Origin of the sequence: Cystobacter fuscus DSM 2262, assembly GCF_000335475.2 — a bacterium.
GTDB lineage: Bacteria > Myxococcota > Myxococcia > Myxococcales > Myxococcaceae > Cystobacter > Cystobacter fuscus.
On sequence record NZ_ANAH02000015.1, the window covers coordinates 169288 to 226504 of the forward strand.

Here is a 57217-nt window from a genome sequence, read left to right on the forward strand (position 1 = left end):
CGCCCGGAGGCAAGCAGCCCGTGCGTGTCGTCTCCCTGGGCTCCTACGCCTTCACCAACGCCTTCGCCCACGAGCACGACCCCTCGCTCCCGCGCCTGTTCCACCTGGACGCCTACGCCCCGGACAACACCCACGAGACGTATGGCCTCTTCCAGGGCGAGCCCTCCTACGACGACACCCGGGCGAAGGTGCTGGCCATCCTGCGCGGAGAAGTCGAGCCCACGTCCTCGACGAAGCCCGGCGCGGGGTGAGCCCTCACGAGGCCAGGGCCGGGCGAGGCTCGGCGAGGCGCGCGTGCTGGGGCAGCAGCAGGGAGAAGGTAGTGCCCCGGCCCAGCTCGCTGTGCACCCGCAGCTCGCCGCCCATCTTCTCCACGAGCGCGTGGCTCACCGACAGCCCCAGCCCCGTGCCCGAGCCCGCCGGCTTGGTGGTGAAGAACGGATCGAAGATGCGCGGCAGCACCTCCGGGGCAATCCCGTGTCCGGTGTCCGAGATATCGACGCGCACACACTCGCCCTCGCGCACGGTGCGCACGCACAGCGTGTGCTGCCGCGGGCCGCCGGGCTGCATCGCCTGGATCGCGTTGATGATCAGGTTGAGGAACACCTGGCTCAACCGCCCTCCGCTGGCGAGCACCGGAGGCAGCTCCTCGTCGAGGCTCTTCTCCAGCCGGGCCGTGCTCTTGAGCTCGGGCGAGGCCATGCGCAGCGCGAAGTCGAGGCTCGCGTTGACGTCCACGGGCGAGAACGCCTCGTCGGAGGAATGGGAGAAGAAGCGCATGTCGCGCACGATGTCCCGGATGCGCTGACAACCCTCGATGGACTCGGCCAGCACCTCTCCAGCCTCGCCGAGCACCGACTGCAACTGCTCCGGAACGCCGGGCAGCTCCGCCAGCCGCCGCTCCAGATCCTCGCGCCAGCTGTGCAGGAAGTTCAGGTTGGAGAGCACGAAGGCCAGGGGGTTGTTGATCTCATGGGCGATGCCCGCGGCCAGGGCCCCCATGGACGCGAGCCGATCATTCTGCAGGCTCTGCCGCTCCAGGCGCCGCCGCTCGGTGAGATCATGCCCCACGAGCAGCAGCCGCCGCGCCGAGCCCACCTCCTGGAGCGAGGCGGCCACGTCCATCACCACGCGCTCCCCGCGATGCAAACGCAGCCCCAGGTTGTCCACGCGCGCCGAGCCGTGCGTGCGCACCTCGCGCAACGCCCGGAGCACCGTCTCGCGCTCGTCCGGCGCGACGAGCGTCTCGAAGGGCACACCCAGGAACCGGCCCGCCTCGCCCCCCAGCAGCCGCGCCGCCACCGGGTTGAGCTCCAACACGGCTCCCCCCTCGTCGAGCAGCAGCACCGCATCCCCCGAGGACTCGAGGAGCTGCTGGTTGCGCGCCTCGGTCTGCTTCACCTTCAGGCGCAGGCGCAAGAGCAGCTCCACCTGGCGCTTGAGCGCGAGCAGATCCCGGCGCTGCGTCTCGGTCAGCTTCCGGGGTACGGAATCCAGGACACACAGCGTGCCCAGGAGGAACCCGTCCTCGGACTGGAGGGGAGCCCCGGCGTAGAAGCGCAGGGAAGGCGCCCCCGTCACGAGCGGGTTGGTGGCGAAGCGCGCGTCCTCGCGGGCGTCCTCCACGACGAAGAGTTCCTCACGCTCGATGGCGAAGGTGCAGAAGGAGATACAGCGCTCCGTCTCCGACACTCCGGGCAGTCCCACGTTCGCCTTGAACCACTGCCGATCCCGATCCACCAGGCTCACCAGCGCCATGGGCACACCACACAGGCTCGCCGCGAGCTGCACGACGTCGTCGTACTCGCGCTCGGGGGGCGTATCCAGGATGGCGTGGCGATCAAGCGCCTCGATGCGCTTCTCTTCGTACAGAAGACCGGGGGAAAGCATGATCCCGATATGAGGAGTCTTCGCCCGGAACGACACCGGGCCCTTGCCTCGACTGTGTGGCGCCAGACAGAGCTGGCGCACCAGAGACTTCCCTTTGAAAATCACGGTATTCCTACACCTTGGCGGGTGTGGATGAACCCGCCACTTCCGACTCCATCACCCGACAACTCTCCGGTGCCCCCACCCCTCGGACGCGGGATCAGGACTCCTGGGAGTCGAAGCGGTGGTGGCGCGCCGTGTCGCGCATGAGCAGGTAGACCAGGAGCGAGCAGAAGATGCCGCCGGTCACGTACCAGTAGAACCAGGACTCGTGGCCCTGGAGCTTGAACCAGGTGCCCACGTACTCGGCCGTTCCGCCGAACACGGACACCGTCAGGGCATAGGGCAGCCCCACGCCCAGGGCGCGGATGCTCGCGGGGAACAGCTCCGCCTTCACCACGGCGTTGATGGAGGTGTAGCCCGAGACGATGACGAGCGCCGTCATCACCAGGAGGAAGGCGGTGAAGGAATCACGCGTGCTCGTGAGCGCGGTGAACAGGGGCACGGTGCACAACGTGCCCAGCAGACCAAAGCCCATGAGCACCGGCCGACGGCCCACCTTGTCGGACAGCAGGCCGAAGGCGGGCTGCAGGAGCATGTAGAGGAAGAGCGAGCCGGCGGAGATGAGCGTGGCGTCGTCGCGCGACAGGCCCACGGAGCTCACCAGGAACTTGGGCATGTAGACGGTGTACGTATAGAAGGCGAGCGTGCCGCCCAGGGTGAGCCCGATGACGAGGGCGATCTCCCGGGGATGGCGGGCGAGCTCGAGCATGGGCCGGTACTCCGTGCGCCTGGCGGCCACCACCTGGAAGGCCTCCGTCTCCACCATGTTGCGGCGCATGTAGAAGCCGAAGATGGCGAGCGCCGCGCCACACAGGAAGGGGATGCGCCAGCCCCAGGCCTCCAGCTCGGGCCCGGTGAGCACCAGACGCTGGAGCACCAGCAGCGTCAGCGTCGCGAGCAACTGGCCCATGATGAGCGTGACGTATTGGAAGGAGCTGTAGAAGCCGCGGTGGCGCGAGGTGGCCACCTCGCTGAGATAGGTGGCGCTGGTGCCGTACTCGCCTCCGAGCGACAACCCCTGGAGCAGCCGGGCCAGGACGAGCACGATTGGCGCCAGGATGCCCACCTGCTCATAGGTGGGGCACAGGGCGATGACGAGCGAGCCCAGACACATCAGGGACACGGAGAGTGTCAGCGCGGCGCGCCGCCCGCGCGAGTCGGCGTAGAGCCCCATCAACCAGCCGCCGATGGGACGGATGAGGAAGCCGAGCGCGAAGATGCCCGCCGCGTTGAGCTGCCGCACGAGCGGGTTGTCGCCGGGGAAGAACGACGGGGCGAAGTACAGCGAGAAGGCCGAGTAGATGTAGAAGTCGTACCACTCGATGAGGTTGCCGACCGAGCCGCCGAAGATGGACAGCAGGCGTTGGCGGACTCGGGGTGCGTCGGAGGAAGGGGTCGGGCTCACCGCATCGCTTCTATCCCATCATGGCGCCAGGACGATGCCCGTCGGCGAGGGCCGCTCGGCGGCCTGCCCTGAATATTCCGCGCCGCGCGGACGTCGGTCCCTCAACGTTTTCCCTCTTGAAGGAATACACAACATGGCTCGCATGGCGTCCAAGCGGTTCACCTTCTTCCTGGCGATGGCGGTGACGATGACCTTGTCCGGGTGCGTCGTCGAGGGCGGCGGTGGACACGGCCACGTGGACCCCCCGCCTCCTCCTGTTCCCTCGTACCCCGGCTGCCCCGCGCTCCTGGGTGGAGGCAACTCGGGCGTCATCTCGCTGTCCGACTGGCGGGGCGACTACGCCTCCCTCGAGTCATACATCGCCCCGGACTTCTTCATCCGGCACTACAACGGCCAGGGCGAGGCGTCGCTCATCTACTCGGAGCGGGACATGGACGACGCCACGTTCCGCATCGTCCCGGGCCTGGCGGACGACCGGTGCATCTCGTTCGAGGCCAGCAACTACCCCAGGCACTTCCTGCGGCACCGCGGCTCGGACATCTTCCTGGATCCGGACAACAACACCCTGGGATTCAGCGAGGACGCGACGTTCTGCCCGCGTCCCGGACTGGCGGCTTCGAACGAGCTGAGCTTCGAGAGCTGCAACGCCCCGGACTCGTACCTCAACATCGACGACTACGACGGGCGCACCTATGGGCTCTACCTCGACAATGAGTACAGTGCCGCATTCGAGGAGGACGCGACCTTCCTGATCCTGCCTCCCTGGTAGCCGCTTCGGGTTCACCCCGCCTTGAGGCCCGCCAGGAGTTCGGCGAGCCGTGCCGGCTGCGACGCGAAGGGCGAGTGGCTCGACTCCAGGGTCTTCTGCTCGAACTTGTTGGCGGGAGTGAAGGCATCCGCCTCGCGGATCATCAAATCCTGGAGGGCGGGCGCCGTGGCGCGGTCCTTGGTGCAACGGAGGTAGCTGCGCGGGATGCGGCCCCAGCGCTCGCGCGTCGCGATGACCTCGGACGTCCACAGGGCGACCGGGAGGTCTGGTGTGAGCATGAGCGCGAAGGGCAGGAACTGCTGGGTCTCCACGTCGTTGTAGTAGGTCCCGCGCAGCGCCTCGAGGTACGCGGCATCCCCGCGCGGATTGATGCGGGCCGCCCCCAGGGCCGCCGGGTTCCCCACGAAGAGCTTGTCTCCGTAGCCGGTCTTCGCCTCGGGCAGTTCCCCATAGGCGCTCGGCTTCTTCAGCCGCACGGGGCAATAGGCACTCAGATAGACCAGCCGGCCCACCAGCTCGGGGGCGAGCTCACCCGCCCGGGTAATCACCGCTCCGCCCATGCTGTGGCCGACGAGGATCGGCCGGCTCGCCCCCCGCAGCGTCTTGAGGGCGTCGACCACCGCCGAGGCGCACTCCTCGAGGCGGAGATCTCGCTGCGGCGAGGGCTCCTCGGCGAACTTGGCCCAGTCCCCCGCGAGGTACGAGGAGGGGAAGCGGGCATTGAGGCCGTGGCCCGGCAGATCGATCGACACCACGCGGTGGCCGAGGCCGGAGAGGTGCTGCGCGACACGTCCCCAGTGCAGGGAGTTGTGCCAGGCGCCGTGCACCAGGAGGAAGGTCTTGCTCTCCGCCCGGGGGGCCGCGTGGGCCTGGGGGCCGGGTCCAGAGAGGGACAGGGTGGCGGTGGTGAGCACGGTGCTCTTCAGGAGGTCTCTGCGGTTCATGTCATCCTCGTTTGGCGGAGGCGACCCTTCGCCAGGGGAGGCTGGCGGGGGCCGCGTGTGAGAGCGTTTCGATGAGCCGGGCACGACGGGCCTCTAGTTCGGCGATCTGACGCTCGATGTCGGCGAGCTTCTCCTGGTGCGCGGCGAGTGCGTCCGGGCAGATGGCGGTCGACTCGCTCCTGAACATGCACGGGGAGAAGGTGGCGATCTCCTCGAGGGAAAAACCCAGACGGATCATACGGGCGATGTGCTGGACCCGGAGCACGGCGTCGGGGCCGAACTCCCGGTAGCCATTGCTCCGGCGGCTCGAGACGAGCAGCCCCGCCTTCTCGTAATGGCGGATCGAGCGCGCGCTCGCGCCCGACAGTCTGGAAAGCTGTCCGATGTTCATTGCTGCCTCGATGAGAAAGACCGTAGCACCTGACACTGATGTCAAGGTCAAGCGCCCTCCGCAACCCCCATGCGCGAGGAACGGGAGGCGAATCCCCAGGCGTCGTCGGGCGCACTGAATGAAGACCCTCACACCTCACTGAACTTCGTGCCGGTGATCCCTTCCTTCTCCATTGCATGCTTGAGGTCTTCGGAGACCACGAGCACGGGCCACCCCCAGGTTCGAAAGAGACGGGCCCCGCTCACTCGACTGGGATCGATTCGCATGCGCTCGACGACGCGGTATTCGCCCACGCGCTCAGGTGCTCCATCCGCCTGCGTCCAGTGCTCAACGCGAAGGCATCGCGATTCGTCGATGCACTCCACCAATCGGGTGGCATTGAGCGCGAACCAGGGAGCGTCGTGAGACACCACCCGGACCGGAAAGAACTGCACTGCCTCCACACTCAAGCGTTCGAGGAGTTCCTTCAGTCTCTGACTCACCATGGGGATGCCAAGTGCTGCCTCGCTGAAGTCCAACGGATGTCCAGGAACGAGCTGGAGGCAACTCATCTTCTCCGCGAGTTCCAGGGACCTGCCCGCCAGGAACTGTTCGGGGTCTATTTTCTTGCCTTGCTCATCCACGGGGCCGTCGAGCAACCAGCGGCCTCGCGTCCCCATGTCATCACTCAATTGGAAATAGCGTCTCAAGCGAGTCTGACCCTTCTCATCACTTCGTAAGCAGGTTGTTCAGCAAAGAGCCCGGCGTACAAACCTCTTCTGCAATACGCCTGAGTTCAGCGGCAAGCCGTCCTCGGCACGCATCCTCATTCGGGCATCGCAGCAATGCAAAGCGCAGACGCCTATAGACCTCTTCGTGATACTCTTGTGGATGCGGTCCGTAGTGCCCCTTGAGCTGGACGATGTTCGCGGGATCGTCCAGGCTCATGCCAGCTTGTGCAAAGAGTCGTGCAAACAAAGGAGTCCAAGGTCCTCCTCTAGCTGCTGAGGTATCATTCTTGTCGGTGGCCAGGTGGTGCCGCGAGTAACCAGCTACACTCTGATTCCCATCGTTGCAGCCTGAGCCCAGGACCGAAGCCGCGGTTCCCACCGCTGCGCCTGCGATCACAAGCGTACCATCAGCTACTACATGGGCAGTGGCTGTGCCCTCAACGACGAGGTTCCCTACTGCCGCGTAGCGAGGAGGCGTCAGCAGAGCTCCCAATCCTCCCTCGGGTATATTGGGAAGTGCCCGGCCAATGCCCGCTCCAGCCACGATGACCAGAACCCGCAGAGCGGTGCCTCCCATGGCCCTGCCGAAACGTTCTGCTACGGCCTCCAACTCCGCCATCGTGACTGCCTCATCCACTTCCCGGTACAATCGTACACACGCCCGTGCCAGATGAGAGAGTTCCAGCAATCCTACCGCCAGCGCCAGACGAATCGTCAGTGCGGCAGCGAAGGTTTTGGAGAAGAAGGGTTCGGGGAGAACCCAAGCGGAGAAGTATACGAAAACCGAGAGGGTGACGCTGGTGAGGAAGGCAGGAGAGTTGAACAGCTCCATGGCGGCATCGCGGAGGCCCGGACCCATGTAGCGAGTCGACAACTTGAGGGCCATGTAGAGGCGACTGTTCTCCACGGTATCCGGCAGTGGCAGAAAGGACTCCCCTAAACGGGAGAGAAACTCCTGCCGCAGTTGTTGCTCCCTCGCCGATGGGGTGCCAGTGGATGCGATCCAGGGACCGGATGAGACCATGATACGGCGAAGCCGTGGCTGAAGCGCTGGCCGAAAGGCCCGTTGGAACTCGGCGAGTTCCGCGCGTGCGTCCTCCACCCTCAGCGTTTCCCAGACCAGGTCGGCGGGTAGTGGCTCGAAATCAAGCCGTAGCCGCCCTTCGGGGAGCTGAGTGACTTGCACGGGCCTGGACTGTGGCTGCCATCCATCACCTCCTGAGCGATTCTCCGGGAGAGTGGTACACGAGGAGACCAGAGGAAGGCTCAGGACCAAGACCACGCGGAGTAGGACGACGGGAGTTGTCCTCATGCTGGCAGAATCCCCGACACTCCGATGAAGGACTACCAGTTCCTCCTACGCTCACGGCCTCCTGCTCTTGGCTCGTCCCAACCGTGTTCCCTGGCTGACACGACCGAGCATCTTGCGATGGCCCGCGCAGCTGACCACGGGCTCCGCGCCTCAAATCCAGAAGGCGATGTTCCGCTCCTCGTCCGTGGGGCCCGCGCCCTCCCCGCCCTCGAGCAACCAGCGGCGATACGCCTCGATGTCCGCGTGGAGCAGATCCGCCTCGGTGCCGGAGAAGACGCCCCCTCCAGGCCCGTTGAGCAATCCCTCTCGCTGCACCTTCATCACCTCCACGTCCTGGCGAATCACCTGCGTGGTGTACCAGCGCACCAGCGGCTTGAGCGCCTGCCCCACGAGCGCACGCGGCAGGTCATACGGCAGCCGGTAGCTGATGGCCGTATATACGAGGCTATCGGTGGGACCAATGGGAGTGATTTGCGAGTTGATGGCGAACCCGCTGCGCTCCCCCCACATGTAATCCACCCGCGTGACGTTGGGCGCGAAGAAGTGGTCGGTGTGCACCATGGGCAGTCCCCCCGGATTGAACAGACGCCCGAGCCCCGTGACCGTGTCCTGCTCCTGCTTGTAGGTCACGAGCACGCTGCCCTCCGAGCGCTTCACCGTGGCGGGCACGCGCTTGCGCGCCTTGCGGCGGAACCACCCCTCGTGGACGAAGACCGTGTGCGGCACGTCCATGAAGTTCTCCACGAGGTTGGTCACCCCGTTGGGGAAGCGCGTCACCATGAAATAGACATTCCATTCGGGCTGGCCCCAGAACGGCACCCGGAAGGCGGGACGGCGCGCGCGCCGTGAATCGCCTCCCATGAAGACGAACACGAGCCCGTCCTGCTCCAGCGTGTCGAAGCGCCGCACCCGGCCCAGATCGCACGGGCGCACCTGGAGGCCCGCGCGCGCATGCCCCTGCGCGTCCAGCGACTCGCCACACTGCGACGGTCCGAGCGACGGAACCTCCACCACCGCCCCCGAGCCGTCATACACCCACCCGTGATACGGACAGCCCAGACGTCCCCCGAAGACAGCCCCCGCGGACAGACGCGCGTTGCGGTGCAGACACCGGTCGAGCAGCGCCACGGGCTGGCCCCGCTCGTCACGGAAGAGCACCACCCGCGTGCCGAAGAAGGTGCGCGCCAGCGGCTCGCGCGAGGTCAGCTCCGAGGACAGACACGCCACGTACCAGTAGTCCTTGAGCGCCCCACAGCGGGACAAGTCCGCCTCGGCCTCGAGGTCCACGGCGGGCGTGGTGACGAGCGCGAGCGGTGAAGCATCGGTGGGATTCCTCATGAAGACGTTCCTCGTTGCGAGAACCACGCGGTCCAGCCGGACCGGCGATGAAAGTCGGTGGGTTTGATGTCCCCGGCGCGCTGGCCCAGCGCGATGCAGCGGGCCTCATAGTGGCGCGCCCCCTCGGTGACGCGCAGGACGCGCACCGGCCCGAGCTGTCCCAGCTCGCGGGCATAGCGGTAGTGATAGCCCTCGCACAGGGCGTCCTCGATCGCCCGGGCACTCGCCTCCAGACGCGCCTCGGGCACGTCGGTGTCGACGAAGAGCCGGTACGCCGGAGGCGCCGGGGTCTCCCACTCGGGCGCCATCATGGCGAAGGACGGAGACTGACCGAGCACCCGGGACAGCATGGAGGACAGCACGGTGGAGACGCGGTGGGCGGAGAGCTTCTCTCCCACCAGATCGCTCACGGCATCGGCGCGGCCGAGAAAACGCAGACACGGGGTGGCGTGATGGAAGCCCTCGACCCGGACCAGGTCTCCCAGGTGGTAGCGCAGCAGCCCTCCGGACGTGGAGAGCAACACGGAATAGGTGCGCCCCGCCTCCAGCTCGTGGGCGAGCCGCGGCCGGGCCTCGGGGTGCTCGGGCTCGAGGAACTCGAAGAAGTGGCTGCGCACGGCGAGCACGGGCGCGGGGGCAGCGAAGAGGGGCAGCGTGACGACGCCCTCGGTGGCGAGCAATCCCTTTCCCTGGATCTCCACGCCCGGAAAACGCAGACGGACCGGCTCCACGGCATGCGCGGCCTGGGCATCCGTCCACATGCTCAACAATGACAGTCGCGGCCAGAGCGCGAGGCCTCTCAACCCCGAGCGCAAGGACTCCCGGAGCACCCGGGCCCGCCGGGGCTGGGGCGAGAAGCGCATCCGCGCGAGCACCGCCCCCACCTCTCCCCCACTCCCTCCCGGAGGCCTGCACATCCCGCGCTCCAGGTCATCCGCCAGCCGCTCTCCGTGCCGCTCCAGCGCGTCCATCAGCAGCGTGAGGAAGCTCGGGTTCCAGACGCTCACCAGGGCCAGGTCCTCCCGGGCCACGAGGAACCACAGCGTCACGTACCGGCAGGACTCCACATCGGGCAGATGGGCCACGGCGCCCGGCACGGCGAACACGCGCGTGAGCAACGGTTGCAGGAAGCGGGGGAAGTACGCGGAGTCCTCCACGCTGCCCACGGGAATGCCTCCCGGCGTGCGCCCCTGCTTGCGACCGATGGGCGAGATGGACCAGTAGCTCGGACCGGCGCGCAGCGCGGGGCGCGCGGTCAGCAGGTCGAACAACATGGGCGCGAGCGCATGGTGGAACTCGCCGAGCAACCCCTGGGTGACGGGGATGTACTTGGACGCTCCCGATGAGCCCCCGGAGGGCTCGAAACGCGACACCGGCGCACGCGTGAGGACCCGCGGCTCCCCGGCCTTGATCGCCTCGACGTCCGCGAGCACCGAATCCGGCGTGGACAGGGGCACGGCGTCCTGGAACTCGCGCGCGGTGCGCACGCGCGGGAAGCCCGGGAGCCGCGCGGCCTGCGTGGTGCCCTCGACGGCGCGCAGGACGCGGGACAGACACTCCGCCTGGGCCCGCTCGGGACGCGAGAGCGACTGGTGGAACCGGAGCGCCGACGGGGCCAGCGCCACCCGGAGGCCCGACAGCATCATGCCCTCGCCCTCACGCCCCGCTTCGAGCCCCGGCCCGTCCACAACCGCCACTGCTTGCGCAGGGCATCCACCAGCGCGCCCACCAGGTCCCTCGACCGCAGCTCGGCGAGGCAGACCAGCTCCTCGCCCTCGACGTGGCCCGGGTTGCGCCGCGCGAAGAAGGCGATGTCCGGATGGGCCGCCGCCTCCCGGTCGATGGGAGACACCCCCTCGCGGACCCGGTAGTGCGCGTCCGAGAAGCGCACCGTTCCCCGGGCCGGGTCGAACTGCTCACCGAACCAGCGCGTGGCCAGCGCGTTCAGGGACGCCAGCCGCTCGGCGGAAGGCTCCCAGTCGTGGCGCGGCAGGGTGCGCGGCAGGTGGTTCACCGCCAGCAGGTAGGTTTTGTAACCCGCGCTCAACAACAGCCACATCAAGGGCCGCCAGGGACGGCGCAGCTTGCGGTGGAGCAGCAGCCGCGTGAAGCGCATCTGCAACTCCTTCTGCCCCCAGTAGTCCGGGTGGATGACGGTGTCTCCGGAGAAGATGATCTCCGCCGTCCGGCCCTCCATCTCCTCCTCGGCGATGCGCACGGTGCTGAAGCCCACCAACTCCCCCGTGTGCCGCGCGTTCAGGAGGATGACGTATTGCTTGTCGTCCAGGTCGCGCGTGAAGCGCTCGGCGCTGACGCCCGCGTAACACGTCTGCATCAACGCGAGCATCTGCGCGCGCTGCGCTCCGGTGAGGGCTTCCCGGGCCACGGTGGCTCCCTTCAAGGCAGACAACATCTCTTCCCTCTCAATGACTGTCCCGCGCGTCCGCGGTGACGGCGGGCTGGTGGATGACGTGGTAGCGATCCACGTCGAGCTGCACGGATTGCGTCTGTCCGCCGTACCAGTGAAGGGTCGCCGTCACGGGGCCCGTGTGGCTTCCCACCCCGAAGTGCAGCCGGGGATCCGCCGAGGCGCCCAGGCCGCCCATCAACCCCACCTCTTGCACCTGCTCCACGTGCCGGCCGCCCTCGTCATAGGACACGACGACCCGCGTGCCCACGGCGCTCCGGGAGGTGTGTCGGCCCTCGCCCACCAGGGACAGCCCCACGAAGTGCGCCTTGTCCCGGCCCTCGCCCTCGCGCAGGGTGTTGCGGTAGGCGGACACGGGCCCGTGTTGATTGGTGATGAGCGCGTCCAGGTCGCCATCGTTGTCCAGGTCCGCGAGCAACACGCCGCGCGAGTTGTCCGGATCCTCCAGGCCCAGTTCCTTCGCCACGTCCACGAAGTGGCCGGGCTTGTCGTCCCCGAGGTTGAGGTACGCCCGCCGCGCCTCGTTCGGGTAGACGGTGCGCCCGCGGATGTCCCCCCACTTGTCCGCGTACGTGTGCACCTCGGGACCGGACTGCATCAGCTTGTGATTGATGTACCAGTAATCCTTGCGGCCCGAGTCGATGAGGTGATCCAACCGGTCATCGATGTGGCCATTGGCCTGCACGATGTCTGGCCAACCATCGTTGTCGAGATCCCCCGCCGCCGCGCCCCAGCCGAAGCGCCGCTCGTTGAGCGCGCCCCGGAAGGTGGCCTCGTCCTTGAACGTGGGAACGAACGGCTCCTGCCCCGGGGACACCATCCACAGCAGACTGCCCTCGGCCTGAAGGGAGTGGTGCACGTTGGACACATAGACATCCAACCAGCCATTGCGGTCGAAGTCCGCCACGGAGGCGTTCATGCCCTTGTAGGTGTCCTTGCCGATGTCTCCGAACAGCGAACCCCGGATGCGGCGGAAGTGCTTGCCCTGCTCGTTGAGGTAGATCTCGTCCGGACCGAAGTCATTGGCGATGTAGAGATCCGTCCAGCCATCCTGGTTCAGGTCCACGGTGCTGACGGCGAGCGACCAGCGCGTCTCCTTGAAGCCAATCGCGGCGGAATCCACCTTCTCGAAGGTGCCGTCGCCCCGGCCGCGATAGAGCGCGTTGAGCCCGCCGTTGTCGGCGTCATGCCAGCCATTGTGCATGAAGCGGAGCATGCGCCGGTCTCCGGGGTACTCGGGCGCGGGCAGGTGGAAGAAGTTGAAGGGCGTGGGCGTGGCGTAGTCCGGCAGGTGCGTGGTGAGCGCGTTGGCCACGAAGAAGTCCAGGTGTCCATCCCGGTCGAAGTCGAGCATCGTCACGGCGAGGCTCACCGAGTGGTCGCCCACGCCCGCGTGCGTGGTGACGTCCTCGAAGGTGGCGCTGCCCGTCTCGCGCAGCAGGTTGCGCAAGAGCCGAGAGGGCCCGAAGGCCACGGCGATGGCCAGGTCCTGGTCCCCATCCCCGTCGTAGTCCACGAAGGTGCCCCCGGCGGCCGCGCCATCGGTGGTGTAGTTCGCGGCGATGCGCTCCAGGGCGGGCACCTTCACGCGCTCGAAGCGCAGGTCGCCCACGTTGCGGAAGAGCGCCGCGCGATCCCCGTCCGACTTGAGCGCGTTGGACAGGAACACATCCAACCGCCCATCCCCGTCGAAGTCGCCCGTGGCCACCGCGTCGCCCACGCTCAGCACCCACTTGGACACGTGCAGCACGCGTGGATCCGCGTGCGTCAACACATCCCCCATGGTGGAGCCCAGCCCGGTGTGCGCGGCCTCCAGGCGCTCCATGTGGAAGGGCAGCGGCCGCACGCTCGCGGAGGGCGCGATGACGAGGAAGTACCCCGCCGCCAGCGCGAGCCCCAGTCCGCCCACCGCGCCGAAGCGCTGGAGGGGCTCGCGGGAGAACAGGCCCGAGGCGTAGGCGCGAGGCCCCTGGCGCCACAGCTCGCGGCCATGCAGGAAGAGGAAGCGCGCGGTGGCGCAGGTGAGCGCCGCGTAGAAGAAGGTGAAGACGCTCTCCTTGAGGTGGAGCAGCAGGTCCACGAAGGTGAGGGCGAAGGCGAGGATGATCTGATCCCGGGGCCGCTTCGGGGACGTGCCGGGATCGGTGATCATGTAGAAGGTGAAGATGAAGAAGGGGGGCGCGCCGAGCGTGCCCAGGAAGAGCACCTCGGGGGGCAGGTGGTGGCGAAGGATATAGGCGCGCAGGGCCGTCTGCAGCGCGTAGAAGAAGAGGAAGCTCACCACGAGCCACCCGCGGCCCACGCGGAAGAAGAAGAGCACCAGCGCCGCCATGATGATGAAGGCGCTCAGGGCGACTTCCCCGTTGGCCCACTGATAGGCGGGCGCGGCGGTGATGAGCTCGCGGGTGAAGAGCAGCGAGGTGGCCACGCCGAACATGGACGGGTTGAAGACGTGGCGCCCCTGGAAGGTGAGCACGTACTTCGAGCCGATGGTGAGCCACACCGGCAGGAGCAGCATCCAGCTCGAGTGCGAGTAGTTGAGCAGCAGCGCCAGCGAGCAGCAGGAGATGTAGCCGCTCAGGGGCACCACCTTGCGCCGGTACAGCAGCCAGGTGAGCCCCGCGTCCAGCGCACTGCCGCTCACGACGATGGCCGCCATCTGCGCCGGGCTGCGGTTGAAGCCGAAGAAGGAGAAGCCCAGCACCCCGTAGAGGGTGAGGATGGCCGCGAAGGGAATGCGCGGATCGCTCCAGGTGGGCCAGACCCACCCCCAGCGGACGGACTGGGGACGCGGGGGCATGGGCACGGCGGGTGCCATGGACGGCTGTGCTGTCATGGAAAGGGCGCCTCCGATGCGCGCGCGGAGCCTGCCGTGCCCTCGCGCTCCTGTCCAGGACACGCGCCCGGGCCTGCCTTTCGGGCTACCGTGCGAGAACGACATGCTCGCCCCCGTCACCCGTGTCCTCATTCTCCTGCTGTTGAGCCTATGCGGGGGACTCGGTGTCCTCTTCTGGCGCCGGCAGAACGTGCGCGCGGCCAAGGGCGGCCGCATCTCCCCGCCCAAGATGGCGTGGCTGCTCTACGCCATCTTCCTCTGGTTCTTCCTCTGTCCGCTCGCGGCGCTCGACCCGGGGGTGCCCCCGCGGCTGCGGCTCGTGCTCGGCGGCTTCGGCGCCTTCATGTGGCTGCGCGGGCTCGCGGAGCTGTACATGCTCTACGTCAGCCACAACTGGCGGCCCCCCTATGGCATCGCCCATGACGTGCTGAGCCTCGTCCTCGTGCTCGGCGGCCTCGGCGCCCACCTGCTGTCGCCTCCCCGGCCTCCCTCGCCCCTGGACACCTGGGCGGTGTGCCTCGTCGTGCTCGTCGCGGTGAGTCTCGTCATCGAGGTGCTCTACGCCGCGCTCTTCTTCCAGGCCGTGGAGGGGCGCACCATGGGCGAGGAGGGCATCTGGTTCGCCGACGAGGAGCAGGCCCGCTTCCGGCGCATCAACCGCATCACGCTCGCTTGCAACATCCCCCTGTACCTTCTCCTGGGGGGGCTGCTCGCCGTGGCGCTGGGCTTTGGACTATAGAGTCCGTGCCCACGTCACCCGCTTCACGGGGGGAAACACACTCATGAACATCAAGACACTCGCGTCCGCCGCCACCCTGTTGTGCACCCTGGCCCCGCTGACCCTCGCCTCGGCGCAGTCCGGCACTTCGACCTACGTATTCGAGACCGTGGACAGCATCGAAGCCGATGTCGGGGTGAGCACATTCAAGCTCACCGGCATCATCCGGGGTGAAGCCACTCCACGGACCATCTCGTTCGACACCTGGATGAGTTCGGGCAATGACCAACTGGCAGCGCTCCTCCGTTCCTGCGAACGCTTCGCGTTGATCTCCATGAACAAGCCGGGCCAGTACCATCTCGAGGTGCGGCACGATCCGTACAGCTCTTTCACCCTCCTGGGCTGCAAGCTCACCCGTCGCTAATCCCTCTCCACCCCGAAGACAGACAGAGGGCGGACAGATGACACGACGGATGGGATGGGCGCTCGCGCTGGCGCTGATGGGCGCGCAGCTCGGCTGTGGCTCGGACAGCGACGGCGATGGAATCCACGACGGCGCGGACTGTGCCCCGGACTCGGACTCCAGTTGGAAGCAACTGACGATGTATGACGACGCCGATGGGGACAAGTATGGGAGTGGCGAGCCCCGCATGATCTGCATCGGGAAGACCCTGCCCCCGGGGCTCTCCACCCAGGGCGGCGATTGCGCGCCCGAGGACGCGACTCGGTGGATGTCCCTGACGGGCAAGGGCTACTACGCCGACGCCGACGGCGACGGGAAGGCGGTCCACGCACCGTCGAGTGACTGCGTGGGCGCCAACACCACCGGCTACCTCCGGGTCCAGGGCACGGACTGCGACGACGCGGATCCCAAGGTCTGGACCTCGCGCTCCCTGTACGCGGACGAGGACGGAGATGGTGTCGCGGAGGGAGAGGCCTCGCTCCACTGTATCGGGAGCAGCGTGCCGCCGGGTATGTCCGAGACGGCCTCGGATTGCGCGCCCGGGGACTCCACCCGCTACCGCACCTGGAACCACGTGGGCCGGGACGAGGATGGAGATGGGTTCTTCGTGTCCGCCCCGGGCACCCTGTGCATCGGCGAGGCGCCTCCCGCGGGCTACACCTCCTCCACCCTGACCCGCCTGGATTGTGACGACACCCGCGCGGACGTGTGGACCCCCCTCGTCCAATACCTCGACTCCGACGGAGACCAGGTGGGGAGCGGCCCCGCGGAGACCTTGTGCTCCGGCGAAGGCGTCCGGCCCGGCTACTCCCTCGGGGCAGGCGACTGCGCACCTGACGACAACACCCGCTGGATGTTGCACTCCTACCTCTGGCGCGACGCGGATGGGGACGGCGCCACCGTGTCCCAGACGGGACAGGTCTGCGGTGGATTCCAGATACCGGCCGGCTTCTCCATGACGCCGGGGACCCACCTCGACTGTGATGACACCCGCGCCGAGGTAAGTGTCACCTGGAGTGTCTTTCCGGATGCGGACCAGGACGGAGTGGGCGCCGGTGCACAGCGGACGATCTGCGCGGGCACGACCCGTCCCGCCGGCTACGCGGACACGGGCACGGACTGCGCTCCCGATGACGCCCTGCGCTGGCGCACCTTCACCCCCAGGTTCCGCGACACGGATGGGGATGGTTTCACCGTGGCGCCCGGCGGCCCTGTCTGCCTGGGTGCGTCCACCCAGGGCTATCCGGACACCAGCCGGGGCACCGACTGCGATGACACCCGGGCGGAGGTGTACCAATCACTCCAGGTCCACGTGGACATGGACGGAGATGGCGTGGGCTCGGGCCCCGCGCTGACGCTGTGCACCAATGGCTCGCCCCCCGCGGGCCACTCGCTCCAGGGCACCGACTGCGCTCCCGATGACGCCTCGCGCTGGCGGCTGCACGCCTTCAAGTACGTGGACGCCGATGGGGACGGCCACACCCTGCCCTCCACCGGCCAGGTCTGCGCCGCCGCCACCCTCCCCCCGCCCTACACTCCCTCGGCCTCCGGCAACGACTGCGACGACGCCGACCCCGCCCGCTTCCTCTGGCGCGTCCTCTACCCGGACCGGGATGGCGATGGCGTGGGCACGCCGCCCCGCGTCGTGCTGTGCCTGGACGACGCTCCCCCCCCGCCCGGCTACTCCATCTACGGCTTCGACCCGGACGACTCCGACCCGGCCTCGCGCGACCCGGCCGATGAGTCCGAGTTGGATGAGTTTCTCTTCACGCAATGAGAAAAGGAACACATCGAGAATTTGGGAAATCTTGACTTGGCCGACATATTTCCCAGAGTGAAAATATCTGCTAATACCTCCCACCGAGAATACATGTGTTGTGGGAGGCCCCTTCAGGACAAGCATTGAAGAAACGGGCCGCCCACGTGACTCCGGGGGAAAGGTTCGGGCCCTCGGGCCCGCGTCCCAGCCTCCGAGGTCACGGTCATGTCTCCCCCCTCACACCGGAGTCAGGACGGATGACGAAGGCCTCTTTCCTCAAGTTCCACGTAACGCCCACGGTACTGCTCGGCCTCAGCCTGCTGGCAGCGCCCTGTGCGGAGGCCGCCAAGGTTCTGGAGCCGCGGCTGTCCACGGTGAAGCCCACCACTCCCGAGCTGGACGAGGAGACACCGGTCCAGCGCCTGGTCGTGAAGTTCCACGAGGGGACGCGGGTGCGCCTGCGCGGCGGGGTGATGCAGATCCTCAGCGAGGAGCGCGACGCGGACGAGCGCGGTCGCATGCAGCGCCACCACGTCACCGACGTGCGGCTGAACACGGACGTCTCCGAGCTACAGCGCATGGTGCAGAACAAGGCCCGCGGGCGCCGGCCCGAGCGGCTGTTCCGCGAGCCCGAGTCCACCCTGGCCGCGCGCAAGCACCTGGCCGAGGAGCTCAGTGGCAAGGAGATGGCGGACCTGGACCTCTATTACGAGCTGCCGCTGGAGCCCGGCATGCAGGCGGCCGACGTGAACGAGCTGGTCATGCAGCTCAACGCGCTGGACAGCGTGGAGATCGCCTACGCCGAGCCCGTGTCGTGGACGGCCAGTGTGTCGGCGTGGGACGCGCGCGGCAACGCCACCGCGAGCTATGAGCTGAAGCAGGGCTACCTGGACGCGGCGCCCGTGGGCATCGACGCGCGCTACGCCTGGTCGGTGCCCGGCGGCCGGGGCCAGGGCGTGCGGCTCATCGACGTGGAGGGCGCCTGGAACAGTCGGCACGAGGATCTGCCGGCCTTCTTCTACTGGGGCGGCGAGCAGTTGCAGGGCGTGGACTGGCGCGACCACGGCACCGCGGTGATGGGGGTGATGGTGGGCCAGGACAATGGGTATGGCATCACCGGCATCGCGAACGGGGCCATGGCGGGACGCCAGGGCATCGCCACCCAGAGCATGGCGAGCGCCATCCAGCACGCGGCGCGCGCCGCGGGCCGGGGCGGCGTGGTCCTGGTGGAGTTGCAGGCCCCGGGCCCCAAGACCCAGAAGGGCTGCGCCTGCAATCTCAGCCAGTGCAACTACGTGCCCCTGGAGTACTGGCGGGCCAACTTCGACGCCATCGCGCAGGCCACCGCCCACGGCGTACACGTGGTGGAGGCGGCCGGCAATGGCGGCGCGGACCTGGATGATGCCGCCTACCATGGCGCCTTCGACCGGGCGGTGCGCGACTCGGGCGCCATCCTCGTGGGCGCCAGCTCCGCCACCGGCCACGTCCCCATGTGCTGGACCAACCACGGCTCGCGCGTGGACGTGCACAGCTGGGGCGAGAAGGTCGTCACCCTGGGCTTTGGCGACCTGAGCGGCCTGGGCGAGAACCGGGGCTACACGGACTCCTTCAATGGCACCTCGAGCGCGGCCCCCATCGTGGCCGGAGCGGTGGCCGCCCTCCAGGGCGCCGCGTTCGCCGCGGGCAAGGGCCCCGTGCCTCCCCGCGAGATGCGCGCGCTGCTGCGCACCACCGGCACGCCCCAGGCGCCCTCCTCCAAGCACATCGGCCCCCAGCCCAACCTGCGCCGGGCCCTCCAGCAGGTGCTCGCGCGCTGAGCGCGGGCTAGCGGCGGCGCTTGCCTCCTCCCAGGGCGAGGAGCAACACGCCGCCCACCACTCCAGCTCCACCGATGGCCAGGTCGCGCTGGGTGCTCTCGGTGTAGCGCCCGGTGAGCTTCTGCGCGGCGCGCTCCACCATGGAGTCGGTGGCGCGCCAGGCACTCACCAGGAACACGGTGCCAGCGACAAGGAGCATGATTCCCAGGATGCGGACAATCCCCACGGCGTGAGTCCTCTCGGCTTTGGGTGCGACGGGCCGGGACCGCCCGGCACCGCGCGACATTAGCCCGCAACCCCCCCGGGAGTGTCCAGAACTCCACGAACCCGGGGGGGTTCGGGCACCTTCGGACAGTCGCGGTGGAAAGCACGTCTGAGTACATCTTGACCCATTAGTGTGGGACGGGCGAGAGGAGCGGGCAGCGTGAGTGACATCAAGCCAACCGAGGAGCCCGTGCGCCGCGTGGTGACCGGTTCGTCCGGACTGGACGCGCTGCTCAACGGCGGCTGGGTCCACGGGGGAACCTACATGGTCTCGGGAGCCCCGGGGACGGGGAAGACCGTGCTGGGCAACCAGCTGTGCTTCTCGCACGTGGCCGGCGGCGGGCGCGCCGTCTTCATCACCATGCTCTCCGAGTCGCACGAGCGGATGATGACGCACCTGCGCGGCATGCGCTTCTTCCGGCGCGAGGTGATTGGCCAGTTTCTGCACTACGTGAGCGCCTACGCCACGCTCAAGGCCGAGGGGCTCGAGGGGCTGTCGCGGCTGCTCTACCGCGCGGTGCGCGAGCACCAGGCGACGGTGCTGGTGGTGGATGGGCTCTTGGCGGCGCAGGAGAGCGCCGGCTCGGTGCTCGTCTTCCGCGAGTTCCTCCACGCCCTGGGGGTGCACAACGCGATGGCCGGCTGCACCACGCTGGTGCTCACCAACCGCCAGGAGAACGCGGCGGACCCTCAATTCGCCATGGTGGATGGGGTGCTCGTGCTGGAGATGCACCTGGAGGGCCTGCGCTCCGTGCGCACGCTGGAGGTGACGAAGCTGCGCGGCGAGCCGCAACTCACCGGCCGGCACGTCTTCGAGATCAACGCCGAGGGGCTCGTGGTGTACCCGCGCCTGGAGGCGTTCGTTCCGCCCCCGCGCGAGGAGCCAGCGGCCTCCGCGCGGCGGCTGGGCTTCGGGGTGCCGAGCCTGGACGAGATGCTCTCGGGCGGCGTGCCGGAGCGCTCCTCCTCGCTGCTGTCCGGAGCACCCGGCAGTGGCAAGACGCTCTTGGGGATGCACTTCCTGGCGGAGGGGGTGCGGCGAGGAGAGAAGGGCCTGTACTTCGGCTTCGGAGAGACGCGCGACCGGCTGCTCGCGAAGGCCCAGGGCGTGGGCCTGAAGCTGGCCCCGGCGCTGGCGTCGGGCGGGCTGGTGGTGGAGTCACGCAGCCCGGTGGAGTGCCTGCCCGATGCCCGGGCGCACGAGCTGCTCGCGCTCGTGGAGCGCCACCAGGCGCGCCGGCTCGTGCTGGATGGCCTGGAACTGCTCCCGCATATGATGGACCCGCGGCGCACGCTCGGCTTCGTCACCGCGCTGCTCAACGCGCTGCGCGCGCGCGGCGTCACCCCGCTGCTGCTCCAGCGCACGCCCCTGCTCTTCGGGCCGCGCGAGGAAGGGCCGTTGCAGGGATTGGAAGCACTCATCGACAACATCGTCTTCCTCCGCTATGTGGAGCTGCGCTCGCGGCTGTACCGGATGCTCTCCATCTTCAAGATGAGCGAGAGCCCCTACGAGTCCACGTCGCGTGAGTTCTCCCTCTCCTCGCGGGGTATCGACGTGGCGGACAGCTCCGAGAGCGCCGAGAACATCCTCCAGGGCCGGCACCGGCCGCGGGCCGCCAAGCGCCCCTCCACCCGGAGCAAGGCCGCGCCCCGGCGGCCCCTCAAGCGCGGAGGTCGCGCATGAGCAAGCTGCTCATCGTGGACGACGAGGTGGCCATCCTCGAGGCCCTCACCGACATCCTCTCCGTGGAGGGCTACGAGGTCTCCACCGCCGCCAACGGCGCCGAGGGGCTGCAGCAGGTGGGCCGCGACCGGCCGGACCTCATCCTCCTGGACTTGATGATGCCGGTGATGGACGGCCAGGAGATGCTGCGCCGGCTCAAGGACGACCCGTCCCTGCGCTCCATCCCCGTGGTGGTGATGAGCGCCGGGCGGGTGACGAAGGCGGAGCTGCAGGGCAGCCGCTTCCTCGCCAAGCCCTTCGAGCTGGATGACCTGCTGGACACCGTCACCGCGGAGCTGAACAAGAAGGCGTGACGCGGGCGGGGGCGCCGGGCGCGCCCCACCCCCGTCTCAGGTGTTGCCGCCCGGAGTCGTCGTGGGGGGCACGAACAGGTGGGTGCGGTAGTGCGTGAGCTCGGCGATGCTCGAGCGCAAGTCCGCCAGCGCCGTGTGCCCCGAGGGCGCCTTGCGCTGGGCCACCTTGTCCGGGTACCACGCGCTCGCCAGCACCTTGAGGCTCGACACGTCCACCTGGCGGTAGTGCAGGTAGCGGTCGAGCATCGGCATGTACTTCACCAGGAAGCGCCGGTCGGTGTGGATGGAATTGCCGCAGAGGATGCCCTCGCCCACGTCGCAGTGCTGCGACACCAGGGCGGTGATCTCCTTCTCCGCCACGCGCAGGGACGTCTGCGACTCGCGCACGCGCTTGGCCAGACCATTGCGCGTGTGCATCTCCCGGACGATGGGCTCCATGCGCGCGAGCACCTCCTCGGGCTGCCAGATGACGCGCTCCATCTCCGCCCGGGGCACCAGGTCCGGGCCGGTGATGATGACGCCAATCTCGATGATGGCGGAGTCGTCGGGGTCGAGTCCGGTCATCTCCAGATCGAGCCAGACGAAACACGGGGGCGGCGGGGCGGATGCGGGCATGGGCGGCGCAGTCTACCCCGAGCCCGGCCGATTGAGAGATGATGCCGCCCCATGGAACTGACCGTCTTCAGTGGCACCGCCAACCGCGCACTCGGTGAGAACCTCGCCCGCACGCTCGGACGGCCCCTGGGCCGCTGCCACCTGGAGCGCTTCCCGGATGGCGAGCTGTACGTGGAAATCCAGGAGGACGTGCGCGGCCGCAACGTGTGCCTCATCCAGCCCACGCTGCCCCCCGTGGGCGAGAACCTGATGGAGCTGCTCTTGATGGCGGACGCGTGCTGGCGCGCGGGCGCGGCGCGGCTCATGGCGGTGGTGCCCTACTTCGGCTACGCGCGGCAGGATCGACGCACCCACCCGGGCGAGGCGCTCGGCGGCAAGCTGGTGGTGGACCTCCTGGAGCGCGGCCGCTTCGAGCGCGTGGTGGCGGTGCACCTGCACACCCCGGCGCTGGAGGGCTGTTTCGGCATGCCGCTGGAGCACCTGGACGCCAGCCACCTGCTGGCCGAGGCCGCGCGGCCCCACGCGGGAGACGGCGCGGTGGTGGTGTCGCCGGACCTGGGCGCGGTGAAGCTCGCCGAGCGCTACGCGCGCCAGCTCGGACTGCCCCTGGCCATCGTGCACAAGCGCCGCATGAGTGGCTCCGAGGTGAGTGTCCGGGGACTCGTGGGCGAGGTGCGCGGCCTGCGGCCCATCATCGTGGACGACATGATCTCCACCGCGGGCACCATCGCCGCCACGGCGGAGACGGTGCTCAAGGAGGGCTGCGCCGAGGACATCACCGTGGTGGCCACCCACGCGCTGCTGGTGGGCCCCGCGGTGGAGCGGCTGAGCCAGGTGCCCATCCGCCGCCTCATCTCCACCGACAGTGTGCCGCTCGAGCGCACGCTCCCCTTCGAGCACGCGGTGGTGGGACTCGCCCCGCTGCTCGCCGACGCCATCTGCCGCGTCACCTCCGACCGGAGATGAGCCCGGCGCGCACGCGGGGTGTGAGTCCCGCCCTTCCCCAAGGCCGCCGGGCTAAGGTGCCCGGCCATGTCCGACACGCTGCTCAGCCACCTGGAAGCCGGAGTCCTCACCCTCACCTTCAACCGGCCGCAGAAGAAGAACGCCTTCACCGGCGAGATGTACTCGCTCGCGGCCCAGGCGCTGCGCGACGCGGACAAGGATGACGCCGTGCGCGTCGTGGTGCTCGCCGGCGCGGGCGGCACCTTCACCGCCGGTAACGATTTGAAGGACTTCCTGGAGAATCCGCCCACGGGCGAGGACTCCCCCGTGTTCCGCTTCCTGCACACGCTCGCCCACTTCACCCGGCCCATCGTGGCGCGCGTGGAGGGCGTGGCGGTGGGCATCGGCACCACACTGCTGCTGCACTGTGACTACGTGGCCGCCAGCGAGCGCGCCGTCTTCAGCATGCCCTTCGTCAACCTGGGCCTGAGCCCCGAGGGTGCCTCGAGTCTGCTGTTGCCCCGCCTGGCCGGCATGGCGCTCGCCTCCGAGCTGCTCATGTTCGGCGAGCCCTTCGACGCCGCCACCGCCCTGCGCGCGGGGCTCGTCAACCGGGTGGTGCCCGACGCGGAGCTCGAGGCGCTGGTGAAATCGCGCGCCGCCGCGCTCGCCTCCCGGCCCGTGGAGTCCGTGCGCCTCACCAAGAAGCTGCTGCGCGAGCCCCTGCGCGCCGCCGTGGACGAAACCCTCTCGCGCGAGGGCGCTCTCTTCATGCAACGGCTCGCATCCGCCGAGGCCCGCGAGGCCTTCAACGCCTTCCTGTCCAAGAAAAAATAAATTTCCAATACAACTCCCACTCGGGCTGGGAAATGGACTCCCCTTCACTGGGATTCTGTTGGATTGACGGCGTCGAGGGAGTACCTGCTGGGAGCCCTGTTTTTCCGGTGTTTTCCCTGCAACTATGATGAGCCCTTGAGCGCCGCCCATGCCCGGTGGTGGGCGTGTACGGGGGAAGATGACATGCAAAGCGTTGGATGGGCGGCTGCCATGCTGTTGCTGTTGTCCGCGTGCACGCGCGTGCCGGACAGTCCCTCGACTGTCCTGACCCGGGTGCGCCCATGAGCCCCCTGCGCAGGCCCCCAGCCTTCTGGCACCGCTTCCTGGCGGTGCGCTGGCTCATCCCGCTCATCATCCTCGTCGCCGCGCTGTGCTTCTTCCTCTACACCTTCGAGGCGGACGTGGCGCAGGGCCACCTGCAGACGGAGAAACAAGCCGTCGCGGAGATGACCCTGCGGATGACGCACCTCAACAGCATGATCGAGTACCTGCTGCGCAACGGGCAGCTCGACGCGGCGCGCAAGGAGCTCTCCACCCTGAGCGGCAACTCCACCCTGCAGCAGGGGCTGCTGCTGGACGAGCAGCAGCGGGTGCTGGCCTCCATCCGGCCCGTGCAAGTCGGACTGCCCCTGCGGGACGCCTGGCCCCAGCTCGACCCGGCCGAGCACGCCCGACGCCTCGCCACCATGTTCGAGCACATGGCCGGCAACGTGCACCTGAGCGAGGACCGACAGCAGGTGGTGGGCTACTACCCCATCACCCTCCAGAGCAGCCCCGAGGGCACCCGGCACGGCCTGCTCCTGCTGCGCCAGGACCTGACGGCCCAGAAGCACGCGCGCCAGGTGGAGGCCGAGCGGTGGGCGGCGCGCTCCTGTCTGGTGGTCGCGGTGCTGGTGTGCCTGGTCAGCCTCGTGGTGCACCTGGTGCTCGGACGGCGGATGCAGCGGCTGACCGCCACCGCGCACCGGCTCGCCCGGGGCGAGCTGCACGCGCGCGCCCACCTCCGGGGCGTGGACGAGGTGGGCCTGCTCGGCCGGGCCTTCGACTTCATGGCCGAGCAGATCGACCACGGCAACCGCCAGCTCCAGGAAAGCCAGGAGCGAACCCGCGCCCTGCTCGACTCCACCGCCGAGGCCATCTTCGGCCTGGACCTCGAGGGCCGCTGCACCTTCTGCAACCGCGCCGCCCTGCGCCTGTCGGGCCACGAGCACGCGGACGAGCTCCTGGGCCGCTCGCTGCACTCCATCATCCACCCCGGCCGCGAGCCGTCCGGCGATTGCCGCGTGTGCGAGTCCTTCCGCGAGGAGGGCGCCCTGCACGGCGACGACGAGGTGCTGCCGCACCCCCGCGACGGCGACGTGCCCGTGGAGTACTGGTCCCACCCGGTGACGCGCGGTGGCGAGCGCGTGGGCTCGGTGGTGACGTTCGTGGACATCCGCGAGCGCAAACGCGCGGAGTCCACCCGCCGGCGCATGGAGGAGGGCTTCCGCGCCCTCATCGAGTACTCGCCGGACGCCATCTTCCTGCACCGCGCCGGCACCCTGCTGTTCGCCAACCGCGCCGCCGCCACGCTCCTGGGGCATGCGAGCCCCGAGTCCCTGCGCGGCCTGCCGGTGTCGGAGCTGGTGCTGCCCGGCGAGGAGGCCGCCCTCACGGTGACGAGCCAGGCGGGGCTGCCCCGCGAGGTGCGCTTGCGCCGCCCCGATGGCCGCCAGGCGGTGGGCGAGGTGATGACCGTGTCGCTGCTCTTCGAGGGCCTGGCCACCGTGGCCTGCATCACCCGCGACATCACCGAGCGCCGCCAGGTGCAGGAGCGCATCCTCGCCACCGAGCGCATGGTGTCCCTGGGCACGCTCGCCGCGGGCGTGGCCCATGAAATCAACAACCCCCTGGCCTACCTGCTCAGCAACCTGCGCTTCGTGGACGCCGAGGTGCGCGACATGGCCGGGCACGTGGCCGAGCTGTCCGGCGAAGCGGGCCTGGAAATCCAGCAGGCGCTGCGCGAGGCCATCGACGGCGGCAACCGCGTGCGCGACATCGTGCGCGACTTGAGGACGTTCTCGCGCGGCGGGGATGACCTGCGCAGCCCCGTGGACATCCACACCGTGCTCGACTCGTGCGCGAACATGGCCCGGAGTGAGATCCGCCACCGCGCCCGGCTGGTGAAGAACTACGGGACGGTGCCACGCGTGTTCGCCAATGACTCGCGGCTCGGGCAGCTCTTCCTCAACCTGCTCGTCAACGCCGCGCAGGCCATTCCCCACGGCAACGCCCACCGCAACGAGATCCGCGTCACCACCACGTGCGAGGGGGGTCAGGTGCTGGTGGAGATCCAGGACACGGGCGTGGGCATCCCCCCGGAGCACCTCAGCCGTCTCTTCGACCCCTTCTTCACCACCAAACCCGTGGGCGTCGGCACCGGAATGGGACTGTCCGTCTGCCACGGCATCGTCACCGCTCAGGGCGGGCGCATCTCCGTGGAGAGCCACCCCAACCAAGGCAGCACCTTCCGCGTGGTGCTGCCCGCCATCGAGACTCCTCTGGAGCACTTCGGCCTCGACGAGCCCGAGCGCGCCGCCTCCTGAGCAGGCCTCAGCCCGTCTTGCCCACCAGCCGCACCCGCGGCTCGGGCTCCCGGACATGCTCGGGGTTGCCCCTCAGCCGCCGCATCGCCCGTCCCAGGTCCGCCTGGGACACCTGCGGCCAGACCCCCGGAGGTGTGCGTGCCACGTTGGGCCGAGGCGCTTCGTCCTGAGCGCCTCGCTTGAAAGGCGACTCGGACACGGACAGCTCCTTCAAGTCCTCATCCTTCATGTGCCCCATATCCACCTCCTGGAAGGGTTCCCCCGTTAGTGAGGCTAATGGGTCAATTGCCATTTGGTCAAGTTTTTCTGGAATTTAACCGGGAGGGTGTTCTCCAACGGAAATAGGCTGGGGGGTCCTGTCTTGCGGTGAACGGGCTCGTACCGGAGGGTGATGGAGCACGACGCGGCGCGGCGCGGCGCGACGCGGCGTGAAAAGGCCGTGGACGGAGCGTCCCTTCAACGTGAGACGCCAGCGCTCGCCCCCGAGGTCACCCGGTCAAGGCTTCTGGATGTTGAAGAAGCTCGAGTAGATTTCACTGCCCGTCATCAACTTGGGCCAGGTGGGAGGCGCCTCGGCCACGACGTCGCCGTGCTCGTCCAGGCGGAGCATGATCATCTCATGCCGCTCGAGCGCGGGCAGGAGCATGGGCGAGTGGGTCGTCACGATGAACTGCATGCGCGGAAACACGCGCTTGAGCACCGGCACGAGCCGCACCTGCCACCGGGGATGGAGGTGGAGATCGAGCTCGTCGATGAGCACCATGCCCTCCATGTCCTCCAGGGGAATGGCCTCACCGATGTCGAGGTACATCTGCCCGATGAGATCGGCGATCCACGCGATGGTCGACTGGTAGCCCTGCGAGAGCCAGGTGGCGGGGATCTTCGTCTTCTGACCGGAGAACGCGAACTCGAAGCTGTGGGATCGGACCAGATCGCCCGGCTGCGTCACTCCGCCCCGGCCGCGCAGTTCGACCGCCTCCACATGAGGCAGCAGATGATTGTCGACGAATACCTTCTCGAGCGCGTGGATGAAGGGCTCGAAACGCGGCGTATCGGCGAACTGGTTGGCGAAGCCCGTACCGACGAGCGGTGCCTTGCCAAAAAGCGGCTCGAGCCGGTTGAGCACACGATCCTTCAGCTCGGACGCGCTGAGCGGCACCGGTAGCTGACGCTGCGTGCCGTAGCCAGCGACAAACCAGCCCGGAAGGGATTTCGCACGGGCTTCCGCGAGGGGGTTCTGAAGAGCAAGTGCATAGCCGCCCAACCAAGACAAAAGGGCGGCATCGGAACGCACGTCCTCCCCCTCGAGCTTCCAACTGAAAGGTGTCCCTTCCTCCTCCTCCTTGATTTCCGACAACAACCTCTTGAGGCGAGCCACCATCACATTGGAATCAGAGGGAAGATGGTTGTCAGCAGAGGACGCGAGCGCATTGACGGAGGCAAACAGGGATGTTCCCCGGAACGTCGACTGTCGAGGCTCGATGTCCAGAGAACTTCGCAGGCCCGGGGAGCGCTGCTCCTTGAAGAAGACCTTGGAGGCCTCGGGAAAAACGCGCCATTTCTCCATTCTGGTACCGAATTCGAAATCAGCGCGAAGCTGCACGGAGTCCTCGGCCGGTCGCCTCAAGTCCGGCAGCGAGGGCACATCCGCCAGTTGGTTGGCACGATCCGAGCCACTCGCCACCAGGGCGATCGCCTGGAGCAACGTCGTCTTGCACGCCCCGTTTTCCGCGACGAGCACGGTCCACATCCGGGGCTTTCCCTCGTGCGTGAAGTCGAGGGAGAGGTCCCGCATGCGCTTCAGGTTCTTCACGTGCAGCCGGTTGATGTACATGCGTTCTCCTCCGCCCCTCTTCTTACGCCCCCACGCGGGAGCCGTCGTGTGGATTCCTAGCGCGCGCGCCGCGGCGCGGCGAGGAAGGACTCGATGCTCGGGCCCTGGGCCGCCTTGAAGGCGATGCACAGGTCGATGGACTCCAGCACCAGGGCGAGGGAGCGGGGGCCTCCGGCGGCACGCGTCATGCGCTCGGTGAAGAACGCGGCGGTTTCCTGGCGGTGCACGGGATCGCAGTAGGACGAGGCGACCGCCGCGAGGTACGCCACCTGCTCATCCGGCATGCGCGCGGCGAGCGCGTCGTAGTTCTTCGACACGAAGGCGGAGGCCACATCCCGCGAGCGCACGTCGCTGGCCGCGCCGAACAACAACCGCCACACCTCGCGCAGATCCACGGCCGGCTCCAGCAGCAACCCCAGGTTGCGTTGGACCAGGTCCGCCTGGTGGAAGTCGCGCAGCGCGCCGAGGATCTCCTCCCGCCGCTTGCGCTCCGTCGCCGCGCTCAACGCCGTCATCATCCTCGCGTGCAGGGCCGCGTCGCCCCAGGCGGCGGCGGTGGCCAGCGTGGACTCCACCAGCTCGGCGTCGATCGCCCGGGTGTCCCCCCCGAGCCACCGCTCCGTCAGGCGCCGGGCCTCCGCCGTGAGCCGCGGGTCCCCGCCCTGCTTGCCGGCGAGCTCGAGCAGCAGGGGCCGCAGCAGCCGCGTGTCCACGTCCTCGGTGGCGCGCGGCGTGAAACCGAGCGCCCGGGCCCGCGCGCCATAGGTGTCGCGCAGGAAGCGCTGGCGGTCGGCCTGGCGCGGCTCGGACAGCAGCGAGGGCTTCATCAGCTCCAACAGCTCCAGCGAGGACTGGAACACCCGCAGGTCCTTCTCCCCGGCCAGCCCCGGCAGCAGGCCGAGCGCGTCCGCGGCGGGCATCGCCCCAGCGCCCACCAGGGCCCGCATGTCCCCGAGAAGGGCCACGCGCTCGGCGCGCGAGAGGTGACGGCTGTCGGTGGAGAGCAGTCGGCTGAGCATCCGCGCGTCCACGGAGGTGCGGTAGTAGCCCGCCCCGTCCGCGTTGGGCTCGAGCCAGGCGGGGCAGCCCCGGGCCTCGGGCAGCGGCAGACGGGCCGTCTCGGTCTCCAGGAGCGTACAGGCGCGTGCCGCCCGGGCCCCCGTGCCATGGCGCACGCACACCGGCACCTTCCAGAGCTGCTGCGTGCCACCCGCGGAGCCCAGGGGCAGGAAGCGGCGCTGGGTGAGTTCCACCTCGGGCACCCGGGCCGAGCAATCCAGCCGGGCGGTGATGAGCGGCGCACCGCCCTGCTCCAGGAAGGAGTCCAACACCCCCGACACGTCCCGCTGCGCCTCCGCCGACAGGGCGGCGATGAAGTCGCTCGCGGTGGCACTGCCGTGCTCGTGCGCGCGCAGGTGGCGGCGCGCCCCGCGCTGGAAGACGTCCGGGCCCAGCCACTGCTCCGTCATGTACAACACCGCCGCGCCCTTGCCGTAGGTGATGCCGTCGAAGGCGTTGAAGATGTCGTCCTCGCCCTGGATGGGCTGGCGGATGCGGCGCGCCGACAGCAGGCTGTCCGCGGTCAACGTGCGCGAGCGGGCGCCCACCCGCGTCAGGGGCTCGTCCCACGAGGGCTGGGTGTCCGCGACGGCGCGGCTCGCGGCCCAGGAGGCGAAGGCCTCGTTGAGCCACAGGTCATCCCACCACTGCATGGTGACGAGGTTGCCGAACCACTGGTGCGCCAGCTCGTGCGCCTGCGTTTCGTAGAAGGAGCGCTGACGCTCCACGGAGTCCTCCTCCTCGCGGGCCAGCATCAGCTCCGAGTTGAACGTCACCAGGCCCGGATTCTCCATGGCCCCCTGGAACAGGGGCACGGCGAGCACGTCCAGCTTCTCGTAGGGATAGGGCACGCCGAAGTAGCGCTCCAGCCAGGCGAGCAGTCCGGGCGTCACCCGGGCGGCATGGGCGCCCTCGGCGGCACGGCCCCGGGTGGTGACGATGCGGGTGCGCACGGCCTTCTCCCCCGAGGCCGGGGCCTCCAGGAAGTCGAAGGGGCCCACCCCAAAGGCGACGAGATAGCTGGGCAGCGGCTGCGTCCGGGCGAAGCGCCAGGTGGTGCCTCCCTCGCCCCCCGGCTCCTGGCTCACCACGGGCGTGTTGGTGACCACCGTCAGGCCCGCGGGCACGTGGAAGGTGAGCTGCCAGGGCACCTTGAAGCCCGGCTCGTCGAAGCACGGGAAGACCCGCCGCGCCCCGAGCGGCTCGAACTGGGTGAAGGCATACCAGTCACCCGCCTCGAGCGCGCGGAAGGCCCCGCTCACCTCGCGCTCGGACAGCACGCCCTCGTAGACGAGGCGCAGGTGCGCGGGACCGGGCCCAAGCGCCGCCTCGGGCTGGAAGCCGAGGAAGTCCCCCGTGCCCTTCACCTGGGAGACCGCCACCGGCACGCCCCCCACCGTCAGGGACGCCTCCTTCACCGTGAGCTCATGGCCCAACAGCCACACCGTCCGCGTGGTCTCCTTGACGTCCAGGTCGATGTCGAGCACCCCCTGGAAGGTGGGCTGGGTGGGGTCCAGGGTCAGCTCGGCCGAGTACCCCGTGGGCCGCACGCCCGTGGGCAGGCGCAGGGTGGGCGACACCGGAGGGGAGCGCGGGGCCGCCGGGGCGGCGCCAGGCGCGGACGCGGAGGCGGGTGCAGCGGACACCTCGAGACGGGTGGCGCACGCCGTCAAGGCGGCCGACAGGACGAGCGCCGCGCGGCGAAAGGTTCTGAGCATGCGCGCGGATCTAGCCCAAGACGCCTGGAGGGTGTAGCGACACGACGGAAGCGCCCCTTGCCTCGGGCACCTGCTTCCAGGTGGAGTGCCAACGTGTCCAGCTCCCTCTCCCCCTCCTCGAGTCCCACCCACGTTCCACCCGCGCCCCGTCTCTCCCAGGTGATGGGTGAGCGCCCCTCGCCCGTGGTGGGCTGGCTCGCCAACCGGGTGATGGACGCGCTGTGCGCCCTGCCCGCCTCGGTGCGCGATGGCTTCGCGCGTTTCGTGGGCTGGCTGGCGTTCACCCTGGGCATCCGCCGCCGGGTGGCCCTGGAGAACCTCGCGCACGCGTTCCCGGAGAAGAGCGAGGCGGAGCGGCGGAGCATCGCGCTCGGGGCTTACATCACCATGGCGCGCGTGGTCATCGAGTCCATCGACACGAGGGATCTCGTGAACCTGTCCTGGGTCGCCCCCGAGGCGCCCGGCGGCGACTGGGAAGCGCTCAAGGCCCATGTGGCGACGGGCCGGGGCGCGCTGTTGGTGACGGCGCACTTCGGCAACTGGGAACGGGCGGGAAAGCTGCTGCCCCAGTGGGGCGTTCCCCTGGACGCGCTGGTGCGCCCGCTGAAGGGGGCGCTCAACATGCGCATCGTGGACAACCGGGTGGCCGCGGGCGTGGGCCTCATCTACCCCAAGGGCGCCATCGCCCAGGCGCAGGAGGCGGTGGAGCTGGGCGAGTCGGTGTTGATGCTGTTGGATCAAGCGCTGCCGGCGAAGGCGGCGGTGTTCGTCCCCTTCTTCGGGCGGCTGGCGTCCACCACGCCGGCGCTGGCGGTGGTGGCCCAGCGCACCGGAGCGCCGGTGTTCGTGGTGATGGGCGTGCGGGACGCGAGCGGGCGCATCCTGCGCATAGAGGTGGAGGGCCCCATCCCCGCGCCACCGGCCCAGGAGGGGCAGGATCCCATCGTGGCGCACACGGCGGCGGTGACGGCAGTGCTGGAGCGTCACATCCGGCGCCACCCGGGCCAGTGGCTGTGGCTGCACCGGCGCTGGAAGGTGCAACCCCCCGCGGCGCAACTGACGCCGGGTGGCGAGGGGCGCGGATGATCCGGACCCTGTTCATCGGAGACGTGCACGGGTGCGCGGAGGAACTCGACGCGCTGCTGGAGGAGTGCGGCCACCGTCCGGGAGACCGGGTGGTGCTGGTGGGAGACCTCGTGGCCAAGGGGCCGGACTCGGCGGGAGTGGTGCGCCGGGCGAGGGAGCGCGGGATGCTCGCGGTGCGCGGCAACCACGACGAGCACGTGTTGCGCTGGCACAAGGGCCAGATGCCCAAACACAAGAAGCTCAAGCCCGAGCACAAGCAGGTGCTGGACACTCTCACGGACGCGGACTGGGCCTACCTGGAGTCGCGGCCCCTGCACCTGCCCTTCCCCGAGTTCAACGTGCGCGTGGTGCACGGGGGCCTGGTGCCCGGCGTCCCCTTGGAGAAGCAGGAGCCGGAGCTGATGATCAACCTGCGCAGCATCACCTCGGAGGGCGAGCCCTCGAAGAAGCTGGAGGCCGGGGTGCCGTGGGCGAGCCTGTGGCGGGGACCCGAGTTCATCATCTTCGGCCACGACGCCCTGCGCGGGGTGCAGCGCCATCCCCATGCCATCGGCCTGGACTCGGGCTGCGTCTACGGCCGGCGCCTCACCGCGTACGTGCTGCCCGAGGCCCGCTTCTACTCGGTGGCGGCGAAGCGCACGTACCTGGACATCGACGGGTAGGGAGCCCGCCCCCTCTCCGCATGCCCGATGGGCGGGCGCCCGGCCCCGCCCGCTCGCCTCGGAGCATTATCTTCCGGAGAAGAGCCTGGGAGGTCCTCATGTTCCGCTGCTCCTCGTGTGGTGCCTTCAACCGCGTGCGTCAGCCCGCGCCTCCGGGCCAGCCCACGTGCGGCCGATGCCAGCGTCCCCTCGACCTGTCGGGCGCTCCCCAGGAGGTGAACGGCGAGGCGCTCGGGCGCGCGGTGCAGTCCTCTCCCGTGCCTGTCCTGCTCGACCTGTGGGCGCCCTGGTGCGGGCCCTGCCGTGCCGCCGCGCCCATCTTCGACGCGATGGGCCGGGCCCACGCGGGCCGGCTCGTCGTCCTCAAGCTCAACACGGAGGCGGAGCCCCACGCGGCCAGCCAGTTGGGCGTCCGCGGCATTCCCACCTTCGTCCTCTTCTCCGGTGGCCGGGAAGTGGCGCGCCGCAGCGGGTTGATGCCCCGTCCTGAGCTGGAGCGCTGGGTGCTCTCGGCCACCCAGGGCGCGGGACCCTCCGCTCCGGTGTGAGGCTCAGGGCTCCTTGAAGATGGCGACGGAGGGCTCCCCCTCCGGACCCATGTAGCCGCGGTACATGCCCGAGGTGTTGAACGGCATGGCCACGTTGCCCTGCGCGTCCATGGCGATGACCCCTCCCTCGCCTCCGGCCTGGAGCAGCACCTCCATGACCATGTGATTGGCGGACTCGCTCAGCGGCAGATCCAACAGCTCCACGTGGGCACAGATGTCGCGCGCCACGCTGTAGCGGATGAAGAACTCACCATGGCCGGTGCCGGACACCGCGCAACGCTCACTGGCGTACGTCCCCGCGCCGATGATGGGCGAGTCCCCCACCCGACCGAAGCGCTTGTTCGTCATGCCTCCCGTGGAGGTGCCCGCGGCGAGGTTGCCCGCCTGATCGAGCGCCACCGCGCCCACGGTGCCGAACTTGTGGTCCCCGTCGATCGGCCCCTGGTAGGTGGAGGGACCCTGGGGCTGGCCGGGCTCCGGGGGCGCCTGCTGCTGCTTCTTCTCGGCCTCGAGCGCACGCTGCAACGACTGCCAGCGCTCCTCGGTGTGGAAGTAGTCCTCGGACACGAGCTCGAGGCCCTGCTCGCGCGCGAACGCCTCGGCGCCCTCGCCGATGAGCATCACATGGGGGGACTTCTCCATGACGGTGCGCGCCAGGGAGATGGGGTTCTTCACGTGGCGCAGGCCCGCCACCGCGCCGGCCTCGCGCGTGCGCCCGTTCATGATGGACGCATCCAGCTCGTTCTTGCCCTCGTGGGTGAAGACGGCGCCCTTGCCCGCGTTGAAGTAGGGCGAGTCCTCCAGGACGCGGATGGCGGAGGTGACGGCCTCCACGCTGGTGCCGCCCCGGGCGAGCACGGCATGGCCGGCCTGGAGCGCCTCGGTGAGCGCGGCGCGCACGGCGGCCTCGCGCTCGGGGGAGAGGGATTCGCGGGGGATGATGCCCGCACCGCCGTGCAGGGCGATGCCCCAGCGCGGCGCGGGCCGGACGGTATCGTCGGGAGCGCGCAAACGAGCCTCGTCTTCCCTCACGGTGGTGAGGGGCGTGTAGCAACCCAGGGGAAACAACAGTGCCGCCACGAGGGCGGAGCCAAGGGCAAGGCGGAGCGGAGCAGGCACGAGGCGATTTCTACTCCACCTGCCCGCCGGCCGCAGGAGGCGCCCCGCTCGCGAGACGCCTCCTCGACACTTGGGCTTGGGGCCCGCGCGTCCTACTTCGCGCAGTAGGCTTCGGCCGTGGTGTAGCCGATCACCTGGGCGACGGCGGTCGCCTTGACGACGTACTCGCTGGCGCCCACGTGCGACGGGCTCCCGCTGCACCAGTCATAGGTGTAGCCCAGACCCGTGAACGGGTACTTCGTCCCCTGCCAGGGGCTGTAGCTCTGGCCGTAGTAGTTGTTGAGCCAGGTCTTGTGGGGGGACGTGGCATCGCTGGGGTACGTCAGGGCGCACGTGGTGTCGTCGACCTGCGCGTCCGGGCAGGGCCGGAACAGATCCGACGGCTTCACCCACAGCTCCACGATCTGCCGGGTGTTGTTCGCATCGGCGGGCAGACCCAGGTACTGGTTGATGCGATTGGCGCGCTCCTGGCCCGTCAGCGTCAACGACTTGCAGAGCTCCTGCACCTGGGGGGCCGCAGTGACGAACACGTCGCGGGTGAACGTGTAGTTCCCATTCGCGTCATTCGTGTAGCCCGTGAAGGTGGTCCACACAACCACGCGCACCGCGCTCTTCTCGGCGTCCTTCCAGATCAGACGGGTGTTGGACGGGGAGATGGCGAAGAGCTCGTTGCTGATCTCCGACTGGGTCGTCTGCGCGGCATCGAGGACGGCCCGATCATAGGCCGCCTGGTCGCACACGGGGGGCCGGGTCTGGGGACCACACTCCTCCGGGTGGGCCTGGGCGTAGTCGGCCTTCTCGCAGTTCTCGGCCTCGGTGGGACCGGGACAGCCGGTGAGCGCCAACAGGGCCAGGGTGGACGGCAGCAGACGCTTGAGGGTGACGTGCTTCATCGTGCTTCTTCACTCCTGTGAAGGGACAAGGGGCCCGCACAGTCGCGCAAAGAAGCCGTCGCCGTCGATAGGCGACGTACAAAAACCCGCCCACCTCCCGACCTTCAAGAAGGTCGGAGCCTAGGAGAACACCGGGTCCTGAACGAAAGGCCCCGGCCGGGCCTCCCGAGCGGCGGGCACACTGGGAGCGCGAGGCAGCCGGACACGGAAGGTGGAACCCCGGCCCGGGCTGCTCTCCACCTCGATGCGGCCGCCATGTGCCTCCACGATGCGCCGCGCCACGGACAGACCAATGCCCACGCCGGGGGCCTTCTCGCGCGCGCTCCCCGTGCGCTGGAAGGGGGTGAAGAGATGACGCATCTCCTCGGCGGAGATGCCAATGCCCTGATCCGTCACGGACAGCCACACCTCGTCGCCCTCGCGCCGGACCTCCACGTCCACCACACTGCCCTCGCGCGAGTACTTCAACGCATTGCTCACCAGGTTGTTGAGCACCTGCTCCATGCGCGTGGCGTCGCAGCGCAGCGGCAGTGGCCCTTCCGGCAACAGCAATCGCAGTTCGTGCGCGGCGCCACTGGAGCGATACAGTTCCACCACGGAGGTGGCCAGCTCGCCCGCGTCCCGCTCCTCCAGCGTCAGCTCCAATTGGCCCGCCTCGATGCGGGTGGCGTCGAGCAGGTCTCCCACCATCCGGTCCAACCGCGACACCTGCCGGCTCACCAGGGCCATCGTCTTGAGCAGACGATCCTCGGACACGGGGCCCCGCGAGTTGACGAGCGCGGCGGACATCTTCAACGCGGAGAGGGGATTGCGCAGATCATGCGCCACGCCGGCGAGGAAGGTGAGCCGCGCCTGGCGCTGGTTCTGGAGGGAGTCGGCCATCTCGTTGAAGGTGTGCGCCATGTCGCGCAGCTCCAGGGCCCCCTCGATGGGCGCCTGGGTCCGCTCGCCGTGGGTGCCGAAGCGGCGCATGGCCCGACTGATCCCCAGCAAGGGGTGGAAGACGGCGCGTCGCATCCACACCAGCAGGACGACCACCCCCAGCACCAGGAGCACGGCGACGCCGATGCCCGCCAGGTCCGCCATCCGGTCCCAGCGATCGACCCGGGATTGCTCCACGCGCGCCTCCTGGATGTTGAGGGCGATGAGCTGGTTGATGGCCAAGAGGGTGGCTTCCAGGCGGAAGTTGAGCTCCGCGCTCATCTGTCCGGCGGGCACCTCCAACGCGCGGCCCTGGGCATCGAGGTAGAGGGAAAAGGCCTTCTCCACCTGGGTGAGCAATTCCCGCTCCTCCTGCGAATGGGCCTGACGCCGGGTCCTCTCGAGTTGGACCGACAGGTGCCGCTCGGCCTCCTCGGTGGTGCTGCCGGTCACGGCTTCCCCCCGCTGGAGCGAGCCCTGGAGCCGGTGCAGGTTGAGCAGGGTCACCTCGAAGTCCTGGGCGATCCGAATGCCCTCCACGGACGCCTGCATGCTCAGGGTGGCCCGGTGGAGGTAGGTCGTCAGGACGACGAGCGAGGTAGCGGCCACCAGGCCGAGGCTCGCGAGCAGGGCGACCGCGAACGTGATGACACGCTTGAGACTCATGTGCAGACCATCCGTTCCGTGCGACCTCTCAGCAGGGAAAGATGGGGCCCGGGTGAAGCACGTGCCGCCCCGCGGGTGACGAGACCCTGGAAGGAGGGGGAGCGACACGCCGAGCGCTCGCCCCCTCCGGGCCTTCCCGAGACACTATGCCCCGAAGCCACCCAGCGCACCGGCATGGAAGGTGGCGGCGCCCTGACTCACCCGGACGGCGGACTGGCTGAACACCTGGAAGGCCTTGCGGATGTCCTGGGCGTTGTGCCCCGGGGTGAGGATCCACTTGTCCTCGATGCCCATGCTCCGGAAGACCTTGCGGAAGTTGGTGCTGCCGTCGTCGATGCCCATGCCCGCGACGATGTGGTTCTCGGCGCGGCGCAAGTCCTCCACGAGCGCGGCGACCTCGCGGGCCCGGGCACGCTGGGAGTGCGCATCCGCGCCGTCGGTGATGAGCAGGGTGACGGTGCGGGCGGCCACGCCGTTGCGGGTGAACTCCTGCGCCTTGGCGAGCACCGTGCCGAGCAGCACCACCGCTTGATCATAGAGGGGCGTGCCCTGGTCGGGGTCGTAGTTCTTGTCGTGCATGCGCACCACGTCCTCCAGGGGCCGGAAGGGGTTGAGCACGAAGCCGTTGAGGTAGCGGGTGTGGAAGAGGACGCCGTCCTTCTGCTGGCTGGCGAGGAGCGCGTCGAGCACGAGGTTGTGGCCCTCGCACACGGTGCGCGCATGGCCCGCCATGGAGCCGGAGTCATCCGGCATGACGGTGACGAGCACGACCTCGCTGGACTGCACGTCGTCCACGCTGACGCCCAGGCCGGCTTGGATCTGCGCGCCCAGGTCCACGGTGGTGAGGGCCTGGAGGGAAGTGGGGCTGAGGACGCCCTCGGCGTGCGCGTCCTCGAGGAGCTGGGAGATGGGAGAAGAGCTCATGGCTGTTTCCTTTTCCTTTCGAGTCGGAGGGACGGCGAGGGGAGTCAGGCGATGCGCAGATCCGGCCACGAGGCGAGGGGCTGGGTGGACTTGACCAGGTGCATGCCCGCGTCGGCGAAGCGCTGGAGCGCGGCGTCGGCCTGGGGGGTGAAGTCGGCGGCGAGGCCGCCCTTGCCATCGGGGACGGTGACGGCGGACATGCAGTCGGTGAGCAGGTACACCTTGCGCGCGAGCGCGGCGTCCTGGGCGAGGATCTCCCCGAGCAGGTCATCGATGGAGCTCTTCACGCAATGGCTGGCGGCCTGGCCGGCGATGACGACGGCGTCGGCGGTGAGGAGCGTCTTGAGGAACTGGGTGTTGCGCTGGGCGAGCGGCTGCCCGTCGTGGCGGGTGAGCACCTCGGGGCGCAGCACGGAGTAGTTCTCGGTGAAGGGGTTACCGCCCTTGACCTCGGCCCAGGACTGGGCGCCGCGCACGAACGAGTGGAACAGGCGGGCCTCCTGCACCACGCCGGCGAGCGCGTGGCCGTCACTGCCGAGCAGGCAGTGGGGAGGCCACAGATAGAGGGTGTACTTGCCCGCGCGCTCCAATTCCTCGCAGTAGTACTTCACCTGCTTGAGCAGCCAGGGGTAGTTGCCGCCGCAGAGCCACTTGGCCATGGCGGGGTTGGGGCGCACCTGGCCGCGCTCGATCTGCTCGCGGGTGATTTCGCGGTGGGCGGTGAGGGGCTGATCGTCCTGGTCCACCCAGAAGGAGGGGAAGAAGATCTGGTAGGCGAAGTGCGTGTCGAGCGTGGTGGTGACGTTGGTGAGGGCGCCGAGGTTCTTGTAGATGAACTCGGCGATGCGGCGGTTGTCATCGATGGCGCCGCGGCCGCTGCGGCCCGCGACGTAGAGCGAGCCCTCGGGGAAGCAGAAGTCCTTCTGCACGTCGATGAGCAGCAGGTGCAGGTTGAACGAGTCGGTGGCGGAGGCGGCGAGACCCTGGGAGTCGCGCCAGGCGCCCGCGTCGGCCTGGAGCCGCGAGGCGTTGGGGCCGTAGGCGAACATCCCCGCGTTGGCGGGCGCGTAGAACGACGGCAGCGGAAGCTCCTGGACCTTCGAAACGGCCTTCATGGTGCGTCCTCCCGACTTCGTGTAACCACGACACCAACATAGTGTCCAAGTTACACGTTGTCAAATCGAAGAGGGGGAGCGTGCCGCTGGCGCGTTCCACGTGCCCTGCTGGAAACACCGGATAGACTCCTTGCCCGAGTTCCCATAGGACGGGGGGCAGGGTCGGCAATGGATCCGGCTCTGGGCCGGACGGCAGCTAGAATGACCCCCGCAGGAGGTGACCCGTGAAGAGCAGCCACTCCCAGAGATTCGTGGCAACGGTCCTCAGCACCTTGCTCGTCGCCTGTAGCGCCACTCGCTACACGGTCCCCACTGGCGCCGAGGAACTCTCCCGTTTCGTGCTCGTCCTGGAGGAGGCGCCTGATGGACGGGTCAACCACTCCTGGCTGCCTGCCGAAGCCTTGGACCTCGAGCGCTACAGGTACAGGCCATATGCCGAGGCAGAAGCCGGACGTATAGTACTTGCCGCGAGCCAACAAATCGACTGTTACGCGCAATACCTCGAGTGCTACCAGCAGTGCCGTCAAACTCCGGTTCCCCCGGACTACAACCAGTATATTTATGACTTCGGCCCACGTGCCGGACACGACAGGTATTGCTCCGACAAGTGCATGCCGCAGTACACGGAGTGTCTGAAGGCACAGGGGAACCGTGCTCAAGTGTTCACAACGGTGGACCGTGCAGTCGATTGGTTGGAGCGCAACCACGAATCAGTGCTGGTCGGAAGCATGGTTGTCATTGCGGGAGTCGTATTCGTCACGGTCTCCGGAGGGGCGGGGATCGTCATCCTGGCCCCGTTGGTGGTGGTGACATCCTTCGGAATCCCAGTCACCTCGCACATCGCATTGGCATCACCATGAACATCCATGAACTCATCCTCGAAGTACAGGGCCTCCTCGGACGGACCCTGCGGAGTGCCCAGTCGCCCGAGGATAGGGAACTCCTCAGGGTTGCCACGGCGGCGCTCATGTTCATTTCGGAGACTGGCACGGTCCACTCTTTCGAGGACTACCTTCAGTTCCGCAGGGAGGCCCCTCCTTACGCGGTGGCATCCTTCAAGACCCGCGAGGATGCGGACGCATGGCTACGGCAGCACCCCGAACCTCCGCACGGCGCTTTCGTATTGATTGCAGACCAGTACCACATCGTCATGCATGTCCGTGAAATGAATCACCGTCAACTCTTCCCGCACCCCATACTCGAAGGCTACCTTGAGCAGATTCAGCAAGCGGTTCCTCCCGCCGCCATTCCTTCCTTTGAGACCCGCGAAGAAGCGGAGGCCTGGTTGGAGGAGAAGAGCGAGCCGCGCCAGGGAGTTCTCATGAGCATCGCGGGCCAGCCCCATATTGCACTGCATCACCGCCATCTCGCTCGTTATTCCGTACACCCGCTCCCCAACCGAGGCCCCACCGCCCAGGGTGAAGAGTTCCAATGATGCACCGTGCCCCCTTGAGGGCACCGCGCGTCACCCCACGCCCCTAATGCGTCCCGAGTTCGTGATCCCAGTCGTACAGCTTTTCGATCAAGGTCCCCGGATGAGCCCCCGACACTCGCGCGAAGGCAGCGGAGTCGAGCGTGGAGAGTCGCTGGCGCTGGAAGGAGGGGTCGGCCACCGCTTCCCGGTGCTTCAAGTCACGCACGAGGGTGAGCACCCGGGGCAGTTGGCGGAGGATGGCCTCCTTGCTGTCCTCACGGGTTGCTCGTGACATGCGTTCCGCTGCTGTTTCCAGGCGTTCTCGGACTGAATCGCCTCCTCCCGGACACCAGGCATCCATGGCCCAGGAGCAGGACTTCTCCACCAGTTCCCGCAGGGTCAGCGCGGCACTCGGAGAACTGAAGAGATAGCGCACGGATTCGAGCGGCTCCCAGAAATGAAGCAGGGCTTGGAAGCGCAGCGACATGCGCTCCGCGTCATGGGGAGAGGTCCGCCCAATCGCGAAGTGCAATGCACCCCATACCGTCTCGCGGCAGAAAGCCTCGTAGGCATCTCTCAAAGGGTAGGTGTCCTGCCAGTCCAACGCTTCCGATAAACCGCTCAGGACATGCGGCACCCGATGCAACCGCCATGCGGGGCGCTCGCGGTTGAAGTCGATCGCATCGTTGGCCACCACCACTTCGCCAGGAGGCACTTCCAGCAACTCTCGAGGGTGAGGGAAGCAACCTTCCTTCAAATATTGCCTGCCACACCGCAGGCCCTCTTCGTGCGCCTTCTGTTGAACTTCCGAGCAACTCCCTCGCAAGAAGGAGGGAAGCGAGAGAGGAGAATACAGTCCGGGCGCCATAACAATGGGTCCTGTTTAATCCAAGAATCAGCGAGGAATGGAATTCCCCGCCGCGGCGGGAGCATGGGCGCTCAACCCCACGAGAATCACGTCATCCGCAGCGCCGTCACCTCCTGGCGGCCCACGACGACGAGTCCCTGACGCGTGAGGAGCAGGCGGCTGTCGGCATCGACGAAGGGCTCGGTGTCGGGGAACTCGCGGACGACCTCCACCTTCCCTTGCCGCACTTCCACCCGGACCAGTCCCGCGTCGGTCGCCGCGAAGAGCGCCTCCCCCGCCGCGCACTTGCCCCGGAGCGTCCCCAACCACGAGCCGTCCCCCGCCTCCGCCGTCGCGCTCGCCCGCATCACCCCATCCGCCCCCAGCACCACGCAGTGGTGCACCGTGCGCCCTACCGTCTCCTCCGCGAGGAACAGCCAGCACACCGCCCCCTCGAATACCGCCTCCGCGTCCACCAGCCTCCCCGAGGGCCAGGGCAACGACAGTCCATCCTTGAGGCCTGGACGCTCGGCATCGAAGACGAAGGCGCCGCGCAGCGCTCCCGCCCGGTGGAAGCCCAACCCGAAGCGCGGCCCCACGAACAGCCGCGTCTGTCCCTCGAGCACCTCCCCCAAGCGCTCGGGACCGAACGCCCCGTCCCGCCACAGCGCCCCCCCTTGCGCCCAGTACCGGTGACGCGCGTTGGTCGCGAAAGCCGGACGTTGATCTGGTGTGTCCACCCCGAGCCGCTCGGGAGGCCGTCCCGGAGTGAGCACGGCGAACTCCGCCCCCTGCCCCACCAGCGTGGCCCCGCCCTGGAGCGCCCAGTGCAACGCCGGGTTCAACGGCCCCTGGAGCACCACGGAGCCATCCTCTCGCCGGTACGCCCCCCGCTCGTGGAACAGCCAGTGCGCGGTTCCATCCTCCACACAGGCGTGCAGGAGGACACCCTCCGTGGTGAACAAGCGCGTAGCTACCACCTGGCCGCGCACCGTGGTGACGGGCGTGGCCGTTCGCGTCGCGCTCGGACGGCACGTGGGGCAGGACGCCCGCGCGTGCTCCACGCCACACGAGGCGCACACGGTGAAGCGCAGCGCGTCCAGCAACGGCAGGGGAAAGGAGCCCCGCTCGTCCTCGACGAAGACGCGGTGCAACCGGTGCAGCAGTTCATCCGGAAGCACGCCGAGGGGCGTGGCCGGTTTGGGATACTGCACGTCCGGGTGGAAGACCGTGAGGCGCTGGAGCACCCGGGCCGTCGGCGTGGCCTTGGGTCCGGACGCGCGCGGGCGGTGGATGCCACCATACGGCCCCACGCATAGCAGGCTCTGCATCAACGCGACGCTGAAGGCATACCAATCACTGTCCGCGGAGGCCGGACGAGAGGGACTCAAGCCCCCCGCCTGTGCGCCCAGGCGCAGTGGATCCAGGAACCGCTCGGTGAAGACGGTGGACAGGTAGGGCCCGAACTGGAAGCTGTCCGCGTCGATGAGCCAAGCGTCCTCGCCGATGACGAGGATGTTCAAGTCATTGAAGTCCCCCACCACCACGCCCCCGCCATGCAGCGCGCCGAGCGTGCGGTGCAGGTCCCGGAAGATCGCCGCCACCCGCGAGGACGGCACGCCCGCGCGGCGGAAGGCCGGGTCACCAAAGCGGCGCAGGGGCTCGGCGCCCTCCAGCTTGCGCATGGCGTAGCCCCGCACCTCCTTGCCCCACCGGCTCGTCGCGAGCGTCTGGGGCGACACCACGCGCGGGGGCAGTGGCCGGGGGAACGCGGGCAGCTTGTGCTGGTGCTCGGCGAGCCGGGAGCGGGCGGCGGCCTGTTGCTCGGGCTGGGCGTCGTAGTCGGGGTGCTCGGGAGGCTTGAAGAGCTTGAGGACCCGTCCATCCCCCAGGTCGAACACATCCGCCTCGCCCCCCTTGCCGAGCGCCTTCGACGGATCCACCCGGAGCTTCTTCCCTTCCAGATAGACGTCCATGGCGTCAGTTCCTCTCCCGCTGGCGGCGCAGGATGACGAGGGTGGTGTCGTCGGCGAGCAGGCCCGGCACGCGCACGAGGCGCCGGGCGGTGAAGTCGGCGCGGACGGACTCGCGGTTGAGCAGCGACAGGCGGCGGCGCAGCGCGTCCGGATGGGTGAAGTACCGGTCCTCGGTCCACAACCGCGACAGCGGCCCCACGGGCTCGTCGCTGTCGGGGACGCACGCCCCGGCGAGCCCGCCCAGGTCCGCGGCCCCGTCCGTGCCGAGCACCAGCGAGTGCACCTCCGCCGTGGGCCTCAGCGCCAGGGAGCACAGCGAGCCCGTGCCCGGTTTGAACAGGCCATAGGCGAGGTATGGCGGCGCGTTCCCGGGAAAGGGGCCGATCGGATGGACCTCGCCATTGAGGGCCCAGAGTCCATCCCCCGCGCAGAAGACGAGCGCCTCGTCCGGGGTGAGCACGGCGCCCACGAGCGTGAAGAGCAGGGCCTCGCCCACGGCCGAGGGCCCCAGTTCCCGGGCGAGCCCTCCCAGGAAGCACAGCAGGTCCGCCTCCAGCCGCGCGAGGAAGCCGGGCGAGCCGGGTGACAGGCCCTCCTCCAGCAGCGCGAGCGCGCCCTCCACGGCGCGACGGGCACCGAGCTGCGCGCCCAGCTCGCTCTGGCGCCCACTGCCACACCCATCCGCGACGGCGGCGGCGAGGCCCCGGGGGCCTGTCCGGGTGAAGAAAGCATCCTGGTTGTTGCGCCCCGCCCGGGCATGTTCCCGGCCCTGGACGGTGGCGGCGGCGAGCTCGAAGGGCAACGGCGACATGGCGCTCCTCCCCTGACTCCGTGTTCGACGGACACCAACTTAGTGTCGCATCAACACGAAGTCAACGAGGAGAGGCGTCACAGCTCGAAGTTGAAGCCGGCCTTCTCCAACTGTTTGTATTTCTTGTGGTCGAAGCGGTAGAGGCGCGCGGCGCGGTGGGAGACGTCCTGCTCCACCTCGTCGAGTTCCTCGAGCAGGCCCATGGCGAGCAGCTTCTTGCGGAAGTTGCGCTTGTCGAGCTCGCGCTCGAGGATCTTCTCGTACAGGCGCTGGAGCTGGGTGAGGGTGAACTTGGGGGGAAGCAGCTCGAAGCCCAGGGGCTGGTAGCGCACCTTGCCCTTGAGGCGCTGGAGCGCCGTGGCGGCGATGTCGGCGTGGTCGAAGGCGAGCCTGGGCATGTCCCAGACGGGGAACCAGGCGGCCTCGCGCGCGTCGGTGGCGGCGTGGACGCGGTGGTCGGACAGCTTCACCAGGGCGAAGTAGGCCACGCTCACCACCCGGTCGCGCGGATCCCTCCCCGGGGCGCCGAAGGTATAGAGCTGCTCCAGGAGGACGGGGCGGATGCCGGCCTCTTCCTGGAGCTCGCGGCGCGCGGCGTCCTCGAGCGACTCGTCCATGCGCACGAAGCCGCCCGGCAGGGCCCACCGGCCCTGGAAGGGCTCCAGGTCCCGGCGGATGAGGAGCACCTTCAAGTCCTCCTCGTCCAGGCCGAACACCACGCAATCCACCGTCAACGCCGGGCGCGGGTACTCATAGGTATGGCTCACGGCGGCTGCCTCCGCTGGGATCGTGTCCCGCCGCCCTTAGAGGCTCGGGCGGGACGCGGTCAAGCGGAGCGTGTCACGCGCTCGCGACGAGCCGGCCCAACTGCCGCCAGTCCACGAGGTTCACGGACTCCTCGGCGAGGGAGAACTCCAGCGAGCGGCGGATGCCCATGATGTCGCCCCCCATCTGGAAGGGGATGTCGCGGTCGAAGTCCATGCGCAGGCGCTCGACGAAGAAGTCGTGCATGCCGGGCATGGGGTGCTGGCCGCGCCACAGCTTGAACACGTTGCGCGCGCCCTCCAGCGCTCCCACGCCATAGACGCGCACGGACAGGCGGTGGGGCACGGCCTGGGCGAAGGGGAAGGCCTTGAAGCCGAAGCCGAACTCGGGCGTGGTGGCCGCCCCGCACACTCCGATGGGCCCGTCGTAGAGCAGCGCGCCCGTCTCCCCGCCCGGCATGGGGATGACCCGGCCCTGCGCGTCCACGGTGAGCGCGGGCGCCCCCAGGTTGAAGACCTTCGCCCGCAGGTCCGCATTGCCCAGCAGGTGCCGGGGAATGGTGCGGGTGGCCAGGGCGCCCAGGTAGCCGCGCAGGCCCGCGTTCGCCTCGCGCAGGGGCCCGGCCGGGAACCTCGCCAGGTTGTCCTTGAAGTCCTGCAGGGCCTCCGCGTCCCACCCCGTCCCGGCGAAGGGCGCCACCCGGCCCTCCAGCCCCACGAGCGAGAAGGGACGCAGCGGCGGCAGGCGCTCGCCACACCGGGCGAGCTGACGCAGGGCGACTGAAGCACTCGGCGCCCCGGTGACGCGCGCCCACGCATTGCCCGTGCCCAGCGGCAGCACGCCAATGGCCGGCAGCGCCAGCCCCTGCGCGCGCATCTCGTTGATGAGCCCGGTGATGGTGCCGTCCCCTCCTCCGGCCAGCAGCAACGTGGGGGGATCCTGCCGCAGGGTGCCGCTGATCCACGACCGCGCGTCCTCGAGGGAGCGGGTGAGCGCCAGACGGGCACGGGGGAAGAGACGCCGCACCAGACCGCCGACCTTCTCGGAGCCGCGGCGTGCGCGCAGGTTGACCATCACGGCGAGATTCATGGCGGCCCTACTTTTCGCTGATCCATGTCATGGAGTTGTCACGGAGAGCGCGTCCATCCGACATCCGGGGGAAGATGGCCACGCCGTCCCACCGGGCAGGGTATGGCCCAAGGCCTCCCCGCCGGGCAAGCAGGATGGCGTCCGGGTCGTTCCACCGCCCCGGATGCGCCGTCCATGCTCGGGACGGCGGCTCGGGCAGACGTGCGCTGGGCCCCCCGTCCCCGAGCGGAGGACACCGTGATGGGTAGGCCGCGTGGGACCCGTCCAAGGTCGCGAAATGACAGCGGTTGGGGGCGGAACCGGGCGGGTTGTGGGCGGGGCCCGGCGGCTGCTATCTGGGCGCCTCGGTTCCCGGTCCGCTCCGGAACGGGCCCTGCAACCGCGCGCCCCACCATGACCTTTTCTTCCAGATTCAACCCGGTGGCGGTGGTGCTCGCCCTCGCGCTCGGTGGCATGACGCAGGCAGCGCCCCGCCGGGCGGTCCTCGCCAGCGGCGATTGCAAGGACGCCGCGCTCAGCAGCCAGACCAAGGCCCTCCACGACACCCTGTCGGCCCGCGCGGGCGAGAACGTGCTGACGCCCGCGGACTTCGCCGAGCGCCTGTTCCCCCCACCCTCCGGAAGCCTCGCGGACATCCAGCGCCAGTTCGAGGCCGCCCGGGGCCAGTTCTACGAGGCGCGCTATACCCGGGCCACGCAGGCCCTGGGCGAGGTGCTCGAGCAGGTGGTCCGGCTCCCGGTGGGGGAGACGCGCTGGAAGCTGTTCGTCGACACCTGGCTGTTGCAGGGCATGACGTTGCGCGCGCTCGGCCGGATGAAGGAGAGCGACGACGCCTTCCTCAACGTGTTGCGGCTGGATGCGCAGTACCAGCTCGATCCCGACGACTACACGCCCTCCACCCGGCAGCTCTTCGACAAGTTGCGCCGCGAGCTCGCCCGGACGCGCAAGGTGCGGCTCTCGGTGACGTCCACCCTGCTCTCCTCCGAGGTGTTCCTCGATGGCCGGAGCGTGGGGCAGACTCCGCTGACGCTGGAGGTGCCGCCCGGCACCTATGCGCTCACACTCAAGAAGGCAGACGCCGTGAGCTTTCCGCGTCAGCTCTCCGTCCAGGGAGAGGAGACGCTGGTGCAAGTGGATCTCGCCTACGAGGGCGCCGTGTCGGCCACGCCCTTTCCCTGCCTCGCCACTCCCGAGGAGGGCGAGCAGGGCCTGTCGCACGCGGTACGGCTGGGTGGAACGCTGGGCGTGGAGGAAGTCATCGTGGTGCGCCTGGAGGGAGCGAGCAGCGGGCCCAAGTGGCTCGCCGCCACCGTGCTCAACGTGGAAGGCGCGCAGAAGCTGCGCGAGGGGGGTTTCAAGACACGTGGGCTCGATGCCCCGGTCGAGTCGCTCTCCGCGCTGGTGGACTTCATCACCACCGGCAAGGAGCAGCCCAGCGTCGTGGTCGCCCAGCCCAATCTCCAGCCGCCCTGGGAGGCTCCGCTCCCCTCCGCCGTGAGTGCCACGAGGCCCGAGCCCTCCGGCCCGAGCGCCACGCGCGTGGTGTCGTACGTGACGCTGGGCGTGGGGGTGGCGGCCCTGGCGGCGGCGGGAGGAGTGCGCCTGTCCGCGGAGCAGGAGTGGGCGGAGCTGCAACGTGGCCATCTCAATGAGAACGGCCGTGTGGAGGCCGATGACGACACGGGCCGGCGGCTCGTGGGTCAGCTCTCGCGCAAGGGCCAGGTGCTGACGGGGCTGCTCATCGGCTCGGGGGCGGCGCTCGCCACGGGCGCGGTGCTCTTCCTCGTGTCGCCCTCGCCCCGCGCTCCTCCCGCGGTGTCGGTGGACGTCACGGCGGGCCCGGGCGGAGCGGGCGCCTCGCTGTCGGGGACGTTCTGACGGCGGGCTTCGAGTACGGTGCCGGGCCATGAACCTCCTGCTGGCCCTGCTCCTGGCCGCGAGCCCCGCCGCCGCTCCAGGCCCCCGTACCTTCCGCGTCGACTACTTCCATACCGGCAACGCCACCGAGGAGCGCTTCAGCCTCGATCGGCTCGTGGTGGAGCCCCTGCCCTGGCCCGGCAACCCCTCGCGCGCCATCGACGAGAGCAACCTCGGCAAGTACCTCTTCGAGGTGAGGGACCGGGACACCAACCGCCTGCTCTACTCGCGCGGCTTCGCCTCCATCTACGGCGAGTGGGAGACGACGCCCGAGGCGCGCGAGGTGAACCGCACCTTCCACGAGTCGCTGCGCTTCGCCGCGCCGGACAAGCCCGTGCAGGTGCTGCTCAAGAAGCGGGCGAAGGACAACTCCTTCCGCGAGGTGTGGAGCCTGACGGTGGACCCCGAGGATCCCTTCGTCGACCCCGCCCCGCCCGCCACGCCCGGCGCGCTGCTCAAGCTCGTGGAGGGAGGCGCGCCCGCGGACAAGGTGGACGTGCTCATCCTGGGGGATGGCTACACGGAGAAGGAGCGCCCCAAGTTCGAGAAGGACGCGCGGCGGCTCGTGGACATCCTCTTCACGTTCTCGCCCTTCAAGGAGCGCAAGCGCGACTTCAACGTCTGGGGGCTGATGCCGGCCGCGCGGCAGTCCGGCATCTCCCGGCCCTCCACGGGCATCCACCGGGACCCGCCCGTGGGCTCCACCTATGACGCCTTCGGCAGCGAGCGCTACGTGCTCACCTTCGAGAACCGGCGCTTCCGGGACATCGCCGCGTTCGCCCCGTACGAGTTCGTGGAGATCCTCGTCAACGGCAACACCTACGGCGGGGGAGGCATCTTCGGCCTCTACAGCACCGTGGCCGCCGACAGCCTCTGGTCCCCCTACGTCTTCGTGCACGAGTTCGGCCACCACTTCGCGGGGCTCGCGGACGAGTACTACACCTCCGAGAGCGCCTATGCGCCGAGCGAGGAGCGCGTGGAGCCGTGGGAGAAGAACGTCACGGCGTTGAAGGACCCGGCGCGCCTCAAGTGGAAGGCGTGGGTGACGCCCGGCACGCCGCTGCCCACGCCCTGGGCCAAGGACGAGTACGAGGCGCACGCGCGCGAGGTGCAGGAGCAGCGCCGCCGCATCCGCGCCGAGCGCCGTCCCGAGTCGGACATGGACGCGCTCTTCACCCGCCAGCGCGATTGGGAGGAGGCCTTCTTCCGCGCCCAGCCCGCCGCGAAGCAGACGGGCGCCTTCGAGGGGGCCATGTACGAGGCCCGGGGCTATTACCGGCCCCAGCTGGACTGCGTGATGTTCACCCGCGACCGGGTGCCCTTCTGCTCCGTGTGCCAGCACGCCCTGTCCGAGGTCATCGACCTGTACGCCGGCCCCCCGGGCAAGGTCCCCGCCTCACCGAAGTAGCCTGGCCGCCTGGTCCGGGAGCGGGGACTCGGGCCCGGGCCATCACTCCGCGCGGACCCGGGTGCCATTCCGACGCGACGTCTCCAACCTGACACGAAAGGAGGCGGACACCCATGATGCATACCCAGCAGACGGAGTCCTGGTCTGGTGAGGGCGTTGGAACGAGCGCGGAGTCCTTCCTCGCGCGAATCAACCGCGAGGTCCCCGAGTACCCTCCGACCGATGCGGCCGAGGCCGTCATCTGCGCGCTGTGCGAGCGGCTCCCCGGTGGGCTGGTGCAGGAGATGAAGGAGCAGCTCCCCGAGAGCCTGCGTGAGCTCTTCCAACATTGTTGGAAGGAGCGGAGCGCGAACGCGCGCAAGTTCGACAAGGATGACTTCTATCTGGATGTCGCCGAGCACCTGCAGGTCGACGCCGAGCAGGTCCGGCTCGTGCTGCACGTGGTCTTCGCGTCCATCCACTCGCAAATCACCGAGCGGCTGGCGCAGCGGATTGCCCGGGAGATGCCGCCCAACGTGAGCGGGACGTGGGACGCGGCGCGCCGCGCCGCCGATCTGCCCCGCTGAGGCACTGGGGAGGCAGGGGGCCCCGGGGACGCGTGTCTCCGGGGCCTCTTCGCGTTCGCGTGGGGAGCGCGGACTACTTCTCGATGGCGTAGATGAGCGTCACCGTCGCCTGCACCGTCTGCTCCTGCGGCTGGATGGGCGTCGCCACGTCCGCGCTCTCGGCGGTGGCCATCGCGAAGCGCGCCAGGGGCATGGGGCGGATGGGCTCGGTGATGGTGCTCGCGTCCAGCACGGGCCCCAGCTTCACGCCCAGCGCCGTCGCCAGCACCTGCGCCGACTGCCGCGCCCGCGCCACCGCGTCACGCAGCGCCCCATCCCGGCCCGTCTCCGGCTTGCTCAGACCGAAGCGCACCGAGTCCACCCGGTTGGCGCCCGCCTTGAGCGCCGTGTCCAGCAGCGGCCCCACCTTCGTCAGGTCGCGCACGTGCACCTGCACCGTGTTGTTCACCAGGTAGCCGCGCGGCTTGGGCGTCTCCGCCCCGTGCACCGGGGGCTCGTACTCCATGGCCACCGAGTAGTTGCGCGTCTCCAGGTCCTTGCGCGCCACGCCCGCCTGCACGAGCGCGGCGATCACCTTGTCCATCTTCTTCGCGTTCGCATCGGCCGCGGCCTGGGCCGAGGAGGCCCGGGTCTCCACCGCCAGGTCGATGAAGGCCTCGTCCGGGGACACCTTCACCTCGCCCTGGCCCTCCACGCGGATGGTGCGCTCCTGCGTCGCCGTCACCGGCACCACGGCGGGCGGCCGGGGTTGGGCCAGGGCACCTTGCAGCGGGAGACCCAGCAGCAGGGCGGACAACAGCACGGCACGGGGCGACAGCATGGCGGAGACTCCTCGTTCAACGGGTGGGTACGTCACGTCGGAGGCCAACCTACCCTCGAAATGAAGGCGGGCCTCGAAGAGAAGACGCAGCACCCCGGTCCGTCATTCATCGCCACCCGCGCCGAGCGGGCGCCGGGCACGCCTCACGCCGCCTGGCCGGGCTCCATCGTGCGCGCCTTGACCACCCACTCGCGCACCTGCTCGCGCAACTGCTGCGAGTCGAAGGGCTTGTCCACCCGTGCGTTCTTCACCTGATCCATGAAGGCGCGCGCCGCGGGTGTGAAGGCCCCACCGGTGACGAACACCATCCGGCGAGCCACGCCTGGCGCCTTCACGGACAGCTCCGCGTGCAGCTCCATGCCCGTCAGGTCCGGCATCATCAGGTCGCACAGCACGACGTCCACCTCGGCTCCCTTGGGACCCGACAGCAACTCCAGGGCCTGACGTGAGCTCGTCACCACCTCCACGTCATGCTCGCGTGCCAGCGTCCGGCGCAGCGCCGAACTCACCATCACATCATCGTCCACGATCATTACCCGGCCACGCACGCGTGCACCCTCCTGCTCTCGTTGCATCGGACGCACTCCCAACTGGATTCGGGCGCCGCCACGCGTCCCAGTCTCACACGAAACCCATCCGCCGTGCCCAGACCGCGCCCGCGGCCCGCCTACCTACTCTCCAAGCAGGCGATAATTCCAGTCGGCGACATCTTTCATGCGCCTCCACCAGCCTATACCCACCACGCCCCGCCAACGAAAAGGCCCGGAGTGAAGAGCCTTTCTCATTACATCCGCGTACCTCGCGAGAAGATGCGGCGCAACAGGGCCTCACCCTCGGAGCGGGGAGGCGCCGAGGAGACGAACGACGGCAACGCCCAGGGGGCGGCGAGGCCCGGAGGCAGCTCGCCCCGAGAGGAATGGGTGGGGAGCGTCGGGCCGAACAAAGGGGAAGAACACGAGCCGGTTAGTTCGGGCATGAAGTCCTCCAGCAAGGAGCCACCCGGACGCAGTATCGCCCGCCCGTCTGACACTCAGGGAAAGCGCGCCACGAACGCCCCCAGCCTCGCCCCCGCCTCCCGCGTCGAGGGATCCATCCCCTTGGGTCCCGAGGCGGGCAGCCGCAGCGCCAGCTCCACCAGCGCGGGCCGCATCTCCTCCCAGGCGGCGGCCGCCTCCGCCTCGCTCGAGAAGTAGCGGCGGTGCACCAGCCAGCCCGTCACCCCACACGTCAGCGCGTGGAACGAGCGCGACGCATCCTCCTCCAGGGTGAGCCGCAACCCCGCGGGGTGCTCCTCGTCACGGACGATGATTCCCCCCTCGCCCCCCGTCAGCCCCAACGTGCGGCCCCCCTCGGTGGGCCTCCAACCCGGCTCCTCGCTCATCGCCTCGTGCACCTCCCGCTCGGAGTCCACCCTCCCCCACCCAGGCCCCTCACGGCAACCGGGCACGGTCCGCGCCCAGGTGGCATTTCTTGTACTTCACCCCGCTGCCACACCAGCAGGGCTCGTTGCGCCCGGGCCGCGACGACTGCCGCTCGTGCGTGCTCGCGCGCCAGCGATCGATCAGCTCGTTCCACTCCTCGCGCAGGCGCCGCGCGGCCTCGAGCTTCATCTGCTGCGAGCGCGTCAGCGCTCCCCCCAGCTCCTGGATGGCGAACCCCAGCTCGAGCACCGTCTGCTGGGCGAACACATCCGCCACGTCGTCCTCCAGCTCGTACGCGTCCAGCGCCCGGCTCAGCAACTCGACGGCCCGCGCATCGCCATAGGCCGACAGGTTGACCGACCCCTGGAAGGGCTCCTCCTCGAGCAGCGCCAGCAACGCCGTGTAGATGCGCTCGTCCCGCGCGCCGCAATGCGACAGCACCTGGAGCAGCTCGAAGCGAGCCTCCCCCTCTCCAATGTCCTCCAGCACCTCCAGCGTGGCGGGCGCCACCGCCGGCCCCCAGTCCTTCAGTCCCGCGATGAGCAGCTCGTACAGCTCCGTCCCGGGCTCGGCGCGCGTGAGCCACCGCACCAGGGGAACCAGGGCCTCGGTGGCCCGGAGCCGCAAGAGCCGCCGCGCCGCGGAGACGAGCGCCTCATAGCTGGACCCCTCCTCCAGGACCCGCACGAGCGACTCCACGCGCTCGCCGGGCCGCTCCCACTCACCGCTCCCCATGGGGCCACCCTCCGCGAAACACCCGGTGCATCTCGTCCACGAGCAGGCGATCCCCCGACACCTCGAACTGCTCGCCCAAGCCCCCGAGCAACTCCCACGCCCCCTCCCACCACCCGGCCAGCTCCCCGGCGCCCACCAGACCCAGCCCATGAAGGAACTCGCCCCACGGACGCAGCGCGAGCGCCGTGGCGGCATGCACATGCGGATGCAGCGCACGCGCCTCGGCCTCACCTCGCACCCACTGCTCCACATCCCCCAGCAGCGGCAGGAGCACGTGCGGCGCGCCCGACCCCGCGCCGCCCTCTCCGAACGGCCCGGGCAGCAGGTGGAAGAGTTCCGGGAAGACGAGCTGCGTGCGGCCCCACGGCCAGCCCTGGCGCAACCGCAGCTCCGGCTCGAAGGCCATCACCAGCACCCGCTGCGCGTCGAAGAACCGCTCCGGCGGCAGCGCGAGCACCTCGCGCCTCGAACGCCGCCGCCACGCCGCCCGGCCCGTGCGCAACCCCAACGCCTCCGCGGCCCAATGCGGCACCGCCCGGTCGAACGGCGACAACACCTCCGCCATCCGCTCCCAGGACGTCTCCGGCGCCCGCAGCAGCTCCGCGTCCATGCAGCCGAGCACCGCTCGCACCACGTAGTCCACCCGCGTCCACTCCGCGAGCGACTCGTCCTCGCGCACCCGCGGCCAGGCCTCCAAGAGGCCCGCGCGCGCCTCCTCCACCCGGCCCCGGTAGAGACACCACTCGGCCAGCCGCATCACCAGCGCGCAGTCCCCCGTGCGCCGCGCCAGCGACACGAGCGCGCCCTTCACGTCCCGGCCCGGCAACCGCAACGCCAGCTCCACCCGCCAGGTGGCCACCGCGGGCTCCGCCTCGTGCACCCGCGCGGCCCGCTCCTTCCACACGTCCAATACCGACTCGAACTCCGCGTACCGGCCGGCCTCCTCCAGCGCCTGCTCCAGCCGGCTGCCCACCTCGAAGGCATCCTCCTCGTCGAAGCCCGGACAGCTCGCCGCCTCCCGCGCCAGCCGCAGCTTCTCGTCCACGGTGGCCTCGTCCCACCGCGCGTAGAAGCTCAGCGGCAGTCCCGCCGCCTCCCCCTCCTCGGGCCGCGCCCGCCACGCGCGCTCCTGCCGCTCATCGTTCGCCATGCCCGCGTCACTCTAGACATGACTGGAGAAGTCAGCACGAAAAGATGACCTGAAATGTCATCCCCCGGGCACGGCCGCGCGCGGGACGTCACCAGGTCCAGCGCAGCGCCCGGGCCGTGGCGGGCCCCACCGCCACCTCCTCCAGGGACTCCGGCAGCCGCCCCCGCGCCTCGCCGAGCGGCACCTCGCCCACCATCACCTCGGCGGCCGGCTGGGGATAGAGCGGCTCGCGCCCGGGCTCCACCAACCCCTCGGGCACGCGCGCGTGGCCCTCGGCGTCGTAGGCGTCCGCCGCGCCCAGGCAGTGGAAGAACTCGTGCGCCACCGCCGTCAGCTCCAGGGTGAGCCCGGTGTCGCCGCGCACGCCCCGCACCAGCCCCATCGTCCCTCCCGCCTCGGCCATGCCCTCCACGAGCCGGGGCCCGCCCTCCTGCGCGTCCTCCAACACCACGTAGATGCGCGCGTCCCACGGGCGCGAGGACACCCCGGCCTCCTCGTCCACCGCCGCCAGCGCCGTCGACCAGCGGTGCGCCTGGCGCAGCCGCGCCCACCAGCCCGTGTCCTCGGGGGGCTCGAAGCGGAAGTCCCCTCCGCTCACCGGACCCGCCAGGACGAAGCGCACCGGCCGCCCGAGCTCCACGCGGTAGCGGCCCGCCTCGCGCGCGGCCCAGTCCCCGAGCCGCTCCACGCCCTTCTCCCAGGCCCCCCGCACCTCGGGCGTCACCTCGCCCCGGGCCAGCAACACCACGGCCACCTCCAGCGGACGCTCCCAGGTGAGGCGCCTGTCCCGCGAGCGCTGGCGTGACACGCCCCAAAGTACCAGCCCCACCAGCACCCCGAGCAGCACGCTCACGCGCAGCCACTTCGCCCGGGTGCGCCGCACCCGCCGCGCCGCGCACCCCGCGCACAACGCCCGTCCCTCCGCCCCCTGGCACAGCACGCACACCAGGGCGCGGCACTCCTCGCACGGCCGCTCCGCGGACAGCACGGGGTGGCGCCCACACACCGCGCTCGCCCGCCCCACCACCGGCACCGCCGCGCACGTCACGCCCTGCCGCCGCAGCGCCTCCACCAGCCGCCCCGCCTCGGCCTCGTCCAAGTCCCTCGGCAACACCCGCGGCTCGGCCAGCAGCCGGCGCGCCTCCTCCAGGGGAAGCTGGAACGCGCGCGCCACCACCATCGCCGCGCCTCGAGAACCGGACGCCTCCACCTGGACACGAAAAGCGCTCACCGGGGCCTCAGCTCCTCGGGGACATGCGCGCGAGCGCGACCACCAGGGCGCACATGGCCGAGGGCGTGAGCGTCTGGACCGCCGCCCCGAGCGCCCTCGCCGCGCCGGGCATGCCGTCCACCACACAGCTCGCCCCGTCCTGCGCCACCGTCAGCGCCCCCGCCTGGCGCATCGCCAGCAGGCCCTCGGCGCCGTCCACCCCCATGCCCGTGAGCAGCAACCCCACCGCCCGGTCTCCATAGAAGCTCGCCACGCTCTCCAGGAGCACGTTCACCGAGGGGATCGCCACCCCCCGGGCCGGCTGCGTCCGCAGCTTCCCCGCCCGCACCACCATGTCCCGGTCCGCCGGGGACACGTACACCGAGCCCGGCTCCAGCCACTCGCCGCCCCGCGCCACCACCGCGCGGTGCCCCGTGCCCGACAGCCACTGGGCGAAGCCCGGCTCGAAGCCCTGGACGATGTGCTGGGAGATCAGCACCGGGAAGGGCGCCGGGGCCGGCAACATGCGCAACAGCTCGTACACGAGCGGCGGCGCGCCCGTGGAGCCCCCAATCGCCAGCAGCGAGCAGGGACGGGGTGCCACCACCGGCGTGGCCACCGACGGCGTGCGCACCACCGGCAGGCGCCGCGACAGCCTCCCCCGTCCCACCACCCGCGCGTGCGCCATCGTGCGCACCGTGCGCAACAGCCGCTCGCGAAAGGCCTGCACCTCCTCCGGCCCGCTCAGCATCGGCTTGGCCAACACGTCCACCGCCCCCGCGCTCAGCGACTCGAAGGTCCGGTCCCTTCCGCGCGTGTCCAACTGCCCGCTGAGCACCACGATGGGACAGGGCGCCGTGGCCATGATGGCGGCGATGGCCTCCTCGCCGCCCATGCCTCCGGGCAGCACCAGGTCCATCAACACCAGCTGCGGCTTCCAGCGCTGCACCGCCGCCACCGCGTCGCGGCCATTGTCCACGGGCGGCAACAGCTCGAGGTCCGGCTCCCGGCGAAGGAGCTGCTCGAGGAAGGCGACGACGGAGCGCGAATCCTCAACCAACAGCAGCTTCAACGCGGTGCTCTCCCGTGTTCGTCAGCTTCCGCACGAGCCCCAGGAACGAGGCCTGCTCGAATTCACCTTTTACCACGTATGCGTCCACACCCACGTCCCGCGCCCGACGCCGTTCCTCGGGGCCGCCCTGGGAGGTTATCAGGAGCACGGGCGTCCGGGGCCGTTCCGAGCGCCGCACGAAGCGGCACAGCCCCATCCCGTCCAGGCGTGGCATCTCCAGGTCCGTCACCACCAGGCCGAACTCCTGCCGGCGCCACGCCTCGATGGCCGCCAGGCCGTCGTGCGCCACCACCACGGGGAAGCCGGCGGCTCTTAACACGTTGCGCAACAACGTCCGCAGGGTGGGAGAGTCATCCACCACCAGCACCGCGCATGGCTCGGGCACCGCGCGCGGCACCAGGCAAGCAGAGGCGCTCCCCTCCCCCGCGCCCTGGGCCGCGAGCGCGAACAGGGCCGGCAGCCGGAGCACCGGCAGCACCGAGCCGTCCGGCCGCGGGGCTCCCCCGAGCACCAGTGGGGCCTCGGTGAACGCGGGTCCGAGCGGCCTGATGAACAGGCGCTCCTCGCCCGGCACGTCGTCCACCAGCAGCACCAGCCGCTGCCTTCCCTGGCGCACCACCACGCCCGTGCGCCGGGGCGTGCCCTCGTCCCCCCCCAGGCCCAACAGCGCGGACAGGGCCACCAGGGACACCGGCTCGCCCCCCACCCGCACCGTGGCATGGCCCTCCAGGCTCCCCACGTCGCTGGCGCCCACCCGCAGGACGCGCTCCACGTGCTGCAGCAACACGCCGAAGCAGTCCTCGCCCACGCGCACCACCAGCCCCCGGTGCGTGGAGGTGGACACCGGCACCTCCAGCAGGAAGGCCGTCCCCTGACCCGGCGTGTGCTCCAGGCGCAGCGAGCCCTCCAGCTCGCGCAGGGTGCTCATCACCACGTCCAGCCCCACGCCCCGTCCGGACAGCGCGTCCACCTCGTCGCGCGTGGAGAAGCCCGGCAGACTCAGCAGCGCGAGCAGCCCCTCGGCGTCGAGCGACTCCGCATCCCCGCTCCATCCCGTCGCGCGCGCGCGCCGCACCACGCGCTCCACGTCCACCCCCGCCCCATCGTCCGCCACGCGCACGAAGGCCCGCGCCCCCTCGCAGTACGCCTCCAGCGTGAGGGTGCCCACCTCCGGCTTGCCCGCCGCGCGCCGCCGCTCGGGCGTCTCCACCCCGTGCACCACCGCGTTGCGCACCAGGTGCAACAACACCTCGCGCAGCCGCATCAACACCACCCGGTCCACCTCCGCCCCGCCCGCGCGCACCTC

52 protein-coding genes (2 of these 52 running past the window's edge) are annotated in these 57217 nt (G+C 69.5%); 19 read left to right on the forward strand and 33 right to left on the reverse strand.

What is annotated here, in order from left to right; genetic code table 11:
* Nucleotides 1-251: the 3' end of a tetratricopeptide repeat protein gene (locus D187_RS26170; RefSeq protein WP_002629349.1), read on the forward strand. The gene continues 964 nt to the left of window position 1, outside the view; 251 of the gene's 1215 nt are visible here — the last part of the coding sequence; the start codon falls outside the window, past its left edge; its stop codon occupies nt 249-251.
* 4 nt (nt 252-255) lie between these two features.
* Here the strand turns inward: D187_RS26170 and D187_RS26175 are convergent, their stop codons facing one another.
* Together D187_RS26175 and D187_RS26180 are read right to left on the reverse strand one after the other, a co-directional pair.
* Nucleotides 256-1890 carry a sensor histidine kinase gene (locus tag D187_RS26175; RefSeq protein ID WP_043431563.1) on the reverse strand — a complete coding sequence of 545 codons (1635 nt, stop codon included), beginning with the start codon at nt 1888-1890 and terminating at the stop codon, nt 256-258.
* Nucleotides 1891-2089: 199 nt separating this feature from the next.
* On the reverse strand, nt 2090-3397 hold the full coding sequence (locus D187_RS26180; RefSeq protein ID WP_002629352.1) for an MFS transporter: 1308 nt from the start codon (nt 3395-3397) through the stop codon (nt 2090-2092).
* Nucleotides 3398-3530: 133 nt separating this feature from the next.
* Here D187_RS26180 and D187_RS26185 point away from each other — a divergent pair, with 133 nt between their 5' ends.
* Nucleotides 3531-4166 carry an AbfB domain-containing protein gene (locus tag D187_RS26185; RefSeq protein WP_002629353.1) on the forward strand — a complete coding sequence of 212 codons (636 nt, stop codon included), beginning with the start codon at nt 3531-3533 and terminating at the stop codon, nt 4164-4166.
* Nucleotides 4167-4177: 11 nt separating this feature from the next.
* On the opposite strand, the gene D187_RS26190 is transcribed toward D187_RS26185, so the two are convergent.
* The 8 genes from D187_RS26190 to D187_RS26220 form a co-directional block, all read right to left on the reverse strand.
* Nucleotides 4178-5110 (reverse strand): alpha/beta fold hydrolase, encoded by a 933-nt coding sequence (locus D187_RS26190; protein ID WP_002629354.1) that lies wholly within the window; start codon nt 5108-5110, stop codon nt 4178-4180.
* Between the two features lies 1 nt (nt 5111).
* Nucleotides 5112-5501 carry a MerR family transcriptional regulator gene (locus D187_RS26195; protein WP_002629355.1) on the reverse strand — a complete coding sequence of 130 codons (390 nt, stop codon included), beginning with the start codon at nt 5499-5501 and terminating at the stop codon, nt 5112-5114.
* Between the two features lie 128 nt (nt 5502-5629).
* The gene (locus tag D187_RS26200; RefSeq protein WP_245591829.1) at nt 5630-6190 is read right to left on the reverse strand and encodes an imm11 family protein; all 561 of its coding nucleotides are present in this window, start codon (nt 6188-6190) and stop codon (nt 5630-5632) included.
* 19 nt (nt 6191-6209) lie between these two features.
* A complete protein-coding gene (locus tag D187_RS52680) occupies nt 6210-7523 on the reverse strand; it encodes an AHH domain-containing protein (RefSeq protein WP_076606230.1) in 1314 nt (437 codons plus the stop codon).
* Between the two features lie 150 nt (nt 7524-7673).
* Nucleotides 7674-8861, reverse strand: a complete 1188-nt coding sequence (locus D187_RS26205; RefSeq protein WP_002629357.1) for a Rieske 2Fe-2S domain-containing protein — start codon at nt 8859-8861, stop codon at nt 7674-7676.
* Nucleotides 8858-10507 (reverse strand): GH3 auxin-responsive promoter family protein, encoded by a 1650-nt coding sequence (locus D187_RS26210; RefSeq protein ID WP_002629358.1) that lies wholly within the window; start codon nt 10505-10507, stop codon nt 8858-8860. Before D187_RS26210 ends, D187_RS26205 begins: the two co-directional genes overlap by 4 nt.
* Nucleotides 10504-11274: a hypothetical protein gene (locus D187_RS26215; RefSeq protein WP_002629359.1), complete on the reverse strand. Its 771-nt coding sequence runs from the start codon at nt 11272-11274 to the stop codon at nt 10504-10506. The genes D187_RS26210 and D187_RS26215 overlap by 4 nt, the downstream gene beginning before the upstream one ends.
* Nucleotides 11275-11284: 10 nt before the next feature.
* On the reverse strand, nt 11285-14125 hold the full coding sequence (locus tag D187_RS26220; RefSeq protein ID WP_002629360.1) for an FG-GAP-like repeat-containing protein: 2841 nt from the start codon (nt 14123-14125) through the stop codon (nt 11285-11287).
* A 103-nt stretch (nt 14126-14228) separates the two neighbouring features.
* Here D187_RS26220 and D187_RS26225 point away from each other — a divergent pair, with 103 nt between their 5' ends.
* The 4 genes from D187_RS26225 to D187_RS26240 all read left to right on the forward strand — a co-directional run bounded on the left by D187_RS26225 (nt 14229) and on the right by D187_RS26240 (nt 18882).
* Nucleotides 14229-14864 (forward strand): hypothetical protein, encoded by a 636-nt coding sequence (locus D187_RS26225; RefSeq protein WP_002629361.1) that lies wholly within the window; start codon nt 14229-14231, stop codon nt 14862-14864.
* Nucleotides 14865-14907: 43 nt separating this feature from the next.
* On the forward strand, nt 14908-15267 hold the full coding sequence (locus D187_RS26230; RefSeq protein WP_002629362.1) for a hypothetical protein: 360 nt from the start codon (nt 14908-14910) through the stop codon (nt 15265-15267).
* A 37-nt stretch (nt 15268-15304) separates the two neighbouring features.
* A complete protein-coding gene (locus D187_RS26235) occupies nt 15305-17083 on the forward strand; it encodes a hypothetical protein (protein ID WP_043431565.1) in 1779 nt (592 codons plus the stop codon).
* Nucleotides 17084-17322: 239 nt separating this feature from the next.
* Nucleotides 17323-18882: a S8 family peptidase gene (locus D187_RS26240; protein WP_002629364.1), complete on the forward strand. Its 1560-nt coding sequence runs from the start codon at nt 17323-17325 to the stop codon at nt 18880-18882.
* A gap of 7 nt (nt 18883-18889) precedes the next feature.
* Here D187_RS26240 and D187_RS26245 read toward each other — a convergent pair whose 3' ends face one another.
* Nucleotides 18890-19108 (reverse strand): DUF3185 family protein, encoded by a 219-nt coding sequence (locus D187_RS26245; protein ID WP_002629365.1) that lies wholly within the window; start codon nt 19106-19108, stop codon nt 18890-18892.
* A 198-nt stretch (nt 19109-19306) separates the two neighbouring features.
* Between D187_RS26245 and D187_RS26250 the strand changes: the two genes are divergently transcribed.
* Both D187_RS26250 and D187_RS26255 read left to right on the forward strand, forming a co-directional pair.
* Nucleotides 19307-20830, forward strand: a complete 1524-nt coding sequence (locus D187_RS26250) for an ATPase domain-containing protein (protein WP_002629366.1) — start codon at nt 19307-19309, stop codon at nt 20828-20830.
* Nucleotides 20827-21183, forward strand: coding sequence for a response regulator (locus D187_RS26255; RefSeq protein ID WP_002629367.1), 357 nt, complete (start codon nt 20827-20829; stop codon nt 21181-21183). The genes D187_RS26250 and D187_RS26255 overlap by 4 nt, the downstream gene beginning before the upstream one ends.
* 36 nt (nt 21184-21219) lie before the next feature.
* Here D187_RS26255 and orn read toward each other — a convergent pair whose 3' ends face one another.
* Entirely contained in the window at nt 21220-21798 is a 579-nt protein-coding gene (gene orn, locus D187_RS26260) for an oligoribonuclease (RefSeq protein ID WP_002629368.1), read from the reverse strand.
* Between the two features lie 51 nt (nt 21799-21849).
* On the opposite strand from orn, the gene D187_RS26265 reads away from it, so the two are divergent.
* The 3 genes from D187_RS26265 (at nt 21850) to D187_RS26275 (ending at nt 26165) form a co-directional block, all read left to right on the forward strand.
* Nucleotides 21850-22764, forward strand: a complete 915-nt coding sequence (locus D187_RS26265; protein ID WP_002629369.1) for a ribose-phosphate diphosphokinase — start codon at nt 21850-21852, stop codon at nt 22762-22764.
* Nucleotides 22765-22830: 66 nt separating this feature from the next.
* A complete protein-coding gene (locus D187_RS26270) occupies nt 22831-23580 on the forward strand; it encodes an enoyl-CoA hydratase (RefSeq protein ID WP_002629370.1) in 750 nt (249 codons plus the stop codon).
* Nucleotides 23581-23861: 281 nt separating this feature from the next.
* Nucleotides 23862-26165: a PAS domain S-box protein gene (locus tag D187_RS26275; protein ID WP_002629372.1), complete on the forward strand. Its 2304-nt coding sequence runs from the start codon at nt 23862-23864 to the stop codon at nt 26163-26165.
* 7 nt (nt 26166-26172) lie between these two features.
* On the opposite strand, the gene D187_RS26280 is transcribed toward D187_RS26275, so the two are convergent.
* The 3 genes from D187_RS26280 to D187_RS26290 all read right to left on the reverse strand — a co-directional run bounded on the left by D187_RS26280 (nt 26173) and on the right by D187_RS26290 (nt 30776).
* Nucleotides 26173-26394, reverse strand: a complete 222-nt coding sequence (locus D187_RS26280) for a hypothetical protein (protein WP_155893584.1) — start codon at nt 26392-26394, stop codon at nt 26173-26175.
* 267 nt (nt 26395-26661) lie between these two features.
* Nucleotides 26662-27999, reverse strand: a complete 1338-nt coding sequence (locus D187_RS50370) for an AAA family ATPase (protein WP_002629374.1) — start codon at nt 27997-27999, stop codon at nt 26662-26664.
* A 56-nt stretch (nt 28000-28055) separates the two neighbouring features.
* Nucleotides 28056-30776, reverse strand: coding sequence for a M1 family metallopeptidase (locus D187_RS26290; protein ID WP_043431566.1), 2721 nt, complete (start codon nt 30774-30776; stop codon nt 28056-28058).
* Nucleotides 30777-30869: 93 nt separating this feature from the next.
* On the opposite strand from D187_RS26290, the gene D187_RS26295 reads away from it, so the two are divergent.
* The 3 genes from D187_RS26295 to D187_RS26305 all read left to right on the forward strand — a co-directional run bounded on the left by D187_RS26295 (nt 30870) and on the right by D187_RS26305 (nt 33072).
* Entirely contained in the window at nt 30870-31862 is a 993-nt protein-coding gene (locus D187_RS26295; protein WP_002629376.1) for a lysophospholipid acyltransferase family protein, read from the forward strand.
* Complete coding sequence (locus D187_RS26300) at nt 31862-32524, forward strand: metallophosphoesterase (RefSeq protein ID WP_051256550.1); 663 nt, start codon at nt 31862-31864, stop codon at nt 32522-32524. Before D187_RS26295 ends, D187_RS26300 begins: the two co-directional genes overlap by 1 nt.
* Before the next feature lie 98 nt (nt 32525-32622).
* A complete protein-coding gene (locus tag D187_RS26305) occupies nt 32623-33072 on the forward strand; it encodes a thioredoxin family protein (RefSeq protein WP_002629378.1) in 450 nt (149 codons plus the stop codon).
* A gap of 3 nt (nt 33073-33075) precedes the next feature.
* On the opposite strand, the gene D187_RS26310 is transcribed toward D187_RS26305, so the two are convergent.
* From D187_RS26310 to D187_RS26330, 5 genes are all read right to left on the reverse strand, one after another.
* A complete protein-coding gene (locus D187_RS26310) occupies nt 33076-34191 on the reverse strand; it encodes an isoaspartyl peptidase/L-asparaginase family protein (protein ID WP_002629379.1) in 1116 nt (371 codons plus the stop codon).
* Nucleotides 34192-34283: 92 nt separating this feature from the next.
* Entirely contained in the window at nt 34284-35084 is an 801-nt protein-coding gene (locus D187_RS58125; RefSeq protein WP_002629380.1) for a hypothetical protein, read from the reverse strand.
* Nucleotides 35085-35204: 120 nt separating this feature from the next.
* Complete coding sequence (locus tag D187_RS26320) at nt 35205-36671, reverse strand: HAMP domain-containing sensor histidine kinase (RefSeq protein WP_002629381.1); 1467 nt, start codon at nt 36669-36671, stop codon at nt 35205-35207.
* A gap of 144 nt (nt 36672-36815) precedes the next feature.
* Entirely contained in the window at nt 36816-37595 is a 780-nt protein-coding gene (locus tag D187_RS26325) for a hypothetical protein (RefSeq protein ID WP_002629382.1), read from the reverse strand.
* A 44-nt stretch (nt 37596-37639) separates the two neighbouring features.
* Nucleotides 37640-38710, reverse strand: a complete 1071-nt coding sequence (locus D187_RS26330; protein WP_002629383.1) for a cysteine hydrolase family protein — start codon at nt 38708-38710, stop codon at nt 37640-37642.
* 224 nt (nt 38711-38934) lie between these two features.
* Here D187_RS26330 and D187_RS58130 point away from each other — a divergent pair, with 224 nt between their 5' ends.
* Nucleotides 38935-39570 carry a hypothetical protein gene (locus D187_RS58130; RefSeq protein WP_051256542.1) on the forward strand — a complete coding sequence of 212 codons (636 nt, stop codon included), beginning with the start codon at nt 38935-38937 and terminating at the stop codon, nt 39568-39570.
* Nucleotides 39567-40145 (forward strand): hypothetical protein, encoded by a 579-nt coding sequence (locus D187_RS26340; protein WP_043431567.1) that lies wholly within the window; start codon nt 39567-39569, stop codon nt 40143-40145. The genes D187_RS58130 and D187_RS26340 overlap by 4 nt, the downstream gene beginning before the upstream one ends.
* Before the next feature lie 43 nt (nt 40146-40188).
* Here the strand turns inward: D187_RS26340 and D187_RS52685 are convergent, their stop codons facing one another.
* The 5 genes from D187_RS52685 to D187_RS26365 all read right to left on the reverse strand — a co-directional run bounded on the left by D187_RS52685 (nt 40189) and on the right by D187_RS26365 (nt 45612).
* Nucleotides 40189-40839, reverse strand: a complete 651-nt coding sequence (locus D187_RS52685; RefSeq protein ID WP_020918289.1) for a hypothetical protein — start codon at nt 40837-40839, stop codon at nt 40189-40191.
* Between the two features lie 239 nt (nt 40840-41078).
* Nucleotides 41079-42947: a hypothetical protein gene (locus tag D187_RS26350; protein WP_002629386.1), complete on the reverse strand. Its 1869-nt coding sequence runs from the start codon at nt 42945-42947 to the stop codon at nt 41079-41081.
* 4 nt (nt 42948-42951) lie between these two features.
* Nucleotides 42952-43758 (reverse strand): protein phosphatase 2C domain-containing protein, encoded by an 807-nt coding sequence (locus D187_RS26355; protein WP_002629387.1) that lies wholly within the window; start codon nt 43756-43758, stop codon nt 42952-42954.
* Between the two features lie 77 nt (nt 43759-43835).
* Nucleotides 43836-44525, reverse strand: a complete 690-nt coding sequence (locus tag D187_RS26360; protein ID WP_002629388.1) for an NUDIX hydrolase — start codon at nt 44523-44525, stop codon at nt 43836-43838.
* Between the two features lie 73 nt (nt 44526-44598).
* Nucleotides 44599-45612, reverse strand: a complete 1014-nt coding sequence (locus D187_RS26365) for a diacylglycerol/lipid kinase family protein (RefSeq protein WP_043431569.1) — start codon at nt 45610-45612, stop codon at nt 44599-44601.
* 393 nt (nt 45613-46005) lie between these two features.
* Here D187_RS26365 and D187_RS26370 point away from each other — a divergent pair, with 393 nt between their 5' ends.
* From D187_RS26370 to D187_RS26380, 3 genes are all read left to right on the forward strand, one after another.
* Nucleotides 46006-47490 carry a PEGA domain-containing protein gene (locus D187_RS26370; RefSeq protein WP_002629390.1) on the forward strand — a complete coding sequence of 495 codons (1485 nt, stop codon included), beginning with the start codon at nt 46006-46008 and terminating at the stop codon, nt 47488-47490.
* A 28-nt stretch (nt 47491-47518) separates the two neighbouring features.
* Nucleotides 47519-48937 carry an IgA Peptidase M64 gene (locus tag D187_RS26375; protein ID WP_002629391.1) on the forward strand — a complete coding sequence of 473 codons (1419 nt, stop codon included), beginning with the start codon at nt 47519-47521 and terminating at the stop codon, nt 48935-48937.
* 113 nt (nt 48938-49050) lie between these two features.
* The gene (locus D187_RS26380) at nt 49051-49503 is read left to right on the forward strand and encodes a DUF2267 domain-containing protein (RefSeq protein WP_002629392.1); all 453 of its coding nucleotides are present in this window, start codon (nt 49051-49053) and stop codon (nt 49501-49503) included.
* A gap of 73 nt (nt 49504-49576) precedes the next feature.
* Here D187_RS26380 and D187_RS26385 read toward each other — a convergent pair whose 3' ends face one another.
* The 8 genes from D187_RS26385 to D187_RS26420 form a co-directional block, all read right to left on the reverse strand.
* Nucleotides 49577-50323: an SIMPL domain-containing protein gene (locus D187_RS26385; RefSeq protein WP_002629393.1), complete on the reverse strand. Its 747-nt coding sequence runs from the start codon at nt 50321-50323 to the stop codon at nt 49577-49579.
* A 143-nt stretch (nt 50324-50466) separates the two neighbouring features.
* Nucleotides 50467-50871 (reverse strand): response regulator, encoded by a 405-nt coding sequence (locus D187_RS26390; protein WP_002629394.1) that lies wholly within the window; start codon nt 50869-50871, stop codon nt 50467-50469.
* 482 nt (nt 50872-51353) lie between these two features.
* Nucleotides 51354-51734, reverse strand: coding sequence for a hypothetical protein (locus tag D187_RS26395; RefSeq protein ID WP_002629396.1), 381 nt, complete (start codon nt 51732-51734; stop codon nt 51354-51356).
* Between the two features lie 19 nt (nt 51735-51753).
* Nucleotides 51754-52479 carry a YecA family protein gene (locus tag D187_RS58135; RefSeq protein ID WP_002629397.1) on the reverse strand — a complete coding sequence of 242 codons (726 nt, stop codon included), beginning with the start codon at nt 52477-52479 and terminating at the stop codon, nt 51754-51756.
* Nucleotides 52466-53629 carry a hypothetical protein gene (locus tag D187_RS56430; RefSeq protein WP_002629398.1) on the reverse strand — a complete coding sequence of 388 codons (1164 nt, stop codon included), beginning with the start codon at nt 53627-53629 and terminating at the stop codon, nt 52466-52468. Before D187_RS56430 ends, D187_RS58135 begins: the two co-directional genes overlap by 14 nt.
* Nucleotides 53630-53717: 88 nt before the next feature.
* The gene (locus D187_RS26410) at nt 53718-54860 is read right to left on the reverse strand and encodes a B-box zinc finger protein (protein ID WP_002629399.1); all 1143 of its coding nucleotides are present in this window, start codon (nt 54858-54860) and stop codon (nt 53718-53720) included.
* 7 nt (nt 54861-54867) lie between these two features.
* Nucleotides 54868-55911, reverse strand: a complete 1044-nt coding sequence (locus D187_RS26415) for a chemotaxis protein CheB (protein ID WP_002629400.1) — start codon at nt 55909-55911, stop codon at nt 54868-54870.
* Nucleotides 55892-57217: the 3' portion of a hybrid sensor histidine kinase/response regulator gene (locus D187_RS26420; protein ID WP_002629401.1), read on the reverse strand. 843 nt of this gene lie beyond the right edge of the window; the window shows 1326 of its 2169 coding nt (coding positions 844-2169); the start codon falls outside the window, past its right edge — the gene reads right to left on this strand; its stop codon occupies nt 55892-55894. The genes D187_RS26415 and D187_RS26420 overlap by 20 nt, the downstream gene beginning before the upstream one ends.

Excerpts from the sequence above, each read along its gene's own strand:
- D187_RS26175 (WP_043431563.1), bottom strand. The coding sequence starts at position 1,890 with ATGCTTTCCCCCGGTCTTCTGTACGAAGAGAAGCGCATCGAGGCGCTT.
- D187_RS26185 (WP_002629353.1), top strand. The coding sequence starts at position 3,531 with ATGGCTCGCATGGCGTCCAAGCGGTTCACCTTCTTCCTGGCGATGGCG.
- D187_RS26190 (WP_002629354.1), bottom strand. The coding sequence starts at position 5,110 with ATGAACCGCAGAGACCTCCTGAAGAGCACCGTGCTCACCACCGCCACC.
- D187_RS26195 (WP_002629355.1), bottom strand. The coding sequence starts at position 5,501 with ATGAACATCGGACAGCTTTCCAGACTGTCGGGCGCGAGCGCGCGCTCG.
- D187_RS52680 (WP_076606230.1), bottom strand. The coding sequence starts at position 7,523 with ATGAGGACAACTCCCGTCGTCCTACTCCGCGTGGTCTTGGTCCTGAGC.
- D187_RS26205 (WP_002629357.1), bottom strand. The coding sequence starts at position 8,861 with ATGAGGAATCCCACCGATGCTTCACCGCTCGCGCTCGTCACCACGCCC.
- D187_RS26210 (WP_002629358.1), bottom strand. The coding sequence starts at position 10,507 with ATGATGCTGTCGGGCCTCCGGGTGGCGCTGGCCCCGTCGGCGCTCCGG.
- D187_RS26215 (WP_002629359.1), bottom strand. The coding sequence starts at position 11,274 with ATGTTGTCTGCCTTGAAGGGAGCCACCGTGGCCCGGGAAGCCCTCACC.
- D187_RS26220 (WP_002629360.1), bottom strand. The coding sequence starts at position 14,125 with ATGACAGCACAGCCGTCCATGGCACCCGCCGTGCCCATGCCCCCGCGT.
- D187_RS26225 (WP_002629361.1), top strand. The coding sequence starts at position 14,229 with ATGCTCGCCCCCGTCACCCGTGTCCTCATTCTCCTGCTGTTGAGCCTA.
- D187_RS26230 (WP_002629362.1), top strand. The coding sequence starts at position 14,908 with ATGAACATCAAGACACTCGCGTCCGCCGCCACCCTGTTGTGCACCCTG.
- D187_RS26235 (WP_043431565.1), top strand. The coding sequence starts at position 15,305 with ATGACACGACGGATGGGATGGGCGCTCGCGCTGGCGCTGATGGGCGCG.
- D187_RS26240 (WP_002629364.1), top strand. The coding sequence starts at position 17,323 with ATGACGAAGGCCTCTTTCCTCAAGTTCCACGTAACGCCCACGGTACTG.
- D187_RS26255 (WP_002629367.1), top strand. The coding sequence starts at position 20,827 with ATGAGCAAGCTGCTCATCGTGGACGACGAGGTGGCCATCCTCGAGGCC.
- orn (WP_002629368.1), bottom strand. The coding sequence starts at position 21,798 with ATGCCCGCATCCGCCCCGCCGCCCCCGTGTTTCGTCTGGCTCGATCTG.
- D187_RS26265 (WP_002629369.1), top strand. The coding sequence starts at position 21,850 with ATGGAACTGACCGTCTTCAGTGGCACCGCCAACCGCGCACTCGGTGAG.
- D187_RS26270 (WP_002629370.1), top strand. The coding sequence starts at position 22,831 with ATGTCCGACACGCTGCTCAGCCACCTGGAAGCCGGAGTCCTCACCCTC.
- D187_RS26275 (WP_002629372.1), top strand. The coding sequence starts at position 23,862 with ATGAGCCCCCTGCGCAGGCCCCCAGCCTTCTGGCACCGCTTCCTGGCG.
- D187_RS26280 (WP_155893584.1), bottom strand. The coding sequence starts at position 26,394 with ATGAAGGATGAGGACTTGAAGGAGCTGTCCGTGTCCGAGTCGCCTTTC.
- D187_RS50370 (WP_002629374.1), bottom strand. The coding sequence starts at position 27,999 with ATGTACATCAACCGGCTGCACGTGAAGAACCTGAAGCGCATGCGGGAC.
- D187_RS26290 (WP_043431566.1), bottom strand. The coding sequence starts at position 30,776 with ATGCTCAGAACCTTTCGCCGCGCGGCGCTCGTCCTGTCGGCCGCCTTG.
- D187_RS26305 (WP_002629378.1), top strand. The coding sequence starts at position 32,623 with ATGTTCCGCTGCTCCTCGTGTGGTGCCTTCAACCGCGTGCGTCAGCCC.
- D187_RS58125 (WP_002629380.1), bottom strand. The coding sequence starts at position 35,084 with ATGAAGCACGTCACCCTCAAGCGTCTGCTGCCGTCCACCCTGGCCCTG.
- D187_RS26320 (WP_002629381.1), bottom strand. The coding sequence starts at position 36,671 with ATGAGTCTCAAGCGTGTCATCACGTTCGCGGTCGCCCTGCTCGCGAGC.
- D187_RS26325 (WP_002629382.1), bottom strand. The coding sequence starts at position 37,595 with ATGAGCTCTTCTCCCATCTCCCAGCTCCTCGAGGACGCGCACGCCGAG.
- D187_RS26330 (WP_002629383.1), bottom strand. The coding sequence starts at position 38,710 with ATGAAGGCCGTTTCGAAGGTCCAGGAGCTTCCGCTGCCGTCGTTCTAC.
- D187_RS26340 (WP_043431567.1), top strand. The coding sequence starts at position 39,567 with ATGAACATCCATGAACTCATCCTCGAAGTACAGGGCCTCCTCGGACGG.
- D187_RS26350 (WP_002629386.1), bottom strand. The coding sequence starts at position 42,947 with ATGGACGTCTATCTGGAAGGGAAGAAGCTCCGGGTGGATCCGTCGAAG.
- D187_RS26355 (WP_002629387.1), bottom strand. The coding sequence starts at position 43,758 with ATGTCGCCGTTGCCCTTCGAGCTCGCCGCCGCCACCGTCCAGGGCCGG.
- D187_RS26365 (WP_043431569.1), bottom strand. The coding sequence starts at position 45,612 with ATGAATCTCGCCGTGATGGTCAACCTGCGCGCACGCCGCGGCTCCGAG.
- D187_RS26370 (WP_002629390.1), top strand. The coding sequence starts at position 46,006 with ATGACCTTTTCTTCCAGATTCAACCCGGTGGCGGTGGTGCTCGCCCTC.
- D187_RS26375 (WP_002629391.1), top strand. The coding sequence starts at position 47,519 with ATGAACCTCCTGCTGGCCCTGCTCCTGGCCGCGAGCCCCGCCGCCGCT.
- D187_RS26380 (WP_002629392.1), top strand. The coding sequence starts at position 49,051 with ATGATGCATACCCAGCAGACGGAGTCCTGGTCTGGTGAGGGCGTTGGA.
- D187_RS26385 (WP_002629393.1), bottom strand. The coding sequence starts at position 50,323 with ATGCTGTCGCCCCGTGCCGTGCTGTTGTCCGCCCTGCTGCTGGGTCTC.
- D187_RS58135 (WP_002629397.1), bottom strand. The coding sequence starts at position 52,479 with ATGGGGAGCGGTGAGTGGGAGCGGCCCGGCGAGCGCGTGGAGTCGCTC.
- D187_RS56430 (WP_002629398.1), bottom strand. The coding sequence starts at position 53,629 with ATGGCGAACGATGAGCGGCAGGAGCGCGCGTGGCGGGCGCGGCCCGAG.